The sequence below is a fragment of the Fischerella major NIES-592 genome (genome assembly GCF_001904645.1).
GTDB classification, from domain to species: Bacteria; Cyanobacteriota; Cyanobacteriia; order Cyanobacteriales; family Nostocaceae; genus Fischerella; species Fischerella thermalis.
In genome coordinates, this window is record NZ_MRCA01000003.1 from 155,316 (window position 1) to 211,095 (window position 55,780).

The 55,780-nt window shown below is 42.1% G+C and carries 60 protein-coding genes and 1 tRNA gene (1 of these 61 running past the window's edge); 39 read left to right on the forward strand and 22 right to left on the reverse strand.

The features are described 5' to 3' along the window. Positions 1 to 86: 86 nt before the first annotated feature. The 13 genes from NIES592_RS07965 (at position 87) to pntB (ending at position 21,674) form a co-directional block, all read left to right on the forward strand. The gene (locus NIES592_RS07965) at positions 87 to 1,070 is read left to right on the forward strand and encodes a glycosyltransferase family 2 protein (protein ID WP_073555394.1); all 984 of its coding nucleotides are present in this window, start codon (positions 87 to 89) and stop codon (positions 1,068 to 1,070) included. Positions 1,071 to 1,203: 133 nt separating this feature from the next. Then, complete coding sequence (locus NIES592_RS07970; RefSeq protein ID WP_073555395.1) at positions 1,204 to 2,400, forward strand: glycosyltransferase family 4 protein; 1,197 nt, start codon at positions 1,204 to 1,206, stop codon at positions 2,398 to 2,400. 4 nt (positions 2,401 to 2,404) lie between these two features. Further along, positions 2,405 to 4,282, forward strand: coding sequence for a heterocyst formation ABC transporter subunit HepA (gene hepA, locus NIES592_RS07975; protein WP_073555396.1), 1,878 nt, complete (start codon positions 2,405 to 2,407; stop codon positions 4,280 to 4,282). Between the two features lie 129 nt (positions 4,283 to 4,411). Next, positions 4,412 to 5,578: a glycosyltransferase family 4 protein gene (locus NIES592_RS07980; RefSeq protein ID WP_073555397.1), complete on the forward strand. Its 1,167-nt coding sequence runs from the start codon at positions 4,412 to 4,414 to the stop codon at positions 5,576 to 5,578. A gap of 55 nt (positions 5,579 to 5,633) precedes the next feature. Beyond that, positions 5,634 to 6,803: a glycosyltransferase family 4 protein gene (locus NIES592_RS07985; protein WP_073555398.1), complete on the forward strand. Its 1,170-nt coding sequence runs from the start codon at positions 5,634 to 5,636 to the stop codon at positions 6,801 to 6,803. 296 nt (positions 6,804 to 7,099) lie between these two features. After that, the gene (locus NIES592_RS07990) at positions 7,100 to 7,492 is read left to right on the forward strand and encodes a hypothetical protein (RefSeq protein WP_062245943.1); all 393 of its coding nucleotides are present in this window, start codon (positions 7,100 to 7,102) and stop codon (positions 7,490 to 7,492) included. A 641-nt stretch (positions 7,493 to 8,133) separates the two neighbouring features. Then, the gene (locus NIES592_RS07995; RefSeq protein ID WP_073555399.1) at positions 8,134 to 9,033 is read left to right on the forward strand and encodes an alpha/beta hydrolase; all 900 of its coding nucleotides are present in this window, start codon (positions 8,134 to 8,136) and stop codon (positions 9,031 to 9,033) included. Positions 9,034 to 9,629: 596 nt separating this feature from the next. Next, the gene (locus NIES592_RS08000) at positions 9,630 to 11,861 is read left to right on the forward strand and encodes an AMP-dependent synthetase/ligase (RefSeq protein WP_073555400.1); all 2,232 of its coding nucleotides are present in this window, start codon (positions 9,630 to 9,632) and stop codon (positions 11,859 to 11,861) included. A gap of 170 nt (positions 11,862 to 12,031) precedes the next feature. Then, complete coding sequence (locus tag NIES592_RS08005; RefSeq protein WP_073555401.1) at positions 12,032 to 14,401, forward strand: 3-hydroxyacyl-CoA dehydrogenase/enoyl-CoA hydratase family protein; 2,370 nt, start codon at positions 12,032 to 12,034, stop codon at positions 14,399 to 14,401. A 118-nt stretch (positions 14,402 to 14,519) separates the two neighbouring features. Beyond that, positions 14,520 to 15,701 (forward strand): thiolase family protein, encoded by a 1,182-nt coding sequence (locus NIES592_RS08010; protein WP_073555402.1) that lies wholly within the window; start codon positions 14,520 to 14,522, stop codon positions 15,699 to 15,701. 140 nt (positions 15,702 to 15,841) lie between these two features. Then, the gene (locus tag NIES592_RS08015) at positions 15,842 to 18,355 is read left to right on the forward strand and encodes an acyl-CoA dehydrogenase (protein WP_073555403.1); all 2,514 of its coding nucleotides are present in this window, start codon (positions 15,842 to 15,844) and stop codon (positions 18,353 to 18,355) included. A gap of 234 nt (positions 18,356 to 18,589) precedes the next feature. After that, positions 18,590 to 20,176, forward strand: a complete 1,587-nt coding sequence (gene pntA, locus NIES592_RS08020; protein ID WP_073555404.1) for a Re/Si-specific NAD(P)(+) transhydrogenase subunit alpha — start codon at positions 18,590 to 18,592, stop codon at positions 20,174 to 20,176. Positions 20,177 to 20,189: 13 nt separating this feature from the next. Further along, entirely contained in the window at positions 20,190 to 21,674 is a 1,485-nt protein-coding gene (gene pntB / locus NIES592_RS08025) for a Re/Si-specific NAD(P)(+) transhydrogenase subunit beta (RefSeq protein WP_073555405.1), read from the forward strand. 44 nt (positions 21,675 to 21,718) lie between these two features. Here the strand turns inward: pntB and NIES592_RS08030 are convergent, their stop codons facing one another. Continuing rightward, positions 21,719 to 22,189 carry a hypothetical protein gene (locus tag NIES592_RS08030; RefSeq protein WP_062245925.1) on the reverse strand — a complete coding sequence of 157 codons (471 nt, stop codon included), beginning with the start codon at positions 22,187 to 22,189 and terminating at the stop codon, positions 21,719 to 21,721. A 250-nt stretch (positions 22,190 to 22,439) separates the two neighbouring features. On the opposite strand from NIES592_RS08030, the gene NIES592_RS08035 reads away from it, so the two are divergent. Beyond that, positions 22,440 to 22,511, forward strand: a tRNA-Cys gene (locus NIES592_RS08035). Positions 22,512 to 22,690: 179 nt separating this feature from the next. After that, complete coding sequence (locus NIES592_RS08040; protein WP_073555406.1) at positions 22,691 to 23,818, forward strand: integrase; 1,128 nt, start codon at positions 22,691 to 22,693, stop codon at positions 23,816 to 23,818. Here NIES592_RS08040 and NIES592_RS08045 read toward each other — a convergent pair. Next, entirely contained in the window at positions 23,808 to 24,077 is a 270-nt protein-coding gene (locus NIES592_RS08045; RefSeq protein WP_073555407.1) for a hypothetical protein, read from the reverse strand. The two genes, NIES592_RS08040 and NIES592_RS08045, sit on opposite strands and share 11 nt — an antisense overlap. 508 nt (positions 24,078 to 24,585) lie before the next feature. Further along, complete coding sequence (locus NIES592_RS08055; protein WP_073555409.1) at positions 24,586 to 25,059, reverse strand: helix-turn-helix domain-containing protein; 474 nt, start codon at positions 25,057 to 25,059, stop codon at positions 24,586 to 24,588. Between the two features lie 100 nt (positions 25,060 to 25,159). On the opposite strand from NIES592_RS08055, the gene NIES592_RS08060 reads away from it, so the two are divergent. The 8 genes from NIES592_RS08060 (at position 25,160) to NIES592_RS08095 (ending at position 33,235) form a co-directional block, all read left to right on the forward strand. Next, positions 25,160 to 25,585: a hypothetical protein gene (locus NIES592_RS08060; protein WP_073555410.1), complete on the forward strand. Its 426-nt coding sequence runs from the start codon at positions 25,160 to 25,162 to the stop codon at positions 25,583 to 25,585. Positions 25,586 to 26,027: 442 nt separating this feature from the next. After that, positions 26,028 to 26,936 carry a hypothetical protein gene (locus NIES592_RS08065; RefSeq protein WP_073555411.1) on the forward strand — a complete coding sequence of 303 codons (909 nt, stop codon included), beginning with the start codon at positions 26,028 to 26,030 and terminating at the stop codon, positions 26,934 to 26,936. Continuing rightward, complete coding sequence (locus NIES592_RS08070) at positions 26,933 to 28,057, forward strand: hypothetical protein (protein ID WP_073555412.1); 1,125 nt, start codon at positions 26,933 to 26,935, stop codon at positions 28,055 to 28,057. The genes NIES592_RS08065 and NIES592_RS08070 overlap by 4 nt, the downstream gene beginning before the upstream one ends. Continuing rightward, entirely contained in the window at positions 28,054 to 28,638 is a 585-nt protein-coding gene (locus tag NIES592_RS08075; RefSeq protein ID WP_073555413.1) for a hypothetical protein, read from the forward strand. The genes NIES592_RS08070 and NIES592_RS08075 overlap by 4 nt, the downstream gene beginning before the upstream one ends. Beyond that, complete coding sequence (locus tag NIES592_RS24435) at positions 28,619 to 28,849, forward strand: hypothetical protein (protein ID WP_073555414.1); 231 nt, start codon at positions 28,619 to 28,621, stop codon at positions 28,847 to 28,849. Before NIES592_RS08075 ends, NIES592_RS24435 begins: the two co-directional genes overlap by 20 nt. Continuing rightward, complete coding sequence (locus NIES592_RS08085) at positions 28,836 to 29,654, forward strand: DNA cytosine methyltransferase (RefSeq protein WP_073555415.1); 819 nt, start codon at positions 28,836 to 28,838, stop codon at positions 29,652 to 29,654. The genes NIES592_RS24435 and NIES592_RS08085 overlap by 14 nt, the downstream gene beginning before the upstream one ends. Then, positions 29,647 to 31,563 carry a hypothetical protein gene (locus tag NIES592_RS08090; protein ID WP_073555416.1) on the forward strand — a complete coding sequence of 639 codons (1,917 nt, stop codon included), beginning with the start codon at positions 29,647 to 29,649 and terminating at the stop codon, positions 31,561 to 31,563. Before NIES592_RS08085 ends, NIES592_RS08090 begins: the two co-directional genes overlap by 8 nt. Before the next feature lie 184 nt (positions 31,564 to 31,747). Then, a complete protein-coding gene (locus NIES592_RS08095) occupies positions 31,748 to 33,235 on the forward strand; it encodes a hypothetical protein (RefSeq protein ID WP_073555417.1) in 1,488 nt (495 codons plus the stop codon). Positions 33,236 to 33,273: 38 nt separating this feature from the next. On the opposite strand, the gene NIES592_RS08100 is transcribed toward NIES592_RS08095, so the two are convergent. The 5 genes from NIES592_RS08100 to NIES592_RS08115 form a co-directional block, all read right to left on the reverse strand. Beyond that, complete coding sequence (locus NIES592_RS08100) at positions 33,274 to 33,570, reverse strand: hypothetical protein (protein ID WP_073555418.1); 297 nt, start codon at positions 33,568 to 33,570, stop codon at positions 33,274 to 33,276. Positions 33,571 to 33,584: 14 nt separating this feature from the next. After that, on the reverse strand, positions 33,585 to 34,880 hold the full coding sequence (locus NIES592_RS08105; RefSeq protein WP_073555419.1) for a hypothetical protein: 1,296 nt from the start codon (positions 34,878 to 34,880) through the stop codon (positions 33,585 to 33,587). A gap of 299 nt (positions 34,881 to 35,179) precedes the next feature. Further along, a complete protein-coding gene (locus tag NIES592_RS08110; protein ID WP_073555420.1) occupies positions 35,180 to 36,037 on the reverse strand; it encodes an ERF family protein in 858 nt (285 codons plus the stop codon). Between the two features lie 80 nt (positions 36,038 to 36,117). Further along, the gene (locus NIES592_RS25005; RefSeq protein WP_178379502.1) at positions 36,118 to 36,276 is read right to left on the reverse strand and encodes a hypothetical protein; all 159 of its coding nucleotides are present in this window, start codon (positions 36,274 to 36,276) and stop codon (positions 36,118 to 36,120) included. Between the two features lie 119 nt (positions 36,277 to 36,395). Continuing rightward, complete coding sequence (locus NIES592_RS08115; RefSeq protein ID WP_073555421.1) at positions 36,396 to 36,725, reverse strand: helix-turn-helix domain-containing protein; 330 nt, start codon at positions 36,723 to 36,725, stop codon at positions 36,396 to 36,398. Between the two features lie 240 nt (positions 36,726 to 36,965). Between NIES592_RS08115 and NIES592_RS08120 the strand changes: the two genes are divergently transcribed. From NIES592_RS08120 to NIES592_RS08140, 5 genes are all read left to right on the forward strand, one after another. After that, positions 36,966 to 37,394, forward strand: coding sequence for a hypothetical protein (locus tag NIES592_RS08120; protein WP_073555422.1), 429 nt, complete (start codon positions 36,966 to 36,968; stop codon positions 37,392 to 37,394). A 378-nt stretch (positions 37,395 to 37,772) separates the two neighbouring features. Next, positions 37,773 to 38,192, forward strand: a complete 420-nt coding sequence (locus NIES592_RS08125; RefSeq protein ID WP_073555423.1) for a hypothetical protein — start codon at positions 37,773 to 37,775, stop codon at positions 38,190 to 38,192. Positions 38,193 to 38,202: 10 nt separating this feature from the next. Further along, entirely contained in the window at positions 38,203 to 38,844 is a 642-nt protein-coding gene (locus NIES592_RS08130) for a hypothetical protein (RefSeq protein WP_073555424.1), read from the forward strand. Between the two features lie 278 nt (positions 38,845 to 39,122). Beyond that, entirely contained in the window at positions 39,123 to 39,587 is a 465-nt protein-coding gene (locus tag NIES592_RS25745; protein WP_073555425.1) for a hypothetical protein, read from the forward strand. After that, entirely contained in the window at positions 39,584 to 39,961 is a 378-nt protein-coding gene (locus tag NIES592_RS08140) for a hypothetical protein (RefSeq protein WP_073555426.1), read from the forward strand. The genes NIES592_RS25745 and NIES592_RS08140 overlap by 4 nt, the downstream gene beginning before the upstream one ends. A gap of 145 nt (positions 39,962 to 40,106) precedes the next feature. Here NIES592_RS08140 and NIES592_RS08145 read toward each other — a convergent pair whose 3' ends face one another. The 4 genes from NIES592_RS08145 to NIES592_RS08160 form a co-directional block, all read right to left on the reverse strand. After that, on the reverse strand, positions 40,107 to 40,481 hold the full coding sequence (locus NIES592_RS08145; RefSeq protein WP_073555427.1) for a hypothetical protein: 375 nt from the start codon (positions 40,479 to 40,481) through the stop codon (positions 40,107 to 40,109). 39 nt (positions 40,482 to 40,520) lie between these two features. Continuing rightward, positions 40,521 to 40,889 carry a hypothetical protein gene (locus NIES592_RS08150; RefSeq protein WP_143168350.1) on the reverse strand — a complete coding sequence of 123 codons (369 nt, stop codon included), beginning with the start codon at positions 40,887 to 40,889 and terminating at the stop codon, positions 40,521 to 40,523. Between the two features lie 7 nt (positions 40,890 to 40,896). Next, positions 40,897 to 42,222, reverse strand: coding sequence for a hypothetical protein (locus NIES592_RS08155; protein WP_073555429.1), 1,326 nt, complete (start codon positions 42,220 to 42,222; stop codon positions 40,897 to 40,899). 91 nt (positions 42,223 to 42,313) lie between these two features. Then, on the reverse strand, positions 42,314 to 43,117 hold the full coding sequence (locus tag NIES592_RS08160; protein ID WP_073555430.1) for a hypothetical protein: 804 nt from the start codon (positions 43,115 to 43,117) through the stop codon (positions 42,314 to 42,316). A 181-nt stretch (positions 43,118 to 43,298) separates the two neighbouring features. Between NIES592_RS08160 and NIES592_RS08165 the strand changes: the two genes are divergently transcribed. Then, positions 43,299 to 43,595: a hypothetical protein gene (locus NIES592_RS08165; RefSeq protein ID WP_073555431.1), complete on the forward strand. Its 297-nt coding sequence runs from the start codon at positions 43,299 to 43,301 to the stop codon at positions 43,593 to 43,595. A gap of 65 nt (positions 43,596 to 43,660) precedes the next feature. On the opposite strand, the gene NIES592_RS08170 is transcribed toward NIES592_RS08165, so the two are convergent. Beyond that, positions 43,661 to 45,148, reverse strand: a complete 1,488-nt coding sequence (locus NIES592_RS08170; RefSeq protein ID WP_084552254.1) for a terminase large subunit domain-containing protein — start codon at positions 45,146 to 45,148, stop codon at positions 43,661 to 43,663. A gap of 56 nt (positions 45,149 to 45,204) precedes the next feature. Here NIES592_RS08170 and NIES592_RS08175 point away from each other — a divergent pair, with 56 nt between their 5' ends. Then, positions 45,205 to 45,642 (forward strand): hypothetical protein, encoded by a 438-nt coding sequence (locus NIES592_RS08175; RefSeq protein WP_073555433.1) that lies wholly within the window; start codon positions 45,205 to 45,207, stop codon positions 45,640 to 45,642. Between the two features lie 27 nt (positions 45,643 to 45,669). Here NIES592_RS08175 and NIES592_RS08180 read toward each other — a convergent pair whose 3' ends face one another. Beyond that, positions 45,670 to 46,293, reverse strand: a complete 624-nt coding sequence (locus tag NIES592_RS08180; protein ID WP_073555434.1) for a Uma2 family endonuclease — start codon at positions 46,291 to 46,293, stop codon at positions 45,670 to 45,672. Between the two features lie 110 nt (positions 46,294 to 46,403). Further along, complete coding sequence (locus tag NIES592_RS25750) at positions 46,404 to 46,535, reverse strand: hypothetical protein (protein ID WP_256678084.1); 132 nt, start codon at positions 46,533 to 46,535, stop codon at positions 46,404 to 46,406. A gap of 249 nt (positions 46,536 to 46,784) precedes the next feature. On the opposite strand from NIES592_RS25750, the gene NIES592_RS26370 reads away from it, so the two are divergent. The 6 genes from NIES592_RS26370 to NIES592_RS08210 all read left to right on the forward strand — a co-directional run bounded on the left by NIES592_RS26370 (position 46,785) and on the right by NIES592_RS08210 (position 49,968). After that, complete coding sequence (locus NIES592_RS26370; RefSeq protein ID WP_084552256.1) at positions 46,785 to 47,780, forward strand: BRO-N domain-containing protein; 996 nt, start codon at positions 46,785 to 46,787, stop codon at positions 47,778 to 47,780. After that, positions 47,767 to 48,054, forward strand: coding sequence for a hypothetical protein (locus NIES592_RS08190; RefSeq protein ID WP_073555435.1), 288 nt, complete (start codon positions 47,767 to 47,769; stop codon positions 48,052 to 48,054). The genes NIES592_RS26370 and NIES592_RS08190 overlap by 14 nt, the downstream gene beginning before the upstream one ends. Before the next feature lie 17 nt (positions 48,055 to 48,071). Beyond that, positions 48,072 to 48,296 (forward strand): hypothetical protein, encoded by a 225-nt coding sequence (locus tag NIES592_RS08195; RefSeq protein ID WP_073555436.1) that lies wholly within the window; start codon positions 48,072 to 48,074, stop codon positions 48,294 to 48,296. A gap of 340 nt (positions 48,297 to 48,636) precedes the next feature. After that, on the forward strand, positions 48,637 to 48,831 hold the full coding sequence (locus NIES592_RS08200) for a hypothetical protein (protein WP_073555437.1): 195 nt from the start codon (positions 48,637 to 48,639) through the stop codon (positions 48,829 to 48,831). 184 nt (positions 48,832 to 49,015) lie between these two features. After that, complete coding sequence (locus NIES592_RS08205; protein WP_073555438.1) at positions 49,016 to 49,417, forward strand: hypothetical protein; 402 nt, start codon at positions 49,016 to 49,018, stop codon at positions 49,415 to 49,417. Positions 49,418 to 49,440: 23 nt separating this feature from the next. Then, complete coding sequence (locus NIES592_RS08210) at positions 49,441 to 49,968, forward strand: hypothetical protein (RefSeq protein WP_073555439.1); 528 nt, start codon at positions 49,441 to 49,443, stop codon at positions 49,966 to 49,968. On the opposite strand, the gene NIES592_RS08215 is transcribed toward NIES592_RS08210, so the two are convergent. Then, positions 49,965 to 50,447 (reverse strand): hypothetical protein, encoded by a 483-nt coding sequence (locus NIES592_RS08215; RefSeq protein ID WP_073555440.1) that lies wholly within the window; start codon positions 50,445 to 50,447, stop codon positions 49,965 to 49,967. The genes NIES592_RS08210 and NIES592_RS08215 overlap by 4 nt on opposite strands. A gap of 41 nt (positions 50,448 to 50,488) precedes the next feature. Here NIES592_RS08215 and NIES592_RS08220 point away from each other — a divergent pair, with 41 nt between their 5' ends. After that, positions 50,489 to 50,827: a GNAT family N-acetyltransferase gene (locus NIES592_RS08220; protein WP_073555441.1), complete on the forward strand. Its 339-nt coding sequence runs from the start codon at positions 50,489 to 50,491 to the stop codon at positions 50,825 to 50,827. A 21-nt stretch (positions 50,828 to 50,848) separates the two neighbouring features. On the opposite strand, the gene NIES592_RS08225 is transcribed toward NIES592_RS08220, so the two are convergent. Genes NIES592_RS08225 through NIES592_RS26215 form a run of 5 tightly spaced genes read right to left on the reverse strand, consistent with a single transcriptional unit; the run spans position 50,849 to position 54,752 of the window. Beyond that, the gene (locus NIES592_RS08225) at positions 50,849 to 51,739 is read right to left on the reverse strand and encodes a phosphoadenosine phosphosulfate reductase domain-containing protein (protein WP_073555442.1); all 891 of its coding nucleotides are present in this window, start codon (positions 51,737 to 51,739) and stop codon (positions 50,849 to 50,851) included. Positions 51,740 to 51,799: 60 nt separating this feature from the next. Continuing rightward, positions 51,800 to 52,399, reverse strand: coding sequence for a hypothetical protein (locus tag NIES592_RS08230; protein WP_073555443.1), 600 nt, complete (start codon positions 52,397 to 52,399; stop codon positions 51,800 to 51,802). A 46-nt stretch (positions 52,400 to 52,445) separates the two neighbouring features. Continuing rightward, complete coding sequence (locus NIES592_RS08235) at positions 52,446 to 52,715, reverse strand: hypothetical protein (RefSeq protein ID WP_143168352.1); 270 nt, start codon at positions 52,713 to 52,715, stop codon at positions 52,446 to 52,448. Continuing rightward, positions 52,693 to 53,634, reverse strand: a complete 942-nt coding sequence (locus tag NIES592_RS08240; RefSeq protein WP_073555445.1) for a hypothetical protein — start codon at positions 53,632 to 53,634, stop codon at positions 52,693 to 52,695. The genes NIES592_RS08235 and NIES592_RS08240 overlap by 23 nt, the downstream gene beginning before the upstream one ends. Next, positions 53,631 to 54,752 (reverse strand): sigma-70 family RNA polymerase sigma factor, encoded by a 1,122-nt coding sequence (locus NIES592_RS26215; protein WP_084552258.1) that lies wholly within the window; start codon positions 54,750 to 54,752, stop codon positions 53,631 to 53,633. Before NIES592_RS26215 ends, NIES592_RS08240 begins: the two co-directional genes overlap by 4 nt. Between NIES592_RS26215 and NIES592_RS08250 the strand changes: the two genes are divergently transcribed. Together NIES592_RS08250 and NIES592_RS08255 are read left to right on the forward strand one after the other, a co-directional pair. Next, positions 54,734 to 55,138, forward strand: a complete 405-nt coding sequence (locus tag NIES592_RS08250) for a hypothetical protein (RefSeq protein ID WP_073555447.1) — start codon at positions 54,734 to 54,736, stop codon at positions 55,136 to 55,138. The genes NIES592_RS26215 and NIES592_RS08250 overlap by 19 nt on opposite strands. Beyond that, on the forward strand, positions 55,129 to 55,296 hold the full coding sequence (locus NIES592_RS08255) for a hypothetical protein (RefSeq protein ID WP_073555448.1): 168 nt from the start codon (positions 55,129 to 55,131) through the stop codon (positions 55,294 to 55,296). Before NIES592_RS08250 ends, NIES592_RS08255 begins: the two co-directional genes overlap by 10 nt. A gap of 21 nt (positions 55,297 to 55,317) precedes the next feature. On the opposite strand, the gene NIES592_RS08260 is transcribed toward NIES592_RS08255, so the two are convergent. After that, on the reverse strand, positions 55,318 to 55,780 hold the 3' portion of the coding sequence (locus NIES592_RS08260; RefSeq protein ID WP_073555449.1) for a hypothetical protein. It continues 92 nt past the right edge of the window; 463 of the gene's 555 nt are visible here — the last part of the coding sequence; the start codon falls outside the window, past its right edge; its stop codon occupies positions 55,318 to 55,320.

Genomic DNA, 55,780 nt, shown 5'->3' on the forward strand with positions numbered 1-55,780 from the left:
GGGGGGTGTGGGGAGTGTGAGGAGTTAAACAACTAACAACTAACTACTAACAATTACGAATTACCAATTACCAAAAACTAAACTATATGCCCAAGGTATCTGTGATTATCCCAGCCTACAATAGCATGACTTATCTGCCAAAAACTCTAGAAAGTGTTTTGCAGCAGACTTTCACAGACTTTGAAGTATTCATCATTAATGATGGTAGCTCAGACAATATCGTTGAATGGGCGTTACAGATAACAGATCCACGTGTCAGGCTGATTTCGCAACCAAACCAGGGTGTATCTGTTGCACGCAACACAGGTATTACCCATGCACAAGGAGAATACATTGCATTCTTGGACGCAGACGATTTATGGGAACCAAGCAAGTTAGAAAAACAAGTGCGTTGTCTGGAGGATAACCCAGCAGTAGGTTTAGTTTATACCTGGACAAATTTTATTGATGAATCAAATAAGCCTACAGGTGTATCCATTGTTTCCCATGCAGAGGGGAATGTATGGGAGCAAATTGTTGTTAGAGACATGATCTCTACAGGTAGTTCACCAATGATTCGCCGTGAATGTTTTGCATCCGTAGGAGTATTTGATGCCAACATTAGTATTGGTGAAGACCGAGATATGTGGAGCCGCATTGCTGCTCGCTATCAATTTGCAGTGGTCAAAGAACCTTTAACTTTATATCGTAGACATTCTAGAAATACAACTAAAAACAGCAAAAAAATAGTTCATGAACTGCATCAGGTAATCGAGAAAAGTTTTCAGTCTGCTCCTTTAGAATTGCTGTATTTGCGAAATCGTAGCTATGGCTGGATGAACTATTTTGCAGCTTGGTCTGCTCTGCTAGGAGAGAATAACTACAAGGACGCAATGCATTTTAGTCGACAAGCTGTTTTACACTACCCCCAACTACGCTACACGTTGATGTATGTACGCTTGAGTGTAGCAATAGCAATCATACGTTGGCTTGGATCTCAAACTTATCAGGAAGTGCGATCGCTAACCCGTACTATGCGTCGGCTAATCTTAGGTATCGCCAGCCAATACCAATTCACAATTCGCAATTAAAAAACTTAGATGTAGCAAAGCTACAAATCATCTGTGTCCATCCGTGTCCATCGGTGTTCGTTCAAATAATAATTCATTCCCCTAGTTATAGACGCGAACTCGTGGAGATCTAGTTAAATAACAAAACTTGATTATGCACCTGATTGTTTTAGAACTAGAACCAACTTCCTGTCGGGGTGGACAGGAAATAGTCCTATTTGATATTTGCCGTGGTCTTGCTCAAAGGGGACATATTATTAGTCTTGTTTATACTAAAGAAGGGAATTTACTTGAGCAGTATCAAAAGTTTTGTAGCCATGTCATCAAGGTTAATTTATTTACAATTTATCCACCAAAATCTAATTTTCGATTTCTAGCTGATATTTTTAAAATAAATAGGAAAATTCCAGTTACCAAAAATAGTATCTTGCTGAGTAATCAGTATCAAGATACTTTTTTTGCTCGTGCTTTAGCTTTATCAAAAAATATACCTTTGGTATGTTATTTGCATTTACCTCCATCTCATAGAATATTAATTGGTAACACCGCAATAAAAAGTGTAAAACAGTTTTTCAGAGAGTCATATATTAGATGGCAGTGGCAAACTGGATTAAAAGGTGTGAAGCAGTTTATTGCTGTTTCCTATCAGACGAAGCGAGACTGGGTTAAAAATGGTTATTCAGCAGATATAATTGAGGTCGTACATAACGGAATCAACCTAGAAATATACACATCTCCAATTAATTTTGTTCTTAGAAGAAAAGAATGGAATATCCTGGAAAATACTAGAGTAATTTCCTATGTTGGCAGATTAGATCCAGAAAAGGGATTAGAAACGCTAATTAAAGCATTTGTTATTTTGCTAAAAAATGGTAATAAAACTCAATTATTAATTGCTGGAAAGCCTCTCAATGAAGATGAGGAATATCAAAAATCATTAGAACAGCTAACGATCGATTTGGGCATAGAAAATTATGTCAGCTTTCTAGGTCATATAAGTAATACTACAAGTTTATATCAAGTAAGTGATGTCACAGTTCTACCTAGTTTATGGTCAGAACCTTTTGGACGAGTAATTGTAGAATCAATGGCATGTGGAACTCCTGTGGTAGCTAGCTGCATTGGAGGAATACCGGAGATTTTGACAGGAGAGTTTCAAAAAGGACTGTTTGAACCAGCAAATGAGCGAGATTTATCAGATACTCTCAATCAAATAATTAATTGGAGAGAGAATGACTCCGAGTTAGGTAAAAGATGTCGTGAACATGTGTTCAAAAAATTCAGTTTGGACAAAATGATTGATGGTGTTGAAAAAGTACTAGAACGCCGATTCAGTTCAGCGAGGAACTAGGGCTATGATATTTACTGCTGTAGGAAATTACATAAATTTTAAACTGGCAATGCCAATTTCTAGGTTGTTAAAAGCTACGAATTGTTGGCAAGATAACTATTTTATCTTCCGAGAGTTCAAATACTTTCCGCGCATGGCTATTTTGGCTCTGGTGTATCTTCTCATAGCAGCAATTTTAGAAGGATTTGGGATTGGTTTTATTCTGTCATTTTTACAAAATTTGACCAATCCCACTGCACCACCAATTAAAACAGGCATTTCCTGGTTTGATATTTGGATATTGGGAGTAAATGCTCCTGCTGCTGAGCGCATCTATCGAATATGTGCGCTAATAATCATGACGACATGGTTACGTTCACTCTTTAATTACTTAGGACAGGTTTATAATCAGAAAACTCAGTTGCATCTTGCTGATCAACTACGTAGACGAGTTTTTGAACAATTGCAAGCATTAAGTCTGAGTTATTTTACCAAGACGCGTTCTGGTGATTTAATTAATAGCATAACATCTGAAATATATCAGCTAATACAAGCTTTTAATGTAATTTCTTTTCTTTTGACCAGGAGTTCAATTCTATTAGTTTATACAGTGTCAATGTTATTACTATCATGGCAACTAACGCTGATTTCCGTGATGCTGTTTAGTTTGCTATCGGTAGGGATGACAACATTATTAGGACGAGTACGGGAGGCTAGTTTTGCAAGGACAAGCGCTGGTAGCTGGTATACTTCAGTGGCGCTGGAATTTATCAATGGTATTCGTACAGTTCAGGCATTTGCAGCTCAAGACTATGAGCGCAAACGGTTTTATGATGCTAGTACGAAGCTCCTGAAAAGTGCGACCAAATCTGTTTCAGCGATGTCATTGATAGAACCCGTCTCAGAAGGGGTTTCGATCACACTGCTCATTGGTATGCTGATTCTAGCATTTAGGTTCCTAATTCAGAATGGACTGTTGGAATCAGCTTCGCTGTTGACATTTTTATTCGTCTTATTGCGTGTTGCGCCAAATGTGCGTGCAATCGATGCAGCCAGAGCGCAGTTCAACAATTTTCAGGGAGCATTCAACAATATTAAGGAGCTGTTGAGAACTGACAACAAAACTTACTTACAAAATGGTAAAGTCCAGTTTTCAGGATTGCAGCGAGCCATCAGGTTTGTAGGTGTAGATTTTGGCTACGATGCTAATGAATTGGTATTGCATAATATTTCTCTAACTATCGAACGGGGAAAGATGACAGCACTCGTTGGAGCCTCTGGTGCTGGTAAATCAACACTGGCTGATTTAATTCCACGATTTTACGACCCAACCAGAGGTAAAATTCTCATGGATGCTGTAGAACTGCGAGAGTATGAGATTAACTCGCTACGCCGCAAGATAGCTGTCGTCAGTCAGGATACATTCATTTTTAATACTTCTGTCCGCAATAATATTGCCTATGCAATGGAAGAGGTAGATGAAGCTGCAATTATGGAAGCAGCTCGATTGGCTCATGCGCTGGAATTTATTCAAGAGTTGCCTGAAGGCTTTGATACCCAGCTTGGAGATCGAGGAGTGCGGCTATCTGGAGGACAACGTCAGCGTATAGCGATCGCTCGTGCTTTGCTGCATGATCCAGATATTCTGATCTTAGATGAGGCAACGAGTGCTTTAGACTCTGTGTCTGAAAGGTTAATTCAAGAGTCTTTAGACAAGCTTGCTGTTGGTCGAACAGTGATTGCGATCGCTCATCGCCTTTCTACAATTGTCCGAGCAGATAAAGTCGTAGTGCTTGAACAGGGACGCATTGTAGAGCAAGGAGGATATCAAGATTTATTAGCACAACATGGCAAACTCTGGAAATATCATCAGCTTCAACATGAATTGAGTCAAGTAGGGTAGAACAGTCTTAAATTTCAAAAATCTGCAAATCTATGCACCTGATTGCTTTAGAAAATGAACTGTCTTCTTGTCGTGAAGGAAACTGGACAAGATTACAAAAATAAATATTTAAGGAGGTTTTATCAATTTATGCATCTAGCATATGTTACTAGTTATAATGTTTTAGATCACTCAGATTGGCCTGAAAATTTAGTAGGACTTCGAGGAGCAGGTTATCATTTAGCACAACACTTAGAAAAGCAATCTGTACAACTTGATTATATAGGGCCCTTAAAGCAAGAATATAGATTTATAAATAGGTTGAAGAGGAAATTTTATAGGAAATTTTTGCATAAAGTTTATGCCTGCTGGGCAGATCCAGCAGTGATTAGAGACTATGCAGATCAAGTCTCTAGAAAACTATCTAGTTCCACAGCAAATATAGTTTTATGTCCAGAAAATGCTCAAACAATAGCATATCTTGAATGTAAGCAACCTATTGTTCTCTGGACAGATGCACCTCAGACAGCATTAATCGATTTTTACTCTATTTTTAGCAATTTCTGTCATGAGTCTAAAAGACACGTACATGCATTAGAAAAAGCAGCATTAGATAGAAGTAAATTAGTAATATTTCTATCAGATTGGGCTGCTCAAAATGCTATTAAAATTTATGAAACTAACCCATCTAAAGTAAGAGTAATTCCTTGGGGAGCAAATATAGAATGTAATAGAACATATGAGGATATTAATAATATAGTGGAATCTAAAAATACACGTTCTTGTAGATTATTATTTATTGGAGTTGATTGGTTAAGAAAAGGAGGAGATACAGCTCTGCATGTGGCTAAAGAATTAAATAAAATTGGCTTGAAGACAGAATTAATAGTAGTTGGTTCCGAACCTCCAACCAGTGAAAGTTTTCCCAATTATGTCAAATTTCTTGGTTTTATTAATAAATATACAACAGAAGGTATTAAGCAAATCAACGAATTATTTTGTACATCCCATTTCCTAATTGTACCTTCCAGAGCAGAAACCTATGGACACGTTTTTTGTGAAGCAAATTCTTTTGGACTTCCTTCTATAGCTACAAACGTTGGCGGTATACCAACTATTATCAAAGATGGTGTCAACGGAAAAACTTTTTCCGTTAACTCTAGAGTGGAAGAATATTCTACTTATATTGCTTCTCTCATATCTAATTATAGTGAATATAAAAGATTAGCTCGCTCATCATTCCATGAATATCAATCTCGTTTAAATTGGGAAGTAGCTGCAAAAACAGCAAAACAATTAATCATGGATCTAGTGTAATATTGCCAAAAAAATTGCTAATAATTTGAAAATAAAAAATAAAATCGGTGTTTTTATGCATTTTATTGGTTTAGAAAACGAACTTTCTTCTTTCCGTGGTGGACAGGAATTGAACATGTTTGAGATTTGCAATGGATTATCTCAGCGCGGACATAATATTAGTCTGATTTATTTAAAACCAGGAAATCTTCTGGGAAAGTACCGGAAATTTTGTAATTATCTAAGACAGATTAATAGTTATGAATTTAATCGTTATAAAATTAATGAATTATTATATTTTTTGCCTGGAATTTTTAGTACCATAAATATTCCAGTTATAAAAAACAGTGTTATTTTTTGCAACGCCTATGATTTCATTTTTTTTGGCTACGTTTTATCTATGCTGAAAAACATCCCTTTTGTTTGTTATTTTCAAATTCCGCCTTTTAGTAAAAATTTTAATTATCAAAAAGTACTTGGATTTAAGAATGCAAAGAGATTTATTACTGTATCCAATCAAACAAAACTTGATTGGGTAAAGTGTGGCATTCAAGAGGATAAATTTGATGTTGTATATAATGGTACTAACATTGAAAAGTATAAACTTTCAGAAAACTTCTTCTATCTTAGAAATAAATGGAATATTCCTGAAAATATTAGAGTTTTATCATATGTGGGAAGACTGGATAAAGATAAAGGATTAGAAACGCTGATTGGAGCCTTTTCTTTACTTGTAAAAAGTGGTATTAATGCCAAGTTATTGATTGCTGGGAATCCTATACTTCACTTTGCTGCTGATGGGAAAGAACATCCTGAAGAAGGTGAAAAATACAAGCGTTCCTTAAAACAGTTATCAATCGATTTAGGTATAGAAAAGAATGTAGATTTTTTGGGACATGTAGCAGATACAGTCTCCCTTTACCAAGTCAGTGATGTCACTGTTCTACCTAGTCAATGGTCAGAACCTTTTGGTAGAGTAATTATTGAATCAATGGCTTGTGGAACTCCTGTGGTAGCTAGCAGAATTGGCGGTATTCCCGAAATTTTGACGGGAGAATTTCAACAATGGCTATTTGAACCTGGTAATCAACTAGATTTGGCAGATAAATTGCATTGGATGATTCATTGGAGAGATCGTGACTCTCATTTAGCTCACAGGTGTCGTGAGCATATTTTAGGCAAATTCACTATAGATAAAATGATTGATGGTATTGAGAAAGTGTTATTACAGGTTGCTAAAAAATGAAAAATCTTGTATGCATGAGAATTTTCAGGAATAGAAATTGGTAAAAAAATAAGGGTATAAATGTTAAATTTCCTGCAAAAATCAGGATAATTGATAATTACGAACACCGATGTAGACGCGCTTTGCGCGGCTTGCCGCAGGGTACACTCATGGAACACAGATTGTAGATGTGAGTATTTGATTGAGCAAATGTACCGCACATCCCACGACCATAGTATCTAAAAAATTATAACAATAGTATCTTGGGCAACTGGAAATAGATGATAAACTAGGGAAGATTTCTTGAGGAAGTGTTGATGGCACGGACAAACGGGTTAAAAAATCAAACATCAGCGGAAGTTCCACCAGATATTTTAGATTCTGAAGATACAGCAGCAATTAAAGATTCATCGGAACAATTGGAAGATATCCAGGATATTGATGACGTATTGAATTCTTTAAAAACCTTATTAAGTACTGTAGAAAAGCTCCAAAAAGTCCGACAAGAAGTGGGCGATATTAAACCTTTGCTGATGCGGATGCTTGATGGAGAATTGCTTGCTGGTGAAGAACTTGAGCAACTCAAGTCAGGTGTAAGTGGTCTTGTTCGTCTGGTTCGTACTTATAGTGAACATCAAGCAGCATTGGCTAAAGCGCAACCAGCTAGAAACCTGTTAGATCAAGTGTTAAAAGGCAATAAAGCTGGTTAAATTTATGAAATTTATGAAATTAAATTGTACGTAGCGATCGCCTACACCTTGATAGGCAATGGAAAAAATGTACAATCCGGATAATTGCAACCAAACTTTATTTAACTTATAGAATTTTATATTACGTATAAATTATTTCATATAAAACTCCTATTTGATTTTTGTGAAGCCAGGTACACCGAAGAGCTTTCTTTTCTATTGCCTACCTCTACGATTAATTTCAAATATCTAAAGTGGACTGCTATATCCTCAAATCGTTAGATGATAGTTCAATGCAAATAAGCTATATTTGTTATAACAAAGATGCAGAATAACTTTTAATACCTAAGTTTTGAGACCTAACAAATTCCTGAATCAATTTGTATCAAAGGTTTCAAGACGCAAGTTGCTTATGCTAACATTTTTACATAGGTATAATCGATGCCTAAGTTGGTAAGCGCCGTAAAGTAGCGACCAAATAGTAAGAGGACATCTAGGTAAAATTTTAACTAAGTAACAGCTGATTAGTTGTCGAAATTTGTAGCAGAACTTTAGCGATCGCTAGATTACAAAGGCTACTAATTGCACAAACTACACTCAAAAAAAACTCCAATTGCGTCTTGAGGTTGAATTGTAGAAAAACGCATTTGGTAGGTACAGCAATGACACACATCGAAGGAACCTTCATAGGAGCAGGAGGGCTGAGTCTTTATTATCAAAGTTGGCAGCCAGAAGGAGAATTACGGGCAATTATTGCCATAGTACACGGCTTGGGAGCACATAGCGGATTATTTATGAATGCCGTGCAACATTTATTACCCTTGGGTTATGCTGTCTATGCTTTTGACCTGCGAGGACATGGGCGATCCCCTGGACAACGAGGACATATTAACTCTTGGGCAGAGTTGCGAGAAGATTTACATACCTTTTTGACACATATTCAGGAACAAAGTTCTGGCTGTGCATATTTTTTGTGGGGTCACAGTTTAGGCGCAGTGATAGCTGTAGATTACGCCTTGCGCTTTCCTCAAAGCTTGCAAGGATTGATCCTGACAGCACCTGCTTTAGGAAAAGTGAACCTGCCTCTGGTAAAAATGGCATTAGGGCGAATGCTTTCACAAGTCTGGCCAAACTTTAGTTTGAAAGTAGGTCTTGATAAGGGAAAAAACTTGCGAGGCCCGAATTATCTCACCATTCAAGATCCATTAAGGCATGAGTATGGTAGCGCCCGACTGGCGGCGGAGTTTTTCGCCACTGAAAAATGGGTTGAAACTCATGCTTGTGAGTTACAAGTACCTTTGCTGATTCTTTATAGCAGTGACGATAAGATCACACCGCCGGAAGGTAGCATAAAATTTTTCCAGAAAATAGGTTTCCCGGACAAAGAAATCCATGAATATGCCGGTGACTACCATGACTTTCATCAGGATATCAATTACCAAAAAATACTTGTAGATTTAGAGGATTGGTTAGAAAGACATTTGGATGGAGAAACAGAGAATCAATCATCAAGGTGTCTGATAAAAATACCTACTTTCAAAACCGAACCTTTGACTCATTAAATGGGTTTCTTTGCGAAAAAGATACAAAGCTTGTCGTTGATCCCCAGCATGATCTACATTATTATTAGTACAAAAGAGCTTAGTTTAAGACATGTAGGTACAAAATAAGCCTAAGCCTTAAACTGAGTGAATTATATTTTTAATCAATACAAACTTAAAAGGAGAAAAATAGGAATTTTCAAGACTTAGGTATTAAAAGTCTGCATCTTAAATGTACCTAATTTGGATTAATTTTAGCCCGACTATCTTAAAATAATTGATTGTCCTTCCTATTTCATAGGAAAAGAACAAATAAAGAACATATAGGGAACTAGTAGTTCACGACACAAACTTTGACAGGTAAACCAATTTTTAGACTCATCTTCTTTTCCTCTTCCTTCGCGTTCTTCGTGTCTTCGCGGTTCATTTCTTTACCCATCAAAATTAATGTGGCAAACCACTAGGCAAATATTTTCCTATCTCACAAATGATTGAGGGTTGCTTGATAGAACCATTATTTGATTTCTGAAACAACAATCTGATTTTCCTGTTAAGCGTTCCCTATTCCCTTTCTTACCGATAACGAGGGGAAGAGTCAGAAACTCTTCTTGGAGAAAATGTCATGTACAAATCAGATCTATAAAGCGCCTCCCAACTCTGGACAAGTAGTATTAGGGCGTACTTTACCTTCCTTATTAGATGAAGCGTGCGATCGCACTCCCAACTCCCGTGCTTTCAATCAGTTTACACAAACAGGCTGGCAAGCTTTATCTAATCATGAATTTCGCACAGCTGTAACAGAATTGGCATTAGGCTTGCTGAATTTGCAACTAAAAGCAGGGGATTGCATTGCTTTACTCATGCACAGCGATGTTAATTTTTGTATTGCTGACATGGGTTCCTTGCTTGCAGGTTTAGTGAATGTACCAATTGACTTAACCCAAACAATTGAACACATTATCTTCATTTTGCAGCACACAGAAGCCAAAGCGCTGATTATTTCTGATCTAGACTTGCTTTCTCAAATTATTCCTTATCTGCAAAATGCTAGCAATCTCCAAGCAGTAATAGTTGCTGATGTTTCTATTGAATGGTATCAAAGGCGACAACAATTAACCTGTCAACAAAGCGGGGAAAAAGATCAAATCATTCCTGAAAATCTTTGTTTATCCTTACCAACATCACACTTACCAGCAGCTGCACAATCAGTTGTAGATATTCCACAATGTATTCAAGTTTTTTCAGTAGAGGAAATTCGCTCTCAGGGACGGAAGAAAATTTCTGAATTTAGTTTTCAGGAACTGAATACCAAACTGATAGCTAATAACCTGGCCACGATCATTTATATTCCTGGAACCACTGGAGAACCGCAAGGGGTAATGCTTACCCATGAAAATCTCTCTGCTAATGCAGTAGCAATGTTTACAGGAATACCTAATTTGGGATTGGGAACAGAAGAAATTGTTCTTTCTTTTTTGCCATTAACCCATGTTTTTGCTCGTGTGCTTGTCTATGGGCATATTAAATATGGTCACAGCATTTATTTCAGCAATTCTCATCGTATTTTAAAACACCTGCAAGAAGTCAAACCAACAATATTTGCTACAGTACCTTTACTGTTAGAAAAAATTTATCACAAGCTTTTAGAAATAGGAGAAAAAAATCAGAAACGGGTAAAATTGCCCCGTCCTCATATTACCTTGTCATCCTTAAAGTTCTCTACTAACTGGGTGAGAAAAACCTCACTTACTGCTTGGCGAGAAGCCACTGTGCGGTTGTCTACAACAGGGAGAACCCTAAAAACCCATTTAACTTCAGCACGTCGATTCTCTGTTCCCTTATCTCAATCGGTGATGAATTGGGCAATAAAAATAGCTCAAAAATATGAATTAGGAAAAATACCACAACGTCGATATGCTTTGATGCTGAAACTGGCAGACAGATTAGTATTTTACCAGTGGCGTGCTGTTTTTGGTAGCAATATAAAATACCTAATCAGTGGAGGTGCAGCTTTAAAAGCAGAAATTGCGAATTTATTTGCGGCTGCGGGAATAAAAATTTTACAAGGCTATGGTTTAACAGAAACTAGTTCAGCTGTAACTTGTAATCGCGGTCAATTCAATCGTGCTGGGACTGTCGGTGTAGCGATCGCTGGCGTAGAAATTATGATAGCCGAAGATGGGGAAATTCTTACCAGAAGTCCTTACATTACTCAAGGCTATTACAAAAACCCACAAGCTACCCAGCAACTCATCGATGCTGAAGGTTGGTTACATACAGGTGACTTGGGAGAATTTACATCTGACGGTTTTCTCAAGATTAGTGGTTTGAAGAAAAGCCGTTTTAAACTTTCTACAGGCAAGTATGTCACACCACAACCAATAGAAAGTCGGTTAGAAAAATCTGCTTTGATAACAAAAGCTGTGACTGTTGGTGCTGATCGTAAGTTTTGTGCCATGCTGATTTTTCCTAATTTAGATAATTTACAGCAGCAGGCTTTATCAATAGGAATTGATTTACCAATTGAAGAATTACTGAAGCATCCTTGCATCGTTGCTTTATATCAAGCATTGGTGGATGAAGCGAATTGTCATTTGCCTCATTGGTCAACGGTAAAAAAATTCCGGCTAATTAATGCCAAATTTACTGTTGAGAATGTAATGCTAACAATAAATCAGGAGGTAAATAGGGGCAAAATTTTAGAAGTATTTGCTGAAGAAATTAATGCAATATATGAAGATAAGAGGATGCAAAGATATGAAAATGTCACAATAGAACAAATAGATGATTTATGTCCGGTGAATCAGAGGTTTTCATGTCCTGCGTTTGCTCAATCTTTGAGTTCTTAGCTATTAGGTTTGTGCTGAAGGAGCTAAGCTAAGATTTAAATGAACCGCGAAGTACGCAAAGGACGCGAAGGTAAGAGAGTTGTAGAGGGTTTTTGCATCGGTTAGGTGAATTTTTAAAATTAGGTATTCAATCAGTCTAAAATCCAAAATTGAAGAAGGAAGGGTGATGTATGTATAAGCCGTTCCAAAAAGCTGCAGTATTGGGTGCGGGAGTGATGGGTTCACAAATTGCTGCACATTTGGCTAATGCGGGATTAACTGTTCATTTATTAGATATTGCGGCTACGGGCGATCATAAAAATGATGTTGTAGAAACAGCTTTTAGAAAGGCTGTTAAGCAGTCTCCACCGATTTTATTTACAGAAAAAACAGCCCGTCGTGTGATTTTGGGGAATTTTGATGAGCATTTTCACCGCATTGCTGATGTTGATTGGGTAATAGAAGTTGTAGTCGAAAATCTTGCTATTAAACAAGATTTGCTGGCGCGGGTGGAAGGTGTAATTAGTGATGAGACAGTAGTGTCTACTAATACTAGTGGTCTACCTGTTCATGAAATTGCTCAAGGACGTTCTGAGTCTTTTAGGAAGAGGTTTTTGGGCACTCACTTTTTTAATCCGCCGCGCTATTTGAAGTTATTAGAGTTAATTCCGACACCGGATACTGAGCCGCAAATCCTGGAAAAAATGCAGTGGTTTGCTTGGATGCATCTTGGTAAAGGTGTAGTAGTAGCTAAAGATACCCCCAACTTTATAGCCAACCGCATAGGTATGTATGCAACTATGCTGGGTATCCGGGGTGTAACTGAGCAAGGTTACACAATTGAAGAAATTGATACATTAACAGGGGTGATTGCTGGACGACCGAAATCAGGGACATTTCGCACGGCTGATTTGGTGGGGTTAGATACTTTGATGTATGTGGCACACAACCTTTACCCAGCTATTGTCCATGATGAAAGCCGGGAAGTCTTTCGAGTGCCAGAGTTACTGAAGAAACTGGTGGAAACTGGGTCGTTAGGAGCAAAAACAGGTCAAGGATTTTACAAAAAGCAAGGTCAGGAAATACTCTCGATAAATCCCACGACACTGGCTTACGAAGCAGCGAAACCGCTGGATTTAGGGGATATTGAGGCAATTGGGAAAATTGATGATTTAGGCGATCGCTTACACAAACTCTACCATGATTCTGGTCGTGCTGGTGCATTCTTCCGCCAATTAACCTTAGAAATCCTGGGTTACAGCGCCCGTCGCATCCCGGAAATTGCCGACAGACCAGCAGATATCGACCGGGCAATCCGGTGGGGTTTCGGCTGGGAACTCGGCCCGTTTGAAATTTGGGATGTCCTGGGCTTTGAAACTGTATTGGCAGACATGAAAGTAGCTGGTATATCTGTACCTGAGTGGGTAGAAAAGATGCACAATTCTGGTGTGCATAGCTTCTATCAAAAAGACAGACTATCTTGGGCTGAACAAAAAGTAGTCGATGCTTGTGCAGTCTGTATCAGCGAACAGCCAAAATCCCCAACAGATGAAATTCATCTAGCAGCTATCAAAGAAGATACCAAAAACATCTTGTGGCAAAACTCCGAAGCTTCTTTGTTGAACTTGGGCGATGGAGTTGTTTTGTACGAGTTTCATTCCAAAGGCAATACCCTGACTTTAAAAGTAGTAGAAGGCTTAGCCAAAGCATTAGATATTGTTGAAAACAGTGATTATCGGGGATTAGTCATAGGTAACGACAGTACCAACTTCTCTGGAGGGGCGAATTTGGCAGAAATGGTCATGTTAGCCCAGACAGATAACGGTAAAGGCATCGCCGATTTAATCGTCAAATTCCAAACCTTACTGCAACGCATTAAATATTTTCCCAAACCAATAGTCACCGCCATTGTCGGACGAGTTTTAGGCGGAGGTTGTGAATTAGTCTTAGCTTCTCCTCATGTAGTCGCAGCCGCAGAAACTTACATCGGACTAGTAGAACTCAGCGTCGGTTTGATTCCTGGAGGTGGCGGCATCATGCGGATGGTGACTTGGGCAGCAGATAAAGCCGCCAGCGAATCACCACAACATATTCAACCCTTCCTGCGAAAAGTATTTGAAACTATTGGCATGGCCAAAATTTCCACTAGCGCCCATGAAGGGCAAGAATTAGGCTTCCTCCCACCCACAACCAAAATTGTGATGAATGCCGACCGACTTTTAACTGTAGCCAAAGCAGAAATACTGTGTCTAGACCGCATAGGTTACATGCCACCACCAAAACGTAACGCCGTCATGGTGCTAGGTCTTCCAGCGCGGGCAATGTTGGAACACGCCGCATATATCATGCAACAAGGAGGCTACATTTCAGAGTATGACCATTATTTAGCTAGCCGCTTAGCATATGTGATGACAGGCGGAGAATTGACAGCACCTGCCTTGGTCAATGAAAACTACCTATTGCAACTAGAAACAGAAACCTTCTTACCACTACTACAGCAACCAAAAACGCACGAACGAATTGCTTATATGTTGAAAACGAAGAAACCTCTGAGAAACTAACGCAAAAACCCTCTCAAAAACTCTTACCTTTGCGTCCTTCGTACCTTCGCGGTTCGTTCTAAATTTTCTTAACGTAGACACCAAGTTTGCCTTATTTATCAATAGGTCGGAGTTATTTATGAAACAAGCCTATATAATCAGCAGTGTTCGCACACCCGTAGGAAAAGCGCCACGGGGTACGTTACACAACATGCGTCCAGATGATATGGGTGCATTTGTCGTAAAAGCAGCCATTGAACGAGTTAAAGACTTAGAGCCTGTATACATTGATGATGTAATTATGGGTTGTGCTTTTCCGGAAGCAGAACAGGGATTTAATATCGGGCGGTTAATTGCCCAACGTGCAGGTTTACCTGATTCTGTGGCAGGTATGACAGTGAATCGGTTCTGTGCTTCTGGACTGCAAGCAATCGCAATAGCAACCCAAGCAATCATGGTAGGACATGCGGAAGTCATTGTTGCGGGTGGTGCGGAATCTATGAGTTTGATTCCAATGGGAGGACATTATTTCGCCCCCAACCCAAGAATGATGGTAGATATGCCCAAGGTTTACTGCACCATGGGTATTACCGCCGAAAACGTCATGCAGTACTACGAAATCTCCCGCCAAGAACAGGATGCTTTTGCTTTACGTTCTCATCAAAAAGCTTTAGTTGCCATTAGGCAAGGTCGGTTTACAGAAGAAATCGTACCACTCGAAGTCCGGGACATACTCTATATTGATGGCACTCCGCGACCGCTAGAAAAGGTATTTACGGTAGATGAAGGGCCGCGTCCTGATACCAGTATAGAAGCTTTGATGAAATTACCACCTGTATTCCGTGTCGGTGGTGGTGTGACAGCCGGTAACTCATCGCAAATGTCAGACGGTGCAGCAGCAACAGTGGTAATGAGCGATCGCATGGTGCGGATGCTTGATGTCCGTCCGATGGCTAAGATGTTAGGCTATGCGGTTGCGGGTGTAGCACCAGAAGTAATGGGTATTGGCCCGGTGGAAGCTGTACCGAAAGTTTTAAAACAGGTGGGTTTGACTTTAAATGACATTGGCTTAATCGAACTTAACGAAGCCTTTGCTGCCCAAAGCTTGGCTGTGATTCGCAAACTCGGACTCAACGAGGAAATTGTCAATGTCAACGGTGGTGCGATCGCCCTTGGTCATCCTCTCGGTTGCACTGGTGCGAAACTCACAGCTACTCTCCTCCACGAAATGAAACGGCGTAGTGTCCGTTATGGTTTGGTGACGATGTGTGTTGGTGGGGGAATGGGTGCTGCGGCTGTGTTTGAGAATTTGATGATTTAGTTTTCTTTTTTCAACGCAGAGGGACGCAGAGGTTAGCGCAAAGTCACGCAGAGTGTTTCTGAGGAAAATTTCTCTTGCATTTGTTTAACTCTAATTCTTTGCGCCTTTGCGTGAGATTTTTTTAATTTAGGGTAAAACTAATGAACTATTACCTTATTTCTACGGTAATTTTCCTACTACTATTACTTGGTTATATCGGTGTTCCTTTGTGGGTTTGGTCGGTTTATTTGGCAGTATTACTAGTATTTTTTCAGGCTCCGATTTGGATTTGGGTGATTTTTGGTGCGATCGCTTGCATATTCAATATCCCTATTCTGCGGCAAAAGCTCATTACATCATCATTGATTAAAGCTATTAAAGCTTTTAATTTATTACCAAAAATCTCTGATACTGAACGGGCTGCAATTGAAGCGGGAAATGTTTGGGTGGATGGAGAATTTTTTTCTGGTCAACCAGATTTCCAAAGAATTAATCAAGAACCATATCCTCAAGTGACGCCGGAATTGCAAGCATTTCTGGATGGCCCGGTGGAACAAGTTTGTCGCATGGTGAGTGATTGGGAAATTTACCTTCGCAAGGATTTACCGCCGGAAGTTTGGGACTATCTCAAGAAAGAGCGGTTTTTGGGGATGATGATACCCCAAGAATATGGCGGTTTGGGATTTTCTAATTTTGCCTACAGTAGTGTGATGACGAAGTTGGCATCTCGTTCTTTTACCCATATCGCTACTGTTGGGGTGACGAACTCATTAGGCCCAGCAAAATTATTACTACGCTACGGTACACAGGAACAGAAAAATTATTACCTACCACGCCTGGCACGGGGTGAAGAAATTCCTTGTTTTGCGCTGACAGAACCAACTGCTGGGTCAGATGCAGCCAGTATTAAGTCTGAAGGAATCGTGTTTAGAGGCGAGGATGGCAAGCTTTATTTGCGTCTGAATTGGAACAAGCGATATATTACCTTAGCTACGATCGCCACTCTCTTAGGACTAGCTTTCAAATTACGTGATCCGGAAGATTATTTAGGTAAAGGTAAAGATGTTGGCATTACCTGTGTTTTAATTCCTACTGATACCCCAGGCGTAATCATGGGTAGGCGGCACGATCCGATGGGTGTGCCTTTTTACAATTCTCCCACGGAAGGACATAACGTGGTTGTGAGTGTTGACCAAATTATCGGCGGTGTAGAACAGGCGGGTAATGGCTGGAAAATGCTGATGCAGACTTTGGCAGCAGGTCGGGGAATTAGCTTCCCTGCTAGTTGTACGGGAGTAGCAAAATTAGTAGCCAGAGTTACAGGGGCTTATGCTGTAGTCCGGCAACAATTTGGTTTGTCGATTGGTCATTTTGAAGGCGTAGAAGAACCTCTAGCACGCATTGGCAGTCTCACTTACTTAATGGAATCTGTACGAAATTATACTTGCGGTGCAGTAGATCAAGGAGAACAACCAGCAGTCATTTCGGCGATCGCTAAATACAGTTTGACAGAACTCTCCCGCAAAATTATTAATGATGGCATGGACATTATGGGCGGTGCAGGGATTTGTCGCGGCCCCAGAAATTTATTAGCAAATATTTATACAGCTACCCCAATTTCAATCACCGTCGAAGGCGCAAACATTCTCACCCGCACCTTAATGATTTTTGGACAAGGAGCAATTCGCTGCCATCCTTATGTATATCAGGAGATTACAGCGCTGGATCAATCAGATGTCACAGCCTTTGATCAAGCATTCTGGCATCATCTTGGACTGACAGTACGTAATACTTTCCGTGCATTACTTCTCAGTATTTCCCGTGGATATTTGGCTGCTTCTCCCGTCCCAGGTGCAACAGCCAAATACTACCGCAAACTAGAGTGGGCATCTGCTACCTTTGCCTTACTGACTGACATCACTATCTTTTCCTTTGGTGGCGCATTGAAGCGACGAGAAAAGCTGACAGGCAGGTTTGCGGACATTCTTACCTGGATGTACTTAGCCACTGCAACCCTACGACGCTTTGAAGCCGAAGGGCGAAAACCAGAAGACTTACCTTTTGTTCACTGGGCAATGCAATACGCTTTTGCGCAAATCCAGTCAGCCTTTGAGGGAATTTTCCAGAATTTCTCCGTACCAGTTCTAGGTACACTGTTTGCTGGGCCTGTAAGTTGGTGGTGGCGACTAAATCCCATAGGTTCCCTACCCAATGATCAACTTGGCAGTGAAGTTGCCCGGAAACTACAAACTCCCGGACAAATACGCGATCGCCTCACCGCAGGAATTTATATTGCTACTAGTAGCGAAGAAGCATTGGGACGTTTAGAAAAAGCTTTCATCTTGTTATCCCAAGCCGAACCATTACTCAAAAAGCTCAAAAATGCCAGTCACACAGAGAAACTACCACAGCAAAAACCCGACGAACTGATTTCAGCAGCCCTCAAAGCCAGAGTAATTAGTAACAAAGAAGTTGAACTCATCTGTGAAGCAGAGTTCGCCCGTAATGATGCCATTCAAGTAGATTCCTTTACTTTAGAGGAATATTTGCAAGGCACTCAGCAGAGCAAAGGTAGATGGCAGATGGCAGAAGGTGAAATCAACGAGGCCTTCTCCTATACCCCTACACCCCCTTACAGCCCTATACCCTCTTTCAACTCAGAAGAGGTGAAATAATTCTACCTTAGAAACACTCCGCGTAACTCTGCGCTCACCTCCGCGTCCCTTTGCGTTTAAACAACAAAAGTAAACGAATCTAAAATCCTCTTACCTCCTGTCTACAGTTGTGAAGAATTAAGACAGCTATAGATATTAACACTTACTCATGGTGATATGGTTAAATCCAAACTCTAAATAAGTTAGTGTCTCTCTTTACCTGGGAAACTCAGCGAGATCAAAAGGAGAACACGCATGAAGATTGGTATTCCCAAAGAAGTTTACCCTGGCGAACGTCGTGTAGCAGCTACACCGGAAACAGCCAAACGTCTAATGAAGCTTGGTTTCGATGTATTGATTGAAAAGCGTGCAGGTGCAAGTGCCAACTTTACAGATGAAGCATACATACAAGCTGAATGCACGATTGTTCTAGATGCTCCTACTCTCTGGGCACAGTCAGATATTGTACTGAAGGTGCGTCCACCGCAAATGCACCCGGAAGTCGGCAAACATGAAACCGAACTGCTGCGTGAAGGAGGTACGCAAATCGGCTTCATCTGGCCAGCCCAAAACCCGGATTTACTCGATAAACTGGCAGCACGTAAAGCCACAGTGTTAGCAATGGATGCAGTACCGCGCATCACTAGGGCGCAAAAGATGGATGCCCTAAGTTCCATGGCCAATCTTGCTGGCTACCGCGCTGTGATTGAGGCTGCTAACCACTTTGGACGCTTCTTTAACGGACAGATTACAGCAGCCGGAAAGGTGCAACCTGCGAAGGTACTGGTAATTGGTGCTGGTGTAGCTGGACTAGCAGCTATCGGTACTGCTAAGAACTTAGGTGCAATTGTCCGTGCTTTTGATACACGGCTTGTAGTTAAGGAACAGGTACAGAGTCTAGGTGCAGAGTTTCTGGAACTGAATTTTGCCGAAGATGGTACGGGTGAGGGCGGCTACGCCAAGGTCATGAGTGACGAATTCATCAAGGCTGAAATGGAATTGTTCGCCGCTCAAGCTCAAGAAGTAGACATTATCATTACGACGGCGCTGATCCCAGGTAAAAAAGCACCTGTACTGATTACACAGGAAATGGTTGAGAGTATGAAGGAGGGATCGGTCATTGTTGATATGGCCGCAGAACAGGGCGGTAATTGTGCTTGTACTCATCCTGGTGAAGTTTATTGTTACAAGGGAGTGACGATTGTCGGTTTGACTGATCTACCCAGCCGGATGGCCCAACAAGCAAGCCAACTTTATGGCAACAATCTTTACCATCTCCTGGAAGAAATGGGAGGAGCGAAAAACTACAAAGTTGATCTCGAAAACGAGGTGATTCGGGGTACTTTAGTAGTTCATCAAGGAGAGATTACCTGGCCACCACCGAAGAAAATGGTGGGCACACAGGGAGAAGAGAAGCAGGAGGAAAAGAAGAAAGAGCCTACCCTTGTCGTCCCCCCATCTCTCCCCATTGCTTCATCTCCTACTTCTAGTAGTTCCTCAAAGATCAGTAGTAACCTGCTATGGCTAATCTTTGTTGGTTTAGCTCTCGTCGGTATTGGTATAAGTGCCCCTGCTTCGTTCTTATCTCATTTGATTGTGTTTGTTCTGGCTTGCTTTGTTGGTTGGCAGGTGATCTGGAATGTTAAGCCTGCTCTCCATACTCCACTGATGAGTGTCACCAATGCGATTAGCGGCATCATTATTATTGGCGGTATGCTGCAACTGTCTGGAGTATCAAGTTCATCGACTATCTTAGGAGCGATCGCTATTTTCGTGGGGACAATCAATATTTCTGGTGGCTTTCTAGTCACCCAAAGGATGCTCAGGATGTTCCAAAAGTAGAGAGAAAAGAATTATGTCGAACAATCTACTGACAGTTGCCTATATAGTGGCTAGCGCCTTATTTATTCTCAGTCTTGGAGGACTTTCCAATCAGGAAACTGCTCGCCAAGGCAATGTTTACGGCATAGTTGGTATGCTGATTGCTCTGGTTGCTACTGCACTCTCGCTAGATGTCACTACCTACGGTGTCCTGGCGTCAGTTGTCATTCCAGGAGCCGTTATCGGTGCAATTGTGGCTTCTCGGGTAGCAATGACTTCAATGCCAGAATTAGTAGCGATTCTGCATAGCTTTGTAGGGATGGCAGCAGTTCTGGTAGGCATTGCCAATTATCTGCAAGAGTCGATAGAACTCACTCCTGTTGAGTCTACAATTCACGAAATTGAAATTTTTGTGGGTGTGTTTATTGGTGCTGTCACCTTCACAGGTTCGGTGGTTGCTTTTGGCAAATTGCGGGGTATTATCAGCAGCAAACCTCTGCTTTTACCGGGGCGACACTTGCTCAACCTGGGGATGATTGGGACTTGCGTATGGTTGGGTTTCGAGTTTTTGACCATAGCACATCTGAGTGGACTGCAATCGCTGTTAGGGATGTTTGCGATCGCTTCGGTTTTGGGCATTCATCTAGTGATGGCGATCGGTGGTGCTGATATGCCGGTGGTGATCTCCATGCTCAATAGCTACTCTGGATGGGCAGCCGCCGCTGCTGGTTTCATGCTATCGAACGATTTGCTGATCATTACGGGGGCGCTGGTGGGCAGTAGTGGTGCTATCCTCAGCTATATCATGTGCAAAGCCATGAACCGTTCCTTCCTCAGCGTGATTCTTGGGGGCTTTGGTGAGCAAACAAGTGCAGCAACTCCTAGTGGAGAAAAATTTGAGGGCAATGTCACTACTGCCACAATTGCGGATACTGTACAACTTTTGCAAAACGCCAAGAGTGTCATTGTTGTCCCTGGCTACGGTATGGCAGTAGCTCAAGCCCAGCATACTGTATCAGAACTCACAAAATTGCTGCGCGATCGCGGTGTCCAGGTTCGTTTTGGCATCCATCCGGTTGCTGGTAGGATGCCTGGACATATGAACGTCCTGCTGGCTGAAGCTCATGTACCCTACGACATCGTTCTGGAAATGGATGAGATTAACGAGGACTTTCCCAAAACTGATGTGGTGCTGGTGATCGGTGCTAACGACACTGTTAACCCCAGCGCTTTGGAAGATCCTCAGAGTCTGATTGCTGGTATGCCAGTCTTAGAAGTCTGGAAGGCTGGTACTGTTGTAGTGATGAAACGTAGTATGGCCAGTGGCTACGCCGGTGTTGAGAATCCTCTGTTTTATAAAGACAACACCCGGATGCTATTTGGCGATGCCAAGAAAAATCTGGATGCGATCGTTGCAAAACTTGTACAGTTAAGTGAGGCAAGTGTAGAGTTGCGCCAACTTGCATTTGATCATGTACCGGTAACAGGCAGAGTATTAAACCTCTTGCATGAATCCTAAAAAACTCTGTTAATCACTTTGTAAGCTTACCAGCTTAACATAGTTTACTGGTCTAGAGGTGAAGTGGGAAAATCCAAGAGAATTTCCTGTCGCGGTTCTCGTACCTCCCACTGACACCTTCTTTCATTCGGTTGGTTGTAATTAATTGCCATTGTGAAATTGCGGGATTGGACGCTGTTGTTGCGGAGATTTACAATCGCCTGAGTGTAGTTTCCTCCTGCAACGGCTGTCCATTGCAACATATTTGTCGCATTAGGTTGGTCGGGAACAAAGCGCATTTTATACCTAACTCGCTCTAGGGAATCACCAGGACGGACGAAAACTAAACCCTTAACAATATCTGCTACTCGTTCAAGGAGATCGGCAGAAATAAAGCTACAATTGTTTGGGGCATCTCCTTTAACTAAGGCTAGATAAGGACGATCAACTAAAGAGTCTACTTGTTGAGCTTGAACTCCAAGGTTGGAGGAAAAGATCAGGGTAATAGGCAGTATTAAAAAAACAGCTTTTTTCATAGTTAAGTTCAAAATTTAACTAAGAAAATTAAGTATTTGGACAAAATTAAATTCATTGGTGAAAACAGCCAATAGGTAAGAGTTAAAGGGAAAGATAAATCCTCTACTCTTCCCTTATCTTAAACTCCAGCAATCAATTTAGATATTCCTAGTCACTTAACTTCAACATTAGAAACTCATCGCCAAAAATTTGTAGTTTTGGGGGTGCAACTTTACATCAAACTTTGGTATGATAAAAACCTGTGAGTGCGGCGGCATAGCCAAGTGGTAAGGCAGAGGTCTGCAAAACCTTTATTCCCCGGTTCAAATCCGGGTGCCGCCTTGAAGAATTTACAAGCGTTAAAGCCTTTGTAGGGACGGGTTTCACGCTCGTCACGAGTGCTTTTTTGGGGTAAAACTGGGTAATCCCTAGCCCTCTATTAACCGCTTTTTGCCTTGTCATTCTTTGCCTTTTTTAGCCGTATCATGTCAAAAGTTGTCACAATTTTTGCTACAAAATAAATGGATGCGGTTGACAAGAAAATACAGCAAGCGAATGAGCAACTCAAAGCCAAAGGGACGAGGGTAACAATATACAGGCGGGGCGATCGCTTGACACTGCGAGGGACGCTACCACCCAAGCCGCACATTGATAAAAGCACGGATTATTCGCAGGTGATCTCCTTAGGGAAGAATGCGATCGCCTCTGATAAAGGCATACTGTACGCTATCAGCAAAGCCAAATTGCTCACTGGCCAGCTGCTGACAGGCACTTTTAACTGGGACGAGTGGATTGATTTAGATAAAGTTGCTCCCACTAGAATTGAGGCGCGACGTGTGGGGGATTGGTGTAACGAGTATGAGAAAGACTATTGGCAAAGGGTAAAGCGTACTCCAGAACGCGAGGCTAACTGGAAGAAAGACCACGGGCTGGTGTTTTCTAAACTGCCACAGGATGAGCAGTTAACCATTGAAGTGTTACTGGAATACATTCAAACCACAGAACCCGATAGCCGCTCAAGAAAACGAGCCTGCGACTACTGCTATAGATTGGCTGAGTTTGCTGAACTAGAAGGTATTGAGCAAATTCGTAAATTAACAGGGGATTACTCTTCAGCGTCCGTTGACCCGCGATCGCTTCCCAGCGATCAAGAGATTTTTAATTTCTGCAACAGTATTAAAGACCCTAGCTGGCGCTGGGTTGTGAGAATGCTTGCTACCTACGGACTCAGAAATTATGAACCATTCCGACTGGATTTGCAAGATTTTCCCACAATTAGAGTGCTAAAAGGAAAAACTGGTAAACGGTTTGTGGTTCCCCTTTATCCTGAATGGGCGTCGGACTGGGAATTGCACAAAGTTTTCTTACCAAATATCAGCTTGGATTATCCCAATTCAAAAATCGGGACTAAGGTTTCAGGCTGGTTTTACGATAATAAAATTCCGTTCTCAGCGTACAATCTTAGACACAGCTATGCTCGGCGTTGCTTTGAATTTGCCATTGCTCCAGACAGAGCAGCTATATTTATGGGACATTCGCTTTCTGTGCATCTAAACGTATACAGAGCGTGGTTTGATGAATCAGTTTATCTGGCTGATTATCAAAGGGCGATCGCGAAACTTGACAGACCAAAACCGCCTAGCTATTAATATCAATCAGATTTTGCATAATTGATGGTAAGTGGACTTTGATGATGCCATTTACACCGCCTGTGCGAAAGTAATGCTTGCCTTGGATGTATTCACCATTAGCGATTTTTCTTCTAATGGTTCTAGGACTGTATCCTTTTCCTAGCTTTGCATGTGTTTCTTCTAAGGTCAGTAGGCTCAATTCATCTATGTCGCCAGGCTTTAATTTGAGCTTTGGCATATGTCGTGTATCTACACCGAATCCCGCAGCACTAAACATGCTTTTTGCATTTCAGAAATTATATCACTGCTGTACGTTATTTAGCACATTAAGTGTGTCAACTGACGCACAGCTGGAAACAAATAGTCCTTGAAGCAACACCTCTTTTTACCAAAGAACGCTCATTCAAGACACCTTACTTCGTTTATGAAGTGCAGAGGGAAAGTAGAAATCCCAGCAACGAACAAGAATTTTTAGAACTTGAATCAGAGTCAAAATCACCCTTTGTAGAGATATGGCGTTGCTTTTACGATGTTCGTAAACAAGGGTTTGAGCCAGTCAGAATTGACCTAATAAATCTAGATCCTCTTTTCCATTACAACTACCAGACACTAGAACACTTTATCTCAGGTTTCATGTCTACTGGTTGTTGGACACACGAAGAGGTTATTGCTTCAATCCACAAACTCTTGAGTTCAAATCCAAACGATTTCTTTGAACACGACCAGCAAAAAATAGAGCGATTGCGTGAGATAATCGCTCAAAATCAATCAATTTAGAGGCACGTCTAATCTTTCTCAACCCGTGAAGCGATCGCTCTCAGTAAATTAGCTAAATCGCTCTGCGACATCAACTCAAGGTGAAAGCTAACCCCTTCACCCTTGATTCCATTGAGCGACACTTTGGGCTGAACCAATCGAGTAATTATGTGCTGCGCCACTTTTGCAGCTTCTCTATCAGGCAGCTGATCAACTATCGGTATCACGTCTTCCGCTAGTCGATATTCACGTACTGGCTGCGGTGAATTCTCCCCGGCGCAAATGGCTACCAGCTCATCTCTGGTATATCCCAGGTGTGGCGCTAGCTTCTCTAATGTGGTGATTTCTGGCTCTAGCACTTCACCTTTTTCTAGGCGGTCAATTGTCGCGTAAGATACACCAACTTTCCGCGCAAAGGGCCTGACTTTTTCGTGTCCTCTGGCAGTACGTATTATTTGTGCTAACTTTTCTAATCCCTCGTAGGTATAAAGCGTTTTGCCCATTTACCTACGATTATTTATTTTTGTGTCACACAGCAATCAGTGTTTGACACATTAAGTGTGGCACTATAATCTATGACATGTACAGTGATTTTTGCCATTCATGCGTGACAGTTCATCAAACCATCATTTGTATAAAAAGCGTATTTTTTACACGACTCCAGAAATACGCAGAGCTTTTTACATCCTCGCAGCCATATTTAATAAGCAACCTGCTATTTACGCAAATGAGATTTGTAAAAAATGGCTAAAAGCTAATTTTGCTTTAATTGAGCCAGGCAAACGTAAAGAGCCAGTAAATATATACATTGATGCTCAGTTAGAAGTTGATATAGAAAAAGAATTAGGCCGCAACTCCAAACAGCGTTCTACGCTAATTTACCAGTGCGTAAAAAGAGAAGTTTACGTACAAATAGCCAAGTGGGGGTGCAAAACTCCACAGCAATTTATAGATTTGATGACTTCAGAAAAGCCTTTAGAAATATTAGGCCAAGTAATTAGTGACATTAATACACGCTTAATAGCATGACACCCGCACAACTTCTTTCTTTATCAGCAGTGCGCTACCAACAAACTGTTAACAACATGCTTGAATTCTGGGTTATAGGTGGGCAGTGTAAAAACTGCTCCCATCAATCAGATATCAAACAATTAATTAAACAGCAAATAGTGACTAGCAAGGAGTGAAAGCTCTAGTAAAAAACTAGGTTACGAACTCCAATTCGTAACCTAGATGATTTTTATTTCTTTCCAAACAAAGCGAATAACAAACCTACTCAGCATTTGCATTCACTAAATAGTGGTATCTGCAATATTTGCTATCCGGTTGTTACTCGGCATTGCATTTATGGTCTTCATTATGTCACAAAAACCTTGCAAATCCAAGCTTTAACCATAACCAGTCTCGCTTTTACAGATTTTGATTTCTTATCAAAATCCACTTAATTACGTATATACGTACAGGAGAAAAAATGACAACATCAAATATCACAATCCTCAAAGAAGATGAAGCTATCAAAAAGCAACAACTAGAAGAATCAGTAATTGCTGGTATTGAATCTGGTAAGCGTGGTTTTCAACAAGCAACCCAAGCCTTGTTAAGGATTGATGAACTTGGGCTTTGGCGAGACGAAGCAGTGTCATTTGATGCTTATCGCCAAAAGTTTAAGGCAGTACTAGAAGACTTAGATATTACAGATAGGCACTTAAACAGATTGATTGCTGCGGAGAAATGTGTACAAATGTTAAGACCCATGGGTCTTAACATTTCGCAATACAAAGAAAGGCAAATTAGGCCCTTAACCCAACTCAAAGAGCCGAAACAGGTGCAACAGGCCTACAAACGAGCGCTGGATATAGCTCAGATAAAAGGTGAGGACTTGAATTACATGCACGTACAGAAGGCGGTTGAGGAAATTAAGCCGCCCAAGGTGAGACTTCCAAAGCCACCGCGTCCCCCAATAGGAGCAACAGTAAGAATACTGCCACACTACCCAGATGAAGAGTTTCATGGTGTAGAAGGTGTGATTATACAGCATCCGTCAATTGACAGATGCATTGTCAGATTTGACGACCAAACCAGCAAACTCATTCCTGACAACATGTTGGTACGTGTTGAAGAGATTAGGGAAATAACATCGGTTAAAGAGGAGAACAAACTCAAGGCGCGATCGCTGGGGTTGAAAACTGGACTCCAGGCGCTACCCGATGTTGAACGCAATGAAGGAATGCCAACTGAAGCACAGCAGCTTGAAACGGAGATGGCGATCGCGGCTTTCTTGCGGATACTGCCAAAGCTGTCGCATCAGCAGAAGGAGTTGATATATGAGCAGTTGATTAAAAGCAGCTTTGTGCCTTCCATGCAAGAGGTGGCAGCATGAGAAGGCAAGGTAAAAAGATTGGTGTTCCGTTTTATGCCCTGACGAAAGAAGAATTAAAGCAGTGGTATAAGGACAAGCTAATTACGACCAGTGGATACTTACTGTCTATTAAGAGAATCACCCTACCTCTGGGTAAAAATTTTACGATTCCCAACGTTCTAAGCTTCTGTGACGAATGGGAGATTAGTAAATCGGCATTTTACAGAGCGGTCAACGAGTTAAGGCACAAAGGATATCTGGATTGGGAAGCAACCCAAGGGATAATCCTTAAGGATTCGGGCAAGATTATTTCTATCCCAGCAGAGGATAAGTGTCCCGCTCGTGGGATAGTGTCCCACGAGCGGGACACGGATTCCCACGAGCGGGACACGGATTCCCACGAGCGGGACACGGATTCCCACGAGCGGGACAATGACATATATATAGATCGCGCGCGCGCTCAGAGAAATATAGATATATACAGAGAAGAACAGAGTTGTGTAGAGGAACCGCGCACGCGCACACACAAACAAACACCTCTTGCTGAACCTAAAAACTTAGAAGAGGAAGAGCCAGAAGAGGACTTCTCGACTATCGCCCCAAACATAAATCAATCTTTGCATTGTCAACCCATATCTTTAGCCAAGACAATTGTTCCGCCCCCGCAAGTTGAAGTCAAAACTACTTCAACTTTTGACCCAAAACTAGAAAACTTGGTTTCTCTACTCGATAAGGGCGAACTCAAAGACCTTCCACTAGAAGAGAAAAAGCAGTTAGCAAATTACTTAATGGGAGAGCAAATCAAACTGTATCGCAAGAGCGGCTACATACTAGCAACCAGCCCCAATGACATCAACACAGACTTCTTGCGGTATGTTGCTTGGAAAGATTTAAAACAACCTTCGGACTTGGGATGGGCGCGTAACACAGTTCTTTCCTATGAGCGCGATATGACCAAGTGGGGGCAATTAGTAGCTCTGGTTGAAGGTTGGCAAACCGTAACACCCGAAGAAGTTGCGGCTACTGCGAGTGCCAGAATAGCCGCCAGACGTGGAGGCAAGGAAGATTTGCAGATTGCTATTCAGAGTTCAATCGACGCTTACAAAGAAATTAAAAACAATCCCTTTCGGAGAAAAGCATGATCTCTCAACAAGTTTTTGATGACTGCATGATTTTACTCATGAAGCATTTTGAGAAGCAGCTAGACCCCACAGTTTTAGAAATTTGGAAGGACGAATTAGACCAACATCTAACAGACGATGAGTTTGCGGAAGCTGGGCGACAGTTAATTCTCTACTTTGAACAACGGTACAAGGGTCATTTTCCAACCATTAAACAATTACTTGATGTTATCAACGGTTCTAAGGAAGCCAAGGCCATACAAGAGTGGCAATCAGTAATACTTGCAGCAAGTCGTGGAAATGAAAGCCAACTAGCCTATATCAGCCAGCGTGGACGTGTAGCACTTCACGCTATCGGAGGCTTGAGAACAGTAGAGATAGCTGAAGAATATAGGCGCAATCAGCTAGAAAAATCATTTATCACAGTCTATTGCCAGTGCGCTGACAAGGATGCTGCATCATTACCGCCATCAGTGTCACAACCGACCGTTGCTAGGACTACTGATGAAGACTATACACCTATGCCAGAACACTTCAAGCAGCAGATGGAAGAGCTAAAAAACAGAATGGCTATGAACGGCAATGGCAAGCACAAAAACTAACCAATTCACCATCTTAATTAGAGAGCTTTGGCAACAAGGAGCATACGTTGAAAGTTTTCCTACAACCGACGACGTTTACCACGTTTGGGAGGTTAACGGAGAAAAATACACCTACAGTGCGAGCGCTGCATCGGAAACTCGCGCAGGAAATGATCAAAAAGCTTACCCGTTTGAGAGTATTTTTGGCGATAAAGGCAATGCAAGCCATTAGTTTATTCACTGGCATAGGCGGATTCGAGATTGCCTTTCATCAAGTGTTTGGAGATGAGGGCAAAGTAATTCAGATGTGCGAGTGCGATGCCGATGCTCAAACAGTTTTGCGATCGCACTTCCCCAGTACCCCAATTCACCCAGATATTCATACCTATTACCCCGATGTCAACTGGAACTACACAACCGGACTTATTTTTGGTGGATTTCCCTGCACTAATACCAGTTGCGCTGGCGATCGCGCTGGATTATCAGGACAAGAGTCAAGATTATGGCTTGAAATGCTCAGAGTCGTTGCGATCGCCCGCCCCCGATTTGTCCTTGTGGAAAACCCTACAGGTCTTATCCATAGAGGATTACGAGCAATACTTGGGGGACTTAGAGTGGCAGGATATTCAACAGAAGTTGAAATTGTCTCGGCAGAACAACTTGGCGCACCTCACGAAAGAGAAAGGCTTTTCATTATTGCCTACCCCTACCACCTATGCCAAAGGCAAGACAGGATGCCGCCCTGCTGGGACGAACAGATTAGAGCAGAGATTGAGGCCATTTATAACCAAGGGAGACAAACTCAACCCAGCGATACCAGGGTGGATGATGGGATTCCCTTGTGGTTGGGTGGAATCGGCTTTGCTGGACAGTGGCGAGACACGGCACATACAACTCCCGTTTACGCCGGAGTTCGCCGCCACATGGAATCAAGAAGAAAGTGCGTTGACCTCTATGGTCGCTCGGTTGTGCCAGCCTGTGCAGCCGTTGCCTTCCACAGAATCAAGTACTTATCGGAGTGGTGGCGAGATGTTTAAAAAAGGACAGCGTATCACCTATGAAGGCAGAACAGGAGTTTTAGGCAAGAAATCAACGCAATTTGGGAAGCCAGGGTATGAAGTGAAATGGGATAACGGCTGGCCTGAAACCATAGTCACGGTTGAAAGGCTGGCATCTGAGATGTCTAAGGTTGCTATAGAAGTTTTTCAGGAGTTTGGAGTTGTGAAAAATATTGAACAAGACTCCCTTAATAGAGCGTCGGCCAAGCCAGGAACTTACATCATTGACCAGCACAAATCGCTAGGAATTATCAAAGACAATCTTGGCTTTGGCTTTGTTGTTGATTGGTTAGGAATTGGCGAAGTTCCCAACCCGGAGCCTGGCAAAGCAATAACTTACAACTGGGAACGAGACTCGGAAGCTATTGGTAAGTTGGCGATCACCCCTTTGTCGCTTATTCCCCAAACGGTAAATGACGAAATTCAGTTTGTTAATGAAGAGCATAAAACCATGACGACATTCCAATTTTCTGAAACCGCTAGAATTTCTGAACAAATTGCACAACTGCAAAAACAACTTGACCAGTTAACAGCTTCTTTACAACCCTATAGAGAGTGTGAACAAAAAGCTGAGGAATTGCGGCTACAGGTGGCAGAATACGGTCATGAGATGACGGCTAAGGGGATTCCTCAAAACGATATTTTGACCTGGGCTAAATCGCTTTATAGCGCTGCTAGTGGTACAGAATTTGTAGTTGGTGATAGCAGTACAATTGCTGCACAAAATCAGGTTATTGCTGAATTGAAGACTGAATTAACAACCGCACAAAAACGTTACAATAGGCTGCTTGCTGAACGCCAAGAGGCAATGACAGTACTGGAAAATGCAACCGCGCAACGAGACAAAGCCCTTGCAAAGATAACAAGCATGACCGCAGGACAATTGCGCGTGGCTCAAAAACTCAAATCACTTCGAGATGAGCGACAACAATTGATAGAAGCAAATGCATCTTTGTTGCAAAGAATTCAAGAATTAGAAGCACTTTCCGCACTCAATGAAAACGTGCAGCAAGAAAACGAACAAGTGGGAGAAGGGTTTTCACAACAAGCCTACACAAAAATATTGAGCAAGGATGATATTGTGCAGACAGATATGGGTGAGGTGGGGACTGTTAATGGTTTTGCTTATGGAAATATAATTGTTAAGCTCGTAAATGGCGAATTTAATTTTAAACGCGAACAATTGAAATGGATTTCTACGCCTAGTAAAGAAAACAAGAGTCATAATTTCCACCCTGGCGATCGCGTTGAAGTAAAAGATGTACTTGAAGATGATGATTTAGGATATTTACTCCACAAACAAGGTACAGTAGTCGGGGTCAAAGGTAATAATATTGCAGTATTATTTGATGCAACAGATAATTCTGCTCAACATGAAACAGTTTTGTCCGCATGTCATCTGGTGGCAGCTAGGCATCCCGATAAAGAACCTATAGGGTTTGTAGTAGCGCGAGATAGAGGGCGTAAATTTATAGAGAGTATCAAGTCTAAAGCTGGCATGAATAACGTTACTTGGCCTGTTATCAGCAAGGTGTGTCTAGGCAGTTTTCATGCTTTTGAAGAAATTAATTTAGCGGCTACAACGAAATATCAAAAAGAGTTGGTTGAGAAGCTACCTACTCTTATGTCCGATTACATCCTTGAAACAGGAGATATTACAGATTTTGGCTGGGTTGATAAAACTTTCAAATCCAAAGTAGAGGCATTGTTAGAGGCAAAAAAGTCTCTTCCGTACCATTCTAATGATTGGGTACGGGTGATAGAAACGGGTGAAATTTGGCAAGTACGTAGTTTTGATGGTGAGTGGTTGTCCGTGAAGCAAGACAATAAAATTGCTTCACTGCATAAATCGGAAGTTGAGTTAATAAAAAGCGAAGTTGCTGCATGATGAATTGGGACTGGGAAAAATTACTCAGTCCCAACTTGTTATGTCAATGCCAATAGATCAGTAAACCAAAAAGTTTTTTCCCAGAGGGCGATCGCTCTCACAGGGAAAAAGGAATTTAAACGATGCTAAGGAAATTAGGCAAGACTTAATTACGAATTACGAACTACGAATTACGAATTATTCTATGCCCACCCTCGAAGCCCTTAAACGTCGCCACCCCGAACACCAACGCTACTGCGAATATTGGGAACTGCTCACCGCCGTAGTTGAGGGTGGGGACAGCATGACTGATGAAATGAAGCGGAAGCTGCTGCCAAATCCAGATGGTAGACCGGAAGCGGTGATGAAGGAACGGGTAAAACTTGCTACCTACTGTAATAAAATCGCCCCCATATTATCACGCTTTAACTCAGAACTTTTTAAAAACCCAGCTACACCGACCGGGAGTGATGACCTTTGGTGGAGTGAGCAGTTTTTTACGGGTGGTGCGTTGCTAGATGGTGATGACGATGGCAGGGCTAGCTTCAACAGTTTTCTGATGCAAGCAATGATGATGGGGCTAACCACTGGGAAGGCTATAGCCCAAATCGACACGAAAAGGGCAAATGGCGCTGTTTCCAAAGCACAGCAACGAGAGTTGGGTGAGTTGAATCCCTACGTCATCCTGCATCCCCGGTCAGCATTGTGGGATTGGAATAGTGGGAGGGATGGGTTTAACTTTGTTAAGTTGCACCAATTTAGGCTAGTGCGATCGCGCTGGGATAGCGCACCTATCCCTGAGCATGTTTTCACCATCTACTACCGTGACGGCGGCACTGTTTTCACATCTAAATACGTAGTTCGCAAAATAGAACGCGATTCTAAACCACCACTTCCAGAACCTTTCATTAGCTCGGCAAGCGAACGTGATATATCCATAGAAGCAAATATAGAGGGTCAACCAATCTTTAATGTAGGGGGTAAATTTGAGTTTCCGGTGGTGACATTGACCTTGCCGAAAGCTTTGTGGATGGCTGCACAGCTGTTCGATTGTCAAAAAAGCTACTTCAACCAAACAGCAGCGCTCGAATATGCGTTGTACAGCAACAATTACGCTATGCCGGTGATAACTGGTGTGGATGATGATGAAGACCCATTACAAGGGCGGTTGATGGGTGATGGCTATTACCTTACACTCAAATCTGGACAAGGGATAACCACATTTGAACGTAGTGGTGCGAGTATTCAAACCGCTATCGGCTACCGTGCTGAGGTGAAGCGCGATATTTACGACGTGCTGCAACAAATCGCTATGAGTGCAGCTGATGGGGCCTCAATTATTGCTCGTAGTGGTGAAAGTAAGGCAGAAGACCGTAGACCTGAAGAAATTTTGCTGGAACGCTACGGACAGTTGGTGAAAGAATTTATTGTGCAGGTATTGAAACCAGCTGCGATCGCACGGGGTGAAATTGTTGATTGGGCGGTGACTGGATATGATGAATTTCTTGGCTTTAGTATCACCGAGTTACTAGCTGATATGGAGGGTATTGCTACAGCCAATATCCCCTCACCTACATTTAAAAAGGAAATCCAGAAGCATTTTATCAAACGTGCTGCTAGGGTGTACGACCTTGAGCAGAACGCGGTACAAAAAGCACTTGAAGAAATTGACCAAATAATTACTAATTCGTAGTTCAATTACGAATTACGAATTACGAACTACGAATTATTTTACACATCTTCTGTTTCTAAAAGGGCATTTGTCTTTACCCAGTTGTAAACAACAATTCTAACTTGGTTGTAGGTTGCTGTTACAGTATCTTGCAAATTTTCTAGCGGTATGGGAATTTCGTAGCGCAGCCGTTTGATTGGCAATCTTCCTAATTTATATGCTTCAAGGGAAGCCCAAACATCCAAACCAACATCCGCATGAGCGCCACCCTTCCAAACAAATTCTCGCAAAGCAATGTAAGTGTCTTCAAGTTGAAGACCAATTTCATCAATAAAAATATCTGTTTTTAAAGCCATATTTACTTTGATTTTTAAAATGAGGTACAACGACTAAAAACAATACTAAAAGAGCCTTGAGCATTGCTGCCATTTGTGTAGTTTACACGAGCATATGCCCCATAAACTTTTTGCTCAAAAGTCGTGATTCCCGCAACACAGCTAATAGAACTTTCTATTTGTTTAAAGGAAGTGTCAGTGGTCGTATGACTTTGTTCCAAAACCAAGGTTCCTGGTTGATCCGTATGGACCCAGCCTCTGATTACCGAATATTCGCTCAAGAATTGAGCAGAAGAAGTGTAGTTTGCGTTGGCAGTCAATGGTGTAGACGTAATCTGGCTAGTTGAATTGTTTCTGTTAATGCTGACAGTTGGAGTCCCCGAAATATTAACACTAGGCACATTATTAATCGCAACAGGAACAGACTGATTTTGCCCCCCACCGCCGCCTCTCCCAGCCGTAATTTCGGCTGTAATCTCTTCAATGTCTTGAATGACAATTGCATCCAATTTTAAATTTGTGTTAGATGCAGGTGCTGTGCCTAAATTTTTGGCACGAATACGCACAAAATAATCTAAACTTGGGTCTGGAATTTGTCTGGTGATAACAACGCTTGCTGAACCTCTGCCATTACTTGAATTAGCGCTTCTGCTGTACAAATTTACTTCATCGGAATTAACCTCAAGCTCTGCAATTCCATAAGAAGAGGTGCTAAAGCCCGTATTAGAAATCGATCCAGTAGAATTACTTTCGTTTGCACAATTAAGTTTTACTGTATTTGAGGAAGTAGCATCTAGCAAAACAGAAGCGCGGTGATTACCACTAGAATCCACAATTTCTAAATAAAATTCCTGATTGCTAATCCTTTGTGAAAGAGTAAATGTAAATAGTACTCTAAAGGGGATTTTAAAACTTAGAGTACTGGTAATAATAGTCTCTGCATTTGCCGATGTGCCAGCAGCAATTGTGAGTTCTGAAGCGCTAACTGTGATGGATTGTCCTGCACCAGTCTGATTGATTGTCCAGTCACTCGAAAGACTTGTGCCATTAAATTCCTCCCTCCATTTCCTGAGTATACTTCTGATTAAAGAAGGGTTAGTAGCAGAGGGAAGATTGTTTTTGATGAAGTCTAAAGTGGCTTCTGATGCCGTCCCATTACTGGGTAGGCGATCGCGTATGGCTTCAAGTCTACTAATTTCAGTTAATTGGTTAACACTAGACGCGTCACCACCTCCACCACCACTACCACCAGAAACTGGAAGTGGATTAGTTGAAGAAAATTCTTGTCTAAAGGCGGTTACAATTGCTTTCGCTAAAGCTGCGATACTCAATCATCTTCTCCAAAAGTTATTCTACTAGTAGTGTTCACATCAATTAAATAAGGAAGAGGGAAGAGGGAAGAAGTATGAATGAAACTCAACCTTCTTCCTACTTCCTTCTTCCCTCTTCCTTTCTCATATAAAAATCCCTCAGTATTAGCTGAGGGGTGGCATCATGTGTGTTTCTAAAATGGCACATCGTCTACATTTGACTCGTCATCATTAGCTTTTTTCAAAAGTTATTTGTCTCTCATCAAGTAGAAGATAGGTAGTTTGATATCGATTTTTCCAATATACCGAAATCCCAACCATCAAGAAGATTTTACAAGGGAATGTCGTTCTAGCCACTCCATCACAGATGGCAAAATATCACCGCCAGAGGCTTTCGCAAAAGATATCGCACCTTGAATTGAAGTGTGCGCCAAGGCGCGATCGCCTATCACCCCATTCATCACAGCATAATCGGCGCACATGTCAGCAATTAGTTTGGGTAATTCATCTGGCGGCATCATGCCTGTGCGATCATGGCCATAGTGCCGGCACTGAGCTATTATCCAGCTTGCGTCATGTCCGGTAATCGCTCTTATTTGCTGGATAATGTTTTTGTGAGCAGGATACAAGTCATGCTGCTGCGAGATTAAGACCCCGTCCTTAACACCACTGTCGCCAGTTACTTCAAGCAACGATGGTTCACCCTTAGTAATTGGCTTGGGTGATTTTGATAAACCCGCTTCTCGGTAAAATTCTTTTGCCACCTTACGAACAGTTTCTTTGCGCTCCTCTGGATTTTGAGGATCGACAGTCACGATATCCAAAAGACAGTTGATATTGTATCGCCTGCCGTAAGAAATTTTAATACCAAGCTCTTTAGGTTCACCATCAGGAGAGAAAGGCAGAGGGAAGAACGATTCGATTGATTCTCCACTTTCATGTCTGAGTGAGGTAATCAAACCAAATTTATCACCCACAAAACCGAGTTGAGAAACGGTTGACAATCCGTACTTGGAAAGTACAGGTACAACCGCCTCGGCAATCTCTTCTAGTTCTGCGTAGGTAAAGCTAATTTCTCTGCCGCTTTTGGTGGGGATTTTAACTTTACGATTCTCCAGGATTTCTGGAAACTCAGCCTTGGCTTTGGCGATCGCTTCATTTAATTTTGGTGTTTGCATCCTTACGTCCCTTCACTTTACTAGAGAAGGCGATCGCGCCCCGTGCGATCGCTCTGGCACGCCTAACCTATGTGTCCGTTTTATCTTGTACCACTACCTATAGCATGAATCAAAATCCAGCCGCGTCTTAGGGTTGGCTGGCTGCGGTATTCGGCTTCTTTAATGCCCATGCAGATAGCGTAGGCATGAGGTGTATGGATGCTGATAGCCTTAAGAAATTCAGGATATGATTGTGTCATGGTTGACCTAATGCGGGTTTGACCAAAAGGCGATCGCTTAGATGTCCAGTCGGGGCGATCGCTTTTGATTTGCTTCCTTCAATTTATAGCGCGTACCTACTATTATCAATAGGTGCGCGCTATAAAATATCGCTTTCAATATCCCAAAATAAAGAAATAACATCGCCGCCAATAATCGCGCAGATTTTCACAAGGGTTTCGGCGCTAACAGTCATTTCTTTTGGTTTTTTGGGTTTATTGAGAAAATGCTGAGGGGTTTCTAACTGTTGAATATAAGTTTGCGACAAGCCTGTGGATTCAGATAAGGCTTTCCGGCTATATCCAGCTTTTTCTCTACGCTCACGAAGTTTTAGCCCGTTTGCTTCTTGCCATTTGAAAGCGGCAATAGGGCTTATATCTATATCTATTAGTGATCGCACTTTTATTTTGTAACGCTTGCCTGTTGACATTTTGATAGTACTTAAGATAATCTACAGGTGTCAACTATAGGGTAAAAAAAAGCGCAGCAATCAGTGATAAGACACCAAAATTGAGGTGTTTAATTTATGTTGTAAATCTTAAATTAAGCACTTCGCGGCATCTACTGAGATTTCACACAACTTTTACTCAGTAGTGAATATTTAATTAATGTAGTTATTTAGACTTCGGAGGCGTGAACAATGAACTAGATCACAAAACAAGTTTTCTTTATGTTAAAAGCTGTTTCCGTTGCATTAGCCTTGTTGATTCCTGCGCCTGCATTAGCTGGTGAACTTTACTTTGTGCGTCCAGATGAAAGTCAATACATTAAGTACGAAATCGAATTAAAGCAATTTTTCACTAATTTTGCAGCAGAAGACGCTGGTAAGTATTTGAGGACTAGTGATAGCCAGCGCAGAAGAGACGGGCAATTATTATGCACCATGCTGACTGCTTATCCTACAGAAGAATACCTCACAAGTGTATTAGAGAGGCATCGCCTATTGTATGACGACCCCCAAAAATTAAGAAGCGAAATTGCTTATAGCTTAGGTGTTGCGGCTGCTGCAATAGACGCAATGTGTACAGAACACAGAGCAAGCTTGATGGATTTTTTTGAAAACTACAACGCCACTGGGACAAGTAGCCAGAATCGTTAAACCCTAGAGGGAGCGGTGAAGCCTGCGAGTGTAGCCGTGAGAATATATTTCTCTTGTTTGCTTCAACAGCCCAAACAAGGAAACGATGTTGGAGTAAGAGGGAAGTAGGAAGAAGTAAGGAGGAAGAAGGACGAATTTCAAACCTCATCCTTCTTCCCTCTTCCCTCTTCCTTCGTTTCTTTGTTTGGGAAGGTCAAACTTCCCGTCTATGATTATTCGTACGCGAGTAATCCTCACTACCTGATGATTGGGTGCATTTACCAATCTGACTTGTTTGTAGTTCACCAGTTCAAAAATTGAACTGGTGAACATTTCTTAAATAAAAGTGTTTGCCGAGGATAGCTAACTATCTTTGGCATACATTTTTAATGGGTGAATATGAAACGAATAATTGGCATAAGTCTAACTGCTACCTTGCTTGCGATTAATACTCAAGCAGGTAAAGCTAACCCTGGATTAGCAATACCAGCAGCAGGATTTTGTAGTTCAGGAGTAGGTACAGTTGTTTGTGCTGTACTAGGAGTGATTACGGCTGGTGGGGTTGTCTATACCATTGTCAACAAGAATGGAGAAAAACACATTGTTGATAGTAACGGCAATGTGTTCATGAAGAAATATGAGGACTTTTTAGAGCCAGGGGAAGTGGCAGAAGATAGATATAAAGGCAAGGATGCAACATTGGCAAACGATGTTAATCAATGTAGGAAGATAGCGGAGGACAGAGGTAGAGAAGTAGCGGGTATAATTTCCCGAACCAGTAAAAACGGAACAACTTATGTAATTTGTATTTTCAAATAGAGGTAAAACAATGCAAATAAGAACTATTGACAAGTACGAAAACATAATTTCTGGCAGAATAAATACTTCACCTTCAGCCGCACATTTTAATTATTTACTAGGAGAAAACGAGCCGTGGACAGCTTTTATAGAAGTTGGTGAACCAGACTATAAACCTAGTTACTCCCCAGGTTATAACTTTATTAGACGAGATGAGGAAACAAAACTACTAGCAAGATACACCCTGGTTAGTGTAGAAGACTGCCAACCAAGTGATGATTTACTTAAGTACATTGCTGACGAAATAGACAAAACTCTAATCACTAAAATTTGGAAATGTACATTTTCTAAAGCTGTACTTCCAGATTCAGAGCAAGACCCAGACTATGAGAAAAAACTGTACCCTAACTCAGCAGCAATTGTATTTTGTGTAGATGGTGATGTAGTTCAGTTCAAAGAAATGCTCACGGATTCGGGGAATGCTAACTCACAGTGGTATGTAGACAATAAATGGAAACTACGTGATGAGGGTGGCATTGTCTACGTAGCTGAACGTATTGAGGTTATTGACCCCACCTCAGATAACACAGCTTTATTTCAGCAAGTAAGCAGCATGTGCGAAGACATATTGTTTAGCCAAATTCACAAAGTCTATTTTGAACTAGCCACATAATCCTTTAGAGCGATCGCTCCATTACAGGCGATCCTCACATCTTGCACCAAGAAAAATTGATGTAATTTTATTACTCAGTGAAAACCCAAAACCTTCAATTTAGCGATAAAAACCTATAAAAATGAGGTAGCTTTATCGCGCATCTTTGAACTTTATCTGGGGTTGTACGTAGAGGTGCAAGATATGAGGATCGCTCATTTAAAAAGTTCACAAATCACCGTAAACCCGCTTAGGGAGCCATGCAGTGTTGGCTTGCTGACCCATACGGTAGCAGGTGGATGAAGCTGACAACTAGCCTCAGTGATTCAGCCTTCAGATTTGCAAGAAGAATACTTGAGGCAGCCCGTTTATTCGTGTTTCGTCGTATCAGTTATAGCAGCGATGGAAGAACATCCTTTTGGGAAGTTCGCAATTTACATGGTGCTAGAGTTAAGGACTTTTGGCATGACGTTAAAAATGAGGCGAATATCGATTCAAATAAAGCGGATATCACACCAGATGAAGCGTTAACCGCTTCAAATAAAGCGCCTACTTTGGCTAAAAATCAGTCACAGCAAGGATTTAAAAATCCCTCAGTAACTCCTCAAGAACACATCACAAACTCTTTTGAAGAGTTTGTGATGTGTTCTTGCACGCCAGACGAAAATCCGCAAGTTGACCAAACGGCGACCGCGCCTTTTGGGGGGCGTCGCCTTCATCTATCGAAGGCGTGGAAGAGAAAGAACAAGAGTCACCTGTGGTGACGGACTGCACATCGCTTGCGCTCGTGAATGGCACACAGAATCAATCCGCTTCGTTGTCAACAAAGAATCAAAATTTGGGTGAGGAGCCGACAGTCTCTCATAAAGACACTTGTTCCGCGTCGCAAGCCGAAGTAGTTACGAATTTGGATAAATGGAGTGATGAAGCTATAGCAAGGCGTAGGGAATTGCGTCCAGTTCGAGAAAGTAAGCTCAGACTTGCTAGCTTGTCAGGTGATAACCCAGGACTTGAGTTTCTAGCTGAATGCTGGGAAGATGTTGCACTGTGGAATAAAATCAAGCGATTAATCGCACAATATCCAGAATGGGGTATAAATTGTGTACAAGCGAATCTTATTACTATTGCGAAATGTTAAGACCCATGGGTCTTAACATTTGTACACATTATTAAAGATACTGTTCTCAACACAAGAAACTTGGGCTTTAGGAATAGCAGGAGCATTAGTCGTTATTCAAATAATAGGCATCTATGTCTTAATTCAAAGATTTAGACAACGATGGTCATCCTAATCTAAACTTATTACTCTCACTCCCATTCTTCTTAAACAAAATCCCTGTATACGGATATAACCTAGCTCGAATTGCAGCTAGGTTTTTGTATGGTCGCAGTTGATACCCATCTTTATCAATGTTGCTGGGGTCAACAGAGATACACTCGAATTCCTCCAAAATCACCCCGACTCGTTCCACCTGTGACGGCGAGTTATTGATTAGCGCGATCGCATCAAACAGTGCTTGCCTCACTGATTTATTGCTATTAAATAAATCAGGTTGCAAACGAGAAGTACCCTCACCACCAACCACAACAGTAGTATCGCGCTGAGTAATTTCATACACCTCGAATAGTAGGTTTACTTGGTGGTCAGTAAGTGGCATGGTGAAGGAAGGAGGAAGAAGGAAGAGGTTCGATGGGTTTTATTCAAAACTAATTTGTGGTGATAGCGATACCCAGTCAATATCTGAAATTTTCGCTATTAAATCTTCAACAGTTGCGTAAGGGCGGCCCTCACGCAACTCTTTCGCCTGGGCTGTAGATAGTCCAAAGCGTTCTGTTAGTTCTTTAAGAGTCGTGGAGTTGATTTTGACTACTCCGGGTGTTTCATCTTTGTCCTCATCTCCATCATTTGTGGATGTTTGTTGGTTTTGCGGTTGCTGATTTATGGCAGGCACAGGTAATGGTTGTTTCGGTGGCGTGGTACGATAACCCTTGGCTAGATAATCGTTTTCCATACCTTCAGGAACAAAAGTAGCCATCCCGTTTTGCGGCTCGTACATTATTGGCATGATTCACCTACTTGGACAGAATTAATCCACATTTACGGAAATCGGTAATTTTTGAGCCAGTGAGCATATAGGCTGCATTTTTCTCGCTCACAGTTCCGAGGTCATAGTTACCTGTGAATACCTGGATGGTTAGGTTGGAGTTTGGATCTGTGATACTTGCAGCTACCGCGCCACTACCGCGTCGTGGTTCGCCAATTCGGCGAGTAGCCATAGCGATTCCTTCCATGTGGTTCACGGTATTCACGCTGCTAATCGTCGGGATACTGAATACATCTGTACCAGGGGTGATATCGGAAGGTAATAGCTTTTCACCCTTGGGAGAGTAGGGTACAAGAGTAATCACTGGTGCAGTTGCGGTGGTTGTATTAATCCGCAGAATCACCCCGAACGCCTTCGCGTTGTTTGAAGTACCAATTCTAGCAATCTGACCAACAGCCACAGTATTTTGCAATGCAGTACCCGCAGTTAGGGTAATGTCGATTGCTCCTATATTTGTAGTAGCAGCAAAGTCAGCGTAGCGGAAAGCAGTATTAGCCGCTACTGACGCAATTGGTAAAGTTGCTTGATTGCTGGCGGCGGTGTCAAGGTCGGTAATCCCGGTTTGTCCGCCTACCGTGTTACTACCTCCCACTTGGAAGCCGTAACGCTCAACGAATTCTCCAATCCGCAAACCACTTTGAATCAATTGCCCAGAACCAATGCTTGCGGCTGCGAAGCCAGTGACAACAACCGCATCACCCAAGAAAGCACCCTTGGCGGTCGAACTCATGATGCAGTAACGGTTAGTCTGTGGCACGTTTTCTTTGTCTAAGAAAACCGACGCACCCCGCAATCCTTCATTATTAAAGTCTGTCAATTGCCCATTTGCATCGACACAGGCACTAATAGCAATTGGAGGATGATCACCAAGATTCACATTCCCTGTTGCGGGGATATCCCAAGCCCGGAATTTATTGTACATATAGCGATCATTCGGGGTGGCGATCGCATAGGCAATTTGTTCAGAGGTTTCGGCTAGATATCGCTCCATTGTTTGGTTTGAGTCGTAGCCGTAGATGAGAAATCCGTCAATCCACAAACGCTCTAGTGCTACTTCACCTGCAAAGAATTGCGCTTCAGTGAAGGTGTAAGCGGCAGAGCGTGGGTTTAAATCGGTAGCTTCCCGGCGTTTGGGACGGCGGATTTTTACTTTATCACCACGCTCAAACGCCCCAGGTTCAAAATCTCTCACTGCTACACGCGGGTACATAGCCATCAGGTTTAATTGAGTCAGAGCGCGTTGAGCAATAGCAACTTCTATTAAAGAATCATTAGCAGAAAAGGTAGGGGGCATATCAGTTTAAATGAAGGAAGAGGGAAGAGGGAAGAGGGAAGGAGGTGATCGTTTAACTTCTTCCTCCTTCCTACTTCCTTCTTCCTTATTTTTAGCTAGGTTTCCCATACTGCTTTTCCAGCTCTGCCACCATTGCCTTTTGTGCAGTTTCATCACTACCGTATCTGTTGTAGATATCTTGGGCGGTCATTCCTTCAAAGTTGTACTGCGATGGAGTAGCGCGAGTTCCAGGACTGCCATCTGTACCTGTACCTCCACGAGGTACGGCAAAGTGGGCAAAGTCAGTTTCTAGCATCTTGGGTAAGATGTCTTTGAATTCGGACTTGGTTGCGTCACCGAATTTATCGACACCTTTGACAAACAAGCGATCGCTTTCTTCCACTAGCAACCCGCGTTTTTCTAGTAGTGTTAGCAAGTCTTCTTCGGTGCTGGGGCGCACTGTACCCAAGCCACGTATCGTATTTAATACTTCATTCCGCATTTTGGCTTGGCGGTCAGCTTCACGCAGTGCCTTGGTTTCTTTGTCGCGTTCGTCAAGTTGAGATTGTAGTCCGGTTAACTTGCCTTCGTATTCCTTCTTAACCTCAGCCAGTACCGCTTCACGTATTTTGTCAGCATCAGTAGTTGGTGTGTCTGGATTACCTTGTTCTGCTTCGTATTCTTTTCTTACTTCAGCGATGAAATCCAGTGACGGCTTGATATCTTTGAGCCGTTCGTCAAGTAGTCCTGGTATGGAGTTTGACAGTGTGGCGAATGCTTCTGACAGCTTTTTGTTGTCGTGTTGTTGTTTCTCCAGTTGCTCAGTAAGTGGTTTCACAACTTCACTGAACACAGAGGTTAGTTGATCTTTTACGGTGTCGGCTATGGCTTTTTGGATTTCGGGGTCTAGGGGCATAAACTTATGTTGGGAAATTTAATAGCGGTGCTTTTAATATTCCCTCGTGAGTAAGTTAGCAAAATTAAGAAGCAAGTTTAGCAAATCTACTTTCAATGAAGCCAAGGTAAACAGAGATGCAAAAGGTAGATTTGCTCCAAAGGACGCTGCCATTTTCAATTTATTATGGGAGTAATACGACATGATTAAATATGAAGTTAAAACAGTTAATAGCACTATTTATGTTTCTTTAAATACTAAATATCCTAATGAAAGAGCGTTGTTAAATTATGAAGGAGATAGCAGCACTATCAGCAATTTTAGACAATTCCTAGAAAATGCCTATGGTGCATTTGGACATACCATAGGACAAGCAACAACAGCGATTGATTTACATTACGCAATGTCCAATCAACAGCAATTTGAAGCAAGGTTGATTGAAGGACAAGACTTAGTTACGAAATACGACCCCGAAATACCAGATGGAGCAGTAACTTAATTAATTACTAATTCGTAATTCGTAATTCGTAGTTCAATTACAAATTACTAATTACGAACTACGAATTATGCAGCTAATCCTCCGGGTTTACGTTTATTCCCTTTGCGATCGCGTGTTTCTTTCTTGAACGGATAAATACTATGTATTAAATAACCTGCTGCATCCGACAAGTGAGAGAGTAGCGGGTTATCACTTTTATTAATAGATTCTTCATTCCACGTCACTTGTTCAAAATCCTTCACCAGATTTTGACAATTGGCAAAATGCACAAAACAGCGATTTTGCCGAAACAGTTGGTTGACTGAATGGACGCGGTTGACTACATAGGGATTGGCATCGGCAAATTTCCGCACTAAATACCCTCTACCGCGTTGTTTGGCTAGGGGTTCTAAGCCTTGAAACACAATATCCCAACTACTTAATTTACTAGCAGCTGTGCGAGCGCGTCCTGTGGCATCACCGAATATCTGAATTTCTGGTGGAATGCCGTTACTTTCTACCCAATCCACAGTAGCTTCTGTCAGTTCCCAAATGTCACTATCCATGAGAAACCACTCTTGACAAAAGTGAATTTCGTTACCTCGGCGTTGCGCTGCGATCGCAACTACAGGAGTGTGGTTAAAGTCAAATGTCAGCAACAGGGGTAGATTGCGATCGTATTCAAGCAGTTGTGCGTCCTCTTCATTCAAACAATGCTTTGCCCTTGAAAAGTATTTGTAAATCAATCCCTGCGCTGTGTTGATGAACTGACCCATGATTTCTTGCTGGTACAGTTCATCTGAGTAGTTGGCTTCCAAAGATGCTACATAATCATCACCCAGATACTTTCTATTTTCCAGTGATGACATAGAAACCATCTGGTAAATGCGTTTCAGGTCATCACTACGGGTAGGATCGCCAAATTTATCCCAGAGGTAGTTATAACCTGCTGGTGAGGTGGTGAGTATCCCCTGTCCCTTCAATGTACCTGGGCCACGTCCTAAGCGTCCATCAATTGTCAAAAACGCTTTCTCGGCTGCATACGCAAACTCATCGCCCCAAAACCAGCGTATCTGCAAGCCTCGTCCTGCTTGGGTATTTCCGGTAAACGCCGTCGCGGAGAGGACGTACACAAAAGCTCTATCTGGCCCAATGTAACAGCGTTGGCAGTTGGCGATCGCGAGCGCTTGGTCTTCTGGTGATTCTCGCCACGGTTCTAAAGGGATATTGAAGGTGCGACATACTTCCACCAACGCTAGCAATGTAGCGCGGGCAAGCTGGCCATAGCTATTTGCGCTGATCATCCCCCGTGCATCCGGTGCAAGTAAAGCACGGGAACAAGCCCAAATAGCACCTGCGTAACTCTTGCCACCACCTATCCCGCCCAAAAGCCCACTCCATCTGTGTTTTAGTGGTTCGGTTGATGTCCAATTCGTCAATTCCAAAAACGACGCCTGTCCCCCAGGATTAGGTTCAAAGTTTTCAAATAGCGTGATTTTACTCTCGCTTTGCGCTTCCACAGCTAATGCTTGCTGTGTCGCCATCTCCAAATTTAGTAATGTGTTCCACGACATATATATGAATAGATACTTTTGATTTTGTTAATATATGAATAAATACTTTTAAATATATGTCACGCAAGCCTTTAATTATTATTCATCCCGACACCAAAGAAGAGTTAACAGTTGAGCAAGCAGCAGCGCTGGTGGGAATAACGCCGGGGGCAATGCGGCGGCGGTTGAGTGACCCTACCTGGAATCTAAGAAAAGCCCTGACTCAAAAAGGTGATTGGAGCCGTTCTAAAAATGCTAAGAGTCGTAAACCACCTGCTTTTGTGACTACGGTAATAGTTCCTGAATCGTTAATAAATGGGCGATCGCCTAATGCAGTAGTTAAGGAGATGTTGACGACAGTTGAGAAACTGACATCTATAACGTTGGAAACCGAACCAACCAAACAAGTCAGAATTGCGTTAACAGAAGAAGAGAGAGATAGATTACACTGGCTGATGCTTGATAGTAAAATGCCTAGCTTGACAGCTGCTATTGTTGCTCTTTTAATGGCGTAACAACATAACTCCTGAAAAATTTTTCACCTAAGAATGCAAAAAGTTCCTTAGCCACCTAATCGCTTCACTTGTTGTTTGCTCACTTGCAATTTGCAGGCATCGCTGCACAATTTTTGAAACGTTAGGAAAGTATTTGCTTTCTCTAACTACATAACTAGAGTCTTGCAACCTATAAACTAGTAACCGTTTATTCTTCAGGAGCCAAACCTCTGGCACTTTGTAAGGGAAATAATCATTAACATTAGTGTAACTAGTAACGTCTATTTCTATTACCAAATCTGGTGGCGGGTCATTTAGCCAGTCGATACGATTTTTGCCTTGAACTTGCTGCCAATTCTCAATGTAAAAGCAATAGTCCGGCTCAATACCACTAATCTCTGGCAAACTCATGGTGATGGGTGTAAATGAGTCGTAGGTACAATTTAAATGGTCAAGTAGAGTTATTACCACCAAGGAAAGTAAGCTTGCATCTCTTCCATGCTCTGGTAGCGGGGCCATCAACAGAATTTCTCCTGGTCGGTATTTAATGCGGGGTATTGAGCGATCGCCCAACTGCAAAACCATTCTTTGGTACTCTTGCCAGTTTCCTAAAAGTTTCAACACCGCCCCAGGTGGCAACTCTATTTTTTCTGGTGTAATTACAGTTTTCATAAATATCGATAGCAAAATATATAGGGATAAACATTTATGCGATCGCACTTCCTGGTAGGAGCGATCGCTTTTTAGTTCATTAGTCTAACAGATATTCTAATGGTCATTTTTCATGCTGCCTCGTAGCTTTTTACCTTTTGAATATCAGCTGTGCGAATTAATCTTTCAACACATTCTGAGCGCGTGATTCCGACAGACTCAGCCAGGTTGTCTAACATTTCTGAGGCAGTAGGAGTCAACATAAACTGATACTGCGTTTTCTTTTCACCGTGTATCGAAGGCTCGGCTTTTTTAACTCGTGACATTGGAATCAATATAAATATCTATATACCTCAATAGGTTAACAATCTTCAGGCTGTTATGTCTATCGTATTTTTATATATTGACATCAATATATTGACCTCGTAACATAGAAATAACAAAGGCGTTGCTCTCCCGCCAAGAAGTTCAACGCCTTTTTTAGAACCCATTAGTTTAGGTCTAAATCAATTATGACTCAAGTGACCCTTGACATTCAAGCGATCTGTAAACAGAAGCCGCAAAGCGTCTACGCCTCAAAGAAAACTTGCGCTGATTGCCCTTTCTACAAAGCCCACAACGACGGCACAAAGAACGGTTGGTGTCAGCTATTCAACCACTTTGCTCGTGAGTACCACCAACAAACACAAGACTGCATCAACGAAATCGCAGTTACAGAAGAAGTTGAAGAAGTTAACGAACAAGCGATCGCTCAAGAAGAATTAGACGAAGCTGATGACCCCTGGTGGGTAGCAGCTGATGTTTGTGCGGTTTTAGAACACAGCAACCCATCATCAGCGATCGCAAGACTGGACGACGACGAGAAAAAACTTCTTGACCCTAAGCAATATTTAGGGTCATCTTCAAATCAAGAATTTTGGGCGATTAACGAGTCCGGTCTTTACTCTCTTATCCTTACCAGCCGTAAACCACAGGCAAAGCGGTTTAAAAAGTGGGTGACATCAGAGGTTTTACCCGCTATCCGTAAAACAGGAAGTTACGCCCCCACTCCCCCACTCCCCACTCCCCCTACACCCCAAGAAATATCCGAACTGTACGACCTGACATTGGGTGGTGCTGGACTAGATCCAAAACTGGTAGCGGGGGTGAAATTAAACGCGATCGCATCTTACCACCCAGCATTAAAGTCAGCCGCAGAAATAGCGAAACCTGCTTTACAGATAGAGGTTGAATCGCAATTGCTTTCGCCTACGCAGTTGGGGCAAATTTTGAGCGATCGCACACAGCATACCTGGACACCACGTCAAGTCAACAAACTGTTAACAGAACAAGGTTTTCAATACCGCAACCCAGACAGCAATAGTCCCGCTTATTTACCTACCGAGAAGGGTAGACAGTATTGCAAAGTGATTTTAAATACTGCTGTTGGTAGAGACAAAACCATTCAATCCCTACGCTGGTTCAAAGAAATTGTAGAAGTGCTGGAGGTAAACAATGATAGAGCGTAATAGCCAAACTATTGTAATTCCCAGTACCTGGACACCTTTTTGTAAATTACCCAGCAAAGGCTGGGTTAATTTGACATACATTCGCACAGTTCGATTTTTCTACAAAATCCATTTTGTCAGGCTCCCACTATTTTCTTGCCAGGTGATTTGGAGTAATGGCGATAGAGAAAAATTTACTGGTGCAGATGCCCAAGCTATAGCCCAAGCACTTAGCAAAACTATTTTTACTGCCACGGGTACGCGTAGTCGCATGAATATCAAAGATTTGAGCTAACAACTGGAGCAAGGGAAATGGATTTAGAATCACTTGCCGGGATTCGTCACAGTTTACAAGATTCTCGCCGTGATGGGTTAACACTGTTTATGAACGAATTCATGACGGTTTTGCTTTCTGAAGGCTACACCTTTGAAGATTTGTTACACGCCCTGGCTAACTGGGCTTCTGAGCAGCCGAGGCTCGAAGAAATTGTAGGTTATTTAGAAAAAGCGACAGACGAAATTCATTCTACAAATTAGCGATCGCACAATTTTTCATTACCTGTCATAGATTATGTGGCAGGTTTTTTGTTGCAGTAATTCACAGTTTCCTTACACAAAGTTCAAAGCTATTACTGATATAGAAGTTTGAATTTTTACGGAAGCTAGATGAAATAATTTAGACTACTTAAGCACATTAGTAATTACTTTGTAAACACCACCAATGCAAGTGCTGATAAATAAAATTATGCTGCAAAATTTTCAGACAACCAACTGCTATTTATGGTAATTCTAATATTAATATCTTCATTAAATCTTTGCCTATTTATTTAGCTGATTAGCTAATATATTTATAGAAGCAATTAATTAAAGGTAAAAGATGACACCACAAGATATACCAATGGACTCTGCTTCATTTTGCTTAGAATATTTTCAAAATTTCTACCAGCTTAAAAAGACACAAACTTTATCTGATGACCTAGCTGCATCTATTCTCGAATTAGGAAAAATGCGAGGCTATCGCTCTCACCCTAGAGGGGATATGGGCATCATTCAGCGATATAGAGAAGATTGAATGGATAGAAGCAAAACCCCAGCCTAAGCCTAGTCCGCAGCCCACACCAACCTCATCCCAAGCAATCCTGATCCGCAGGAAGAAACAGATTCTTTGCGCCTAATTTGCTCATATATATATAGATGCTAATACCCGCTAATAGATAGCGGGTATTTTAACAGCATGACCGAATTACGAATTAATTATGACACCAACTGATTTACGAGCCATTTCCATTCACGCACCTTTTGCCTACGCTATCTGCATGGGGCTGAAGGATGAAGAATACCGCACACAACCTACTAAAATTAGGGGTTGGATTTTGATACACAGCAGTCAGAGTAAGGCTTCTGACCAATACTTCACAGATTACGGCATCGATATTGCGATCGCCAAAAGGGGAGCGATTATCGGGGCTTGCAAGCTAACTGACTGCATCGGTAGCCACCGAGACTATGCTTACTGCTTAGAGTCACCCATCTTATTTGATAAGCCCATTGAGGGGATTAGGGGACAACAGAGTATATTTTGGGGGATCTCTGATAAATTTCCTGAGCGCCAAGAAGCTTTTAAATTGGCTTGGGGGATGATTTCATCATTGAGCTAAAATGGCTCTATTTGGGGCTAACTATGGCGGGATTAAAAGATATTTTGGCGCTATCTTTAAGACCAGATGCAGCTATTAGAATAGCGATTGGAGACTTAACAATTCAATTAGCTACAGAAAATCTGGAATATAAAGGCAAGCTTATAATTCATGCTTGTTCTTATGCATCCAGGGAAGAAGAAAACGAGTGCATAAAACGAATTACACAACTAAGTTTTTCACCCGAAGAAGTACCAACTAATAGTATTTTGGCTTGGGCGAAAGTTAAGGAAATCAAAACCTACACACCACAAACTTTTGCTATTGATGCTAAGTTACACGGTTATGGTGCTGATTTGAATCAGTTTTTAGCTATTGAAGGCTGGCAAGGTAAAACAGTATACGGTTATGTATTAGAAGAACACCATTATCTCAATCTCCCGATTATGGGTGTTGGTAGCGAGTACCAGCATGGTGATTGGTGGCAAGCGGAAACACCGTTTGAGATTTTGTGTTTCAAACGGTGTTTTGATGCTGAGAGTGTAAATATTAGCGAAACTGTTGGATATTAAACTCTGATACCTAGCCGTCCGGCTGCGGCTCTTGCGGCGTTGCGTTCGCCTTCAGTTGCGCCACGTCTAGCTAATTCACGAATAGCGTTAGCACGACGGTTACTGCGTCCAGTAGCACCGCCACCGCCACCAGGAGCCGAAGTAGTTCGACGACCGCCTGAACGACCAGCACCAGCAGAACGAGCATTATCAGCACCAGAACTGCTACCGCGACGGCGAGAACCGCCTCTTGCTGCCACACCACCACCCGAAGATGGAGCGCTGCCGCCAACATTAATGACTCTTTGCGGTGGTGTTAACCCAGTTCCCCTTGCTGCACTACCTCTTGCTCTTCTTCCAGGTGCTACCAGTCCACCACCTCGGTTTCTGGTTCCGCCTCTGGCAGTTCTCACCCTTCCTGCGGCGTTGAATTGGTCGGGCCGATTACCGCCAAACCCCTGACCCCCTCCGGTTCTTCTACCTCCACCTCGTCTTGCCATAAGTCAATCCTGTTTGTAACGTTACAAACTTAGGTTTCCCGATGGTTTTGTTATCCAGGCATGAAGCGCTCTACTACGAATTGACAACAGCTGACGGTGGAATTATTGGAGGTGTGTTTGCCGTCAACCACTGGAAATACATCGAAATAGTGGATTTATTTGTTAACAAGCAGTTTCAGGGGCAAAAGTATGGGCGATCGCTGCTTAGAGACGTTCTCAACACTTACCCCTACAACACAATTTGTCTACGTTGCGAAGCTTTTGGAGATGGACTTAACCAGGATGAATTAGCAGCGTGGTATCGGCGATGGGAGTTTGTTGATGGTTCACCATTTCATGAAGGGGAGGGATGGATGCACAAGCCACCACGCCGATTTTAAATAACAAGCGTTCTAAAATAGCTATAGATTTTTTGTTGTAAATCTAGCTTGAATTTCTGGAAACAATTCACACAGTTGTTTGAGTTGAACTGGTGCGTAGTAGGCTAACCACTTATAATACTGCGAGCATAATATCTCTGGTGTACAGTACCACAACGTACGCGGAAAAGCTTTGTTACCCTGCTTTTGGGGTATTTGGTGCATTGAGTAGATAGGTGAAATTGGGGCATTTTCAGTTACTAATAGCGCCCAAACATCAATATCTTTCCAGTCTCCCAAGGGCAAAGCACGGATGTAGGGAAGTGCGTCTTTTTTATTTTGATCGCGGAACTGAAACATCCCTTCACGCGCAATTTCAAAAGCCCTCTCTTGGCCCTCACCTTGGCGATTTGACCACATATAAATTACCTGAGCTTCACCTTCGCCGTACAAGTGGTGAAATTGGTAGAGTGCTTCATAGGTGATACTTTCCGCCACTCCGCCCCAATCCCAAAAATTAAGCGGTTTTCCTTCTTTGGTACGCATTCCGTAAACATTGCCCCAATTCAGATAAGCGCGGATTATTTCTGGAAAAGTGCGGTCAGTTGTATATTCTTCGTAGTAAAAATCTTCACCAAAAAATGCTTTCCACTCTGGTTGTACTAGCCAATGTTGCGGCAAGTCACCACCATTATTAATAGTTAAATGGCAAAAATCCAAACCTGCAAGCTTGAGAATAATCGCACCAGCCATTGAGTCTTTACCATACCCAAACCACAGCCCAGGTGCTACGTTTTGGTTAACTCTTGGGTCAGCGTACCACTGCTGTACACGCGCTATCGTTTTAGCTTTCAGGTTTTTGAATTGGTCAGTACGGGCATGGGCGGCGGCGGATGCGTAGCGAGTTGGAGGGAGTGCGTCAATTATTCTCATAATAATTCGTAGTTCGTAATTCGTAATTTAACAACCCAATTACGAATTACGAATTATCAATTACGAATTTTCCCACAAGTCCCCTTCTAACACGTCTTGATTTTCTTGTTCCTCCGTTTCTTGAGTTTCGTCACTTTCTTCGATGTCGGTTTCTTGTGCTTCATCAATTAACGCCTGCAACTGTTCTAAGGGTAAATCCGCATCCAATTTTAACTGCTGGATACATGATAAGGCGAGTTCACGCGCAATGCGATCGCTCGAATTTTTCAGCACCGCCACAATAAAAGCCTTACATATATCAAGCTGACGACGAATATCACCCATCTTACTAAGTCGCATCGCCCCATCAGCTAGTACAAGCGTACTTTGAAACGCGCGTAACATCCCTTCTAAATCAAGCCCCAACAAACGCAGTTTTAATTCCTCTACAAATTCTTGCGTGAGTTCCCCTTGTTCCACCAGTACTTCACACGCCTGGAGTAGAGTTTTTGCTTCCTTCCCAAACTTACCCGCACCTTCAATTTGGCTAATTACTCGACCATGAGCAACATAAAAACTCTCACGAATAATAGTTTCGTAGTCGTAGTTTTGAGCATCCGTGAAAGCTTCGCGCCACTTTCCGGTTAATCTTCTACCATAGAGTGATTCTTCATTGGTCATACTGTTAATGACCAATTGGCCATTCCTTACTCAATTTAACGTAACTTTAATTACCACGTTTAACATCGGCAATAACGCGGTTAACTTCAATCATTGTGCGGCTACGACGACCATGCTTAAAAGCATTTTGACTACTTTTAAGCTTACCTTCCTCTGTACGCGGTCCGGTCGATTTCTCCCAAGGCTTACTCGCCAAAATTCGTTGTCTTGCAGCTTCAATAAATTCAGGTGATAAATTACGCCGATATTTTTTTACTTTTTTGCTGTTGTATTGAGCTAGGAATTTTTCTATATCAAGCATCTTGTTGATTAGCAATCAAGCGTACTGCTTCTAATATAGTTTGCGATCGCCACGTAATAGCCAATCCTTCTCTAGGAATATTGAGTTTATCGGCAGCTACAGCAACAAGTTCTTTAAATTCATCTATCACATCTTTATTTAAATACACCAAAAACCGCGTTTGTTCTTCAGCATTGGGATTGTAATTACCTGATTCAACTTCAGCTAATACATTTTCTACCACTTCTGAAGTGTCAACGGTAACTACTTCTGTGTTGTTGGGTGGCGTGTAGTTGTCGTAATCGCTGGTGGATTCTCGCGCTTCAACATCAATTGTGTTACCCGAGTAATCGGTAGCGTCGGGTCGTTCAAAATATTCTTTCTCTTGATAGTCAAACTCCTCTTCTGTTGGTTCCTCTTCCTTCCTTTGTAAAAAAGCCTGCATAAAAGTATTAGCGGTGGAAGTGTCCCAACCAGCCGATTTAATTTGACGTTTCGGCATTTGTGCCAAAATTGCCGCGATTTTGCCAGGGTCGTCTCGTCCATCGTGGGACGTATTGTTAAGTCTGAGTAAGGCTGATTTTTGGCTGAGGTCATCAAGTGTTGTGGGAATTACCGGGGTTTTCAGCCAGTAGTCGGCACAGAAACGCCCTTGGTGTTTGGTGGCGATTTTGTCGCGTCCAGTAGCTTTTATCCAGCGATTCCACTCACTAGCAAAAAAATCATCATCTTGTTGTGATAGCCAGTCAGCGCCTATTGTTCTACCGTGTCCTGAGATTAGGTATCCCAGACTACCATCCAGGTTCTGCTGAATCGTGGGATATGTTAACCAACCGAAATCAAGCAAGGATTCACGTATCCAGGGTAAATCGTGTTCTTCTGTGTGTTCGCGGGGATTTTCAGGATGAAATTTTTCAAGGACGGTGCGGGTAGGAAGCCAGAGTACTTCACTCATTTGGTTTGTCCTATGGCTTCTTGGCTACGCTGCATCGCCTCACTCAATAATTTCAATGCATTGTCTAATTCAGGTGACTGTGGACAGTTTTTAGTTAGCCATTCAGCCAAACCGTTAAACTTACCAATTAATTGCCATTGCTGCTGTACAGGGGTCGTCATTAGTTTTCTCGAAACTTTTATACCTTTGATACCACAACTTTTAGTCCACAGGTAGATTGTGCTGTGGTCAACTCCGAGATATGTTTCGCACCAATGTAGACTCTTGCCTTCACGGATATATGATAAGGCTTTGCGCTTGATATCAGCAGAGTAGCCACGCCTACCCACAGGTACAGGATTTTCTACAAACTGATGACCGCAGGATTTGCACAGGTAAGATTGTTTACCTGTACGTTTACCATTTTTGATGATTTCGTACTTACCACAGCTAGGGCATTTTACCCGCCCTTGAGTAATTGATCGCAATAATTGTATGGATTCAGCTTCAATTTTTTTAACTTCACTCAATTTCAAAGAGTGCGATCGCGCTACTTCTTTGAGTGGAATTGCTTCTATATATATACTACGAACGATAGCGGCGTGTTGTGGTGGGAGTTGATTTAGTAGTGGTTCCCAGTCGAAACTATCATCCACTTCATCAGTAGTTAACGCCTGGGGTAATTCCAGTAAATGCTGTGTACACGCTTGTTGCGCTTCTTCTGCTGATTTTGGAGTGATGCCCAGTGCAGAAGCAGCTTGGTTATAAGAAATACCTTTGTCGATAGAGTAGCGTTTGATTTTTTGGTGGGTTTCTTGCAAGTTTCGTGGGACTTTCACTAAGCGTCCTTTATCACGTAACCACTGGAGTATTGCACCTTGGATAAAGGGAACAGCGAGTGAAGAGAGTTTACGCTTTTTGGTCGGGTCAAATCGTTCCACTGCTTTGATTAGTCCACCGCTACCAATTTGTACCAATTCTTCAAATGGTAGTGTGGAGCAATGAACCATTTTATGAGCAATCATATGGACTAAACCCATATTTTGCTCAACCAAAATGTTGCGGAGACGGACATCTTTCGTTTTGCAATACTCAAGTAGTAACGATTCGTTATCTAAAAATGTCGTGTTGCAAACCATTTGAACCCAATATCAAAATTACCTTTACTCTCCCCTTGGTTGGGCAATTTACCACTGACTCCGAAACCGGAAATCCGGTACAGGTGACAGTCCCCTACGAAGTAGAGGCATGGCTTGAAGGCAATAACGCGGTAAAGCCTGAACCTGGAAGCAACCCTAACATGGTTATGCTACGCGGATATTCCGTAAATCCCCGGATTTTACCCAGCGAAATCATCTGTAAACAATCTGAAGCTAGAGCAGTTTACATTGACCCATTAACTGGGAATCAGCACCAGGGGAAATTTACACTCAAGCCACGTTTTGACAGTAACCGCCCAAGGGTAGCTAAGGCGTTGGCTAGGAGAATTGGAACTGAGATTGAAGGAACTTTTGAATGGAGTTAACGCATGAGCAACAATTCAATATCTGTGCTTTCAACCAAGAAGTTAAAAATATGACTGAAAGCGAAGCCAAACAAAAGTTGGTGGAAATATACCGACGAATGATTGAGCAACAAAATTATTATCAGCAGGAATTGAAAAAGGTATGGTTAATTGAATAAGAAAATTTTGCGAAAGTTATGTTAATCATAATTCTCCACCAACTTAGCTAGCCACTCCTCACTACTGCGATCATCCACCCGCCAAAACTCAAAACCCCTCGCTCTAAATCGCCGGAGTCGTGGCAATTTTTCTCTATCCAGTAGAACCAGCAGAACTGAGCGAATAATTACGATTCGCTGCATTGCTGCAACTTGCAACACCCAATCGGTTGCCAGCCACCGCCCCACCGGACTAAGTTGTGGGAGCGAATCAGCCAATTGCAATAATTGTGTTGGGGGTATTTGCTCAAACGTTCCGGTACGCGTTGGAACGTGTTCTAGTATGGATGATTTATTGGGGGTTACATGTTCTGGTATGCGTTCCAAAAGAGCCAAAAACTCTGTTACCGCTTCTTTACCTCTTCCTCGTGCTTCGTGGTATTTCTCTAAGAGTTCAGCCTCGTACTGGCTTATGTAGCCATTTTTGCCTTCTTTCTGTATGTGA

What these genes read in the sequence shown, in the direction of transcription:
- NIES592_RS08065 (WP_073555411.1), top strand. Translation starts at nt 26,028, where the DNA reads ATGACAACATCAAATATCACAATCCTCAAAGAAGATGAAGCTATCAAA.
- NIES592_RS25745 (WP_073555425.1), top strand. Translation starts at nt 39,123, where the DNA reads ATGAAGCTGACAACTAGCCTCAGTGATTCAGCCTTCAGATTTGCAAGA.
- NIES592_RS07985 (WP_073555398.1), top strand. Translation starts at nt 5,634, where the DNA reads ATGCATTTTATTGGTTTAGAAAACGAACTTTCTTCTTTCCGTGGTGGA.
- NIES592_RS08005 (WP_073555401.1), top strand. Translation starts at nt 12,032, where the DNA reads ATGTATAAGCCGTTCCAAAAAGCTGCAGTATTGGGTGCGGGAGTGATG.
- NIES592_RS08210 (WP_073555439.1), top strand. Translation starts at nt 49,441, where the DNA reads ATGGCGGGATTAAAAGATATTTTGGCGCTATCTTTAAGACCAGATGCA.
- NIES592_RS08040 (WP_073555406.1), top strand. Translation starts at nt 22,691, where the DNA reads ATGGATGCGGTTGACAAGAAAATACAGCAAGCGAATGAGCAACTCAAA.
- NIES592_RS08030 (WP_062245925.1), bottom strand. Translation starts at nt 22,189, where the DNA reads ATGAAAAAAGCTGTTTTTTTAATACTGCCTATTACCCTGATCTTTTCC.
- NIES592_RS25005 (WP_178379502.1), bottom strand. Translation starts at nt 36,276, where the DNA reads ATGACACAATCATATCCTGAATTTCTTAAGGCTATCAGCATCCATACA.
- NIES592_RS08205 (WP_073555438.1), top strand. Translation starts at nt 49,016, where the DNA reads ATGACACCAACTGATTTACGAGCCATTTCCATTCACGCACCTTTTGCC.
- NIES592_RS08070 (WP_073555412.1), top strand. Translation starts at nt 26,933, where the DNA reads ATGAGAAGGCAAGGTAAAAAGATTGGTGTTCCGTTTTATGCCCTGACG.
- NIES592_RS08160 (WP_073555430.1), bottom strand. Translation starts at nt 43,117, where the DNA reads ATGCCCCTAGACCCCGAAATCCAAAAAGCCATAGCCGACACCGTAAAA.
- NIES592_RS08015 (WP_073555403.1), top strand. Translation starts at nt 15,842, where the DNA reads ATGAACTATTACCTTATTTCTACGGTAATTTTCCTACTACTATTACTT.
- NIES592_RS24435 (WP_073555414.1), top strand. Translation starts at nt 28,619, where the DNA reads ATGGCAAGCACAAAAACTAACCAATTCACCATCTTAATTAGAGAGCTT.
- NIES592_RS08055 (WP_073555409.1), bottom strand. Translation starts at nt 25,059, where the DNA reads ATGGGCAAAACGCTTTATACCTACGAGGGATTAGAAAAGTTAGCACAA.
- NIES592_RS07995 (WP_073555399.1), top strand. Translation starts at nt 8,134, where the DNA reads ATGACACACATCGAAGGAACCTTCATAGGAGCAGGAGGGCTGAGTCTT.
- NIES592_RS08010 (WP_073555402.1), top strand. Translation starts at nt 14,520, where the DNA reads ATGAAACAAGCCTATATAATCAGCAGTGTTCGCACACCCGTAGGAAAA.
- NIES592_RS08155 (WP_073555429.1), bottom strand. Translation starts at nt 42,222, where the DNA reads ATGCCCCCTACCTTTTCTGCTAATGATTCTTTAATAGAAGTTGCTATT.
- NIES592_RS08130 (WP_073555424.1), top strand. Translation starts at nt 38,203, where the DNA reads ATGCAAATAAGAACTATTGACAAGTACGAAAACATAATTTCTGGCAGA.
- NIES592_RS08250 (WP_073555447.1), top strand. Translation starts at nt 54,734, where the DNA reads ATGTCGTGTTGCAAACCATTTGAACCCAATATCAAAATTACCTTTACT.
- NIES592_RS08045 (WP_073555407.1), bottom strand. Translation starts at nt 24,077, where the DNA reads ATGTTTAGTGCTGCGGGATTCGGTGTAGATACACGACATATGCCAAAG.
- NIES592_RS08095 (WP_073555417.1), top strand. Translation starts at nt 31,748, where the DNA reads ATGCCCACCCTCGAAGCCCTTAAACGTCGCCACCCCGAACACCAACGC.
- NIES592_RS08200 (WP_073555437.1), top strand. Translation starts at nt 48,637, where the DNA reads ATGACACCACAAGATATACCAATGGACTCTGCTTCATTTTGCTTAGAA.
- NIES592_RS08075 (WP_073555413.1), top strand. Translation starts at nt 28,054, where the DNA reads ATGATCTCTCAACAAGTTTTTGATGACTGCATGATTTTACTCATGAAG.
- NIES592_RS08180 (WP_073555434.1), bottom strand. Translation starts at nt 46,293, where the DNA reads ATGAAAACTGTAATTACACCAGAAAAAATAGAGTTGCCACCTGGGGCG.
- NIES592_RS26370 (WP_084552256.1), top strand. Translation starts at nt 46,785, where the DNA reads ATGACTCAAGTGACCCTTGACATTCAAGCGATCTGTAAACAGAAGCCG.
- NIES592_RS08195 (WP_073555436.1), top strand. Translation starts at nt 48,072, where the DNA reads ATGGATTTAGAATCACTTGCCGGGATTCGTCACAGTTTACAAGATTCT.
- NIES592_RS08110 (WP_073555420.1), bottom strand. Translation starts at nt 36,037, where the DNA reads ATGCAAACACCAAAATTAAATGAAGCGATCGCCAAAGCCAAGGCTGAG.
- NIES592_RS08000 (WP_073555400.1), top strand. Translation starts at nt 9,630, where the DNA reads ATGTCATGTACAAATCAGATCTATAAAGCGCCTCCCAACTCTGGACAA.
- NIES592_RS08060 (WP_073555410.1), top strand. Translation starts at nt 25,160, where the DNA reads ATGCGTGACAGTTCATCAAACCATCATTTGTATAAAAAGCGTATTTTT.
- NIES592_RS08145 (WP_073555427.1), bottom strand. Translation starts at nt 40,481, where the DNA reads ATGCCACTTACTGACCACCAAGTAAACCTACTATTCGAGGTGTATGAA.
- NIES592_RS08215 (WP_073555440.1), bottom strand. Translation starts at nt 50,447, where the DNA reads ATGGCAAGACGAGGTGGAGGTAGAAGAACCGGAGGGGGTCAGGGGTTT.
- NIES592_RS08175 (WP_073555433.1), top strand. Translation starts at nt 45,205, where the DNA reads ATGTCACGCAAGCCTTTAATTATTATTCATCCCGACACCAAAGAAGAG.
- NIES592_RS08125 (WP_073555423.1), top strand. Translation starts at nt 37,773, where the DNA reads ATGAAACGAATAATTGGCATAAGTCTAACTGCTACCTTGCTTGCGATT.
- NIES592_RS08120 (WP_073555422.1), top strand. Translation starts at nt 36,966, where the DNA reads ATGTTAAAAGCTGTTTCCGTTGCATTAGCCTTGTTGATTCCTGCGCCT.
- NIES592_RS08190 (WP_073555435.1), top strand. Translation starts at nt 47,767, where the DNA reads ATGATAGAGCGTAATAGCCAAACTATTGTAATTCCCAGTACCTGGACA.
- pntB (WP_073555405.1), top strand. Translation starts at nt 20,190, where the DNA reads ATGTCGAACAATCTACTGACAGTTGCCTATATAGTGGCTAGCGCCTTA.
- NIES592_RS26215 (WP_084552258.1), bottom strand. Translation starts at nt 54,752, where the DNA reads ATGGTTTGCAACACGACATTTTTAGATAACGAATCGTTACTACTTGAG.
- NIES592_RS08230 (WP_073555443.1), bottom strand. Translation starts at nt 52,399, where the DNA reads ATGACCAATGAAGAATCACTCTATGGTAGAAGATTAACCGGAAAGTGG.
- NIES592_RS08225 (WP_073555442.1), bottom strand. Translation starts at nt 51,739, where the DNA reads ATGAGAATAATTGACGCACTCCCTCCAACTCGCTACGCATCCGCCGCC.
- NIES592_RS08115 (WP_073555421.1), bottom strand. Translation starts at nt 36,725, where the DNA reads ATGTCAACAGGCAAGCGTTACAAAATAAAAGTGCGATCACTAATAGAT.
- NIES592_RS25750 (WP_256678084.1), bottom strand. Translation starts at nt 46,535, where the DNA reads ATGTTGACTCCTACTGCCTCAGAAATGTTAGACAACCTGGCTGAGTCT.
- NIES592_RS08090 (WP_073555416.1), top strand. Translation starts at nt 29,647, where the DNA reads ATGTTTAAAAAAGGACAGCGTATCACCTATGAAGGCAGAACAGGAGTT.
- NIES592_RS07990 (WP_062245943.1), top strand. Translation starts at nt 7,100, where the DNA reads ATGGCACGGACAAACGGGTTAAAAAATCAAACATCAGCGGAAGTTCCA.
- NIES592_RS08150 (WP_143168350.1), bottom strand. Translation starts at nt 40,889, where the DNA reads ATGCCAATAATGTACGAGCCGCAAAACGGGATGGCTACTTTTGTTCCT.
- NIES592_RS07980 (WP_073555397.1), top strand. Translation starts at nt 4,412, where the DNA reads ATGCATCTAGCATATGTTACTAGTTATAATGTTTTAGATCACTCAGAT.
- NIES592_RS08100 (WP_073555418.1), bottom strand. Translation starts at nt 33,570, where the DNA reads ATGGCTTTAAAAACAGATATTTTTATTGATGAAATTGGTCTTCAACTT.
- NIES592_RS08085 (WP_073555415.1), top strand. Translation starts at nt 28,836, where the DNA reads ATGCAAGCCATTAGTTTATTCACTGGCATAGGCGGATTCGAGATTGCC.
- hepA (WP_073555396.1), top strand. Translation starts at nt 2,405, where the DNA reads ATGATATTTACTGCTGTAGGAAATTACATAAATTTTAAACTGGCAATG.
- pntA (WP_073555404.1), top strand. Translation starts at nt 18,590, where the DNA reads ATGAAGATTGGTATTCCCAAAGAAGTTTACCCTGGCGAACGTCGTGTA.
- NIES592_RS07965 (WP_073555394.1), top strand. Translation starts at nt 87, where the DNA reads ATGCCCAAGGTATCTGTGATTATCCCAGCCTACAATAGCATGACTTAT.
- NIES592_RS08255 (WP_073555448.1), top strand. Translation starts at nt 55,129, where the DNA reads ATGGAGTTAACGCATGAGCAACAATTCAATATCTGTGCTTTCAACCAA.
- NIES592_RS08240 (WP_073555445.1), bottom strand. Translation starts at nt 53,634, where the DNA reads ATGAGTGAAGTACTCTGGCTTCCTACCCGCACCGTCCTTGAAAAATTT.
- NIES592_RS07970 (WP_073555395.1), top strand. Translation starts at nt 1,204, where the DNA reads ATGCACCTGATTGTTTTAGAACTAGAACCAACTTCCTGTCGGGGTGGA.
- NIES592_RS08165 (WP_073555431.1), top strand. Translation starts at nt 43,299, where the DNA reads ATGATTAAATATGAAGTTAAAACAGTTAATAGCACTATTTATGTTTCT.
- NIES592_RS08220 (WP_073555441.1), top strand. Translation starts at nt 50,489, where the DNA reads ATGGTTTTGTTATCCAGGCATGAAGCGCTCTACTACGAATTGACAACA.
- NIES592_RS08170 (WP_084552254.1), bottom strand. Translation starts at nt 45,148, where the DNA reads ATGTCGTGGAACACATTACTAAATTTGGAGATGGCGACACAGCAAGCA.